Annotated in this window: 49 protein-coding genes and 1 pseudogene (2 of these 50 cut by a window edge); 30 read left to right on the forward strand and 20 right to left on the reverse strand. The window is 69.7% G+C overall.

The window, feature by feature from the left end:
- Positions 1–634 carry the start of a sensor histidine kinase gene (locus NYO99_RS20160; protein WP_268169093.1) on the reverse strand. The gene continues 1,004 nt to the left of window position 1, outside the view, so 634 of the gene's 1,638 nt are visible here — the first part of the coding sequence; it begins with the start codon at positions 632–634; the stop codon falls past the left edge of the window.
- A gap of 186 nt (positions 635–820) precedes the next feature.
- Here NYO99_RS20160 and NYO99_RS20165 point away from each other — a divergent pair, with 186 nt between their 5' ends.
- The 7 genes from NYO99_RS20165 to NYO99_RS20195 all read left to right on the forward strand — a co-directional run bounded on the left by NYO99_RS20165 (position 821) and on the right by NYO99_RS20195 (position 8,348).
- Positions 821–1,933, forward strand: coding sequence for an ABC transporter substrate-binding protein (locus NYO99_RS20165; protein WP_268169094.1), 1,113 nt, complete (start codon positions 821–823; stop codon positions 1,931–1,933).
- An 88-nt stretch (positions 1,934–2,021) separates the two neighbouring features.
- Positions 2,022–2,810: an SDR family oxidoreductase gene (locus NYO99_RS20170; RefSeq protein WP_268169095.1), complete on the forward strand. Its 789-nt coding sequence runs from the start codon at positions 2,022–2,024 to the stop codon at positions 2,808–2,810.
- On the forward strand, positions 2,810–5,194 hold the full coding sequence (locus tag NYO99_RS20175; protein WP_268169096.1) for a penicillin acylase family protein: 2,385 nt from the start codon (positions 2,810–2,812) through the stop codon (positions 5,192–5,194). The genes NYO99_RS20170 and NYO99_RS20175 overlap by 1 nt, the downstream gene beginning before the upstream one ends.
- A gap of 90 nt (positions 5,195–5,284) precedes the next feature.
- Positions 5,285–6,604, forward strand: a complete 1,320-nt coding sequence (locus NYO99_RS20180; RefSeq protein WP_268169097.1) for a CsgG/HfaB family protein — start codon at positions 5,285–5,287, stop codon at positions 6,602–6,604.
- Positions 6,601–7,341 (forward strand): SDR family oxidoreductase, encoded by a 741-nt coding sequence (locus tag NYO99_RS20185; protein ID WP_268169098.1) that lies wholly within the window; start codon positions 6,601–6,603, stop codon positions 7,339–7,341. The genes NYO99_RS20180 and NYO99_RS20185 overlap by 4 nt, the downstream gene beginning before the upstream one ends.
- Positions 7,338–8,030 carry an alpha/beta fold hydrolase gene (locus tag NYO99_RS20190; RefSeq protein ID WP_268169099.1) on the forward strand — a complete coding sequence of 231 codons (693 nt, stop codon included), beginning with the start codon at positions 7,338–7,340 and terminating at the stop codon, positions 8,028–8,030. The genes NYO99_RS20185 and NYO99_RS20190 overlap by 4 nt, the downstream gene beginning before the upstream one ends.
- A 45-nt stretch (positions 8,031–8,075) precedes the next feature.
- Positions 8,076–8,348, forward strand: coding sequence for an MgtC/SapB family protein (locus NYO99_RS20195; RefSeq protein WP_268169100.1), 273 nt, complete (start codon positions 8,076–8,078; stop codon positions 8,346–8,348).
- Here NYO99_RS20195 and NYO99_RS20200 read toward each other — a convergent pair.
- From NYO99_RS20200 to NYO99_RS20215, 4 genes are read right to left on the reverse strand one after another with little or no spacing between them, the layout of a single operon-like run.
- Positions 8,305–9,039, reverse strand: a complete 735-nt coding sequence (locus NYO99_RS20200; protein WP_268169101.1) for a DUF3047 domain-containing protein — start codon at positions 9,037–9,039, stop codon at positions 8,305–8,307. The two genes, NYO99_RS20195 and NYO99_RS20200, sit on opposite strands and share 44 nt — an antisense overlap.
- Positions 9,036–9,980 carry a ribosome small subunit-dependent GTPase A gene (gene rsgA, locus NYO99_RS20205; protein WP_422395524.1) on the reverse strand — a complete coding sequence of 315 codons (945 nt, stop codon included), beginning with the start codon at positions 9,978–9,980 and terminating at the stop codon, positions 9,036–9,038. Before rsgA ends, NYO99_RS20200 begins: the two co-directional genes overlap by 4 nt.
- Complete coding sequence (locus NYO99_RS20210; RefSeq protein ID WP_268169103.1) at positions 9,935–10,270, reverse strand: 4a-hydroxytetrahydrobiopterin dehydratase; 336 nt, start codon at positions 10,268–10,270, stop codon at positions 9,935–9,937. The genes rsgA and NYO99_RS20210 overlap by 46 nt, the downstream gene beginning before the upstream one ends.
- Positions 10,267–11,538: a M48 family metallopeptidase gene (locus NYO99_RS20215; protein WP_268169104.1), complete on the reverse strand. Its 1,272-nt coding sequence runs from the start codon at positions 11,536–11,538 to the stop codon at positions 10,267–10,269. The genes NYO99_RS20210 and NYO99_RS20215 overlap by 4 nt, the downstream gene beginning before the upstream one ends.
- Positions 11,539–11,586: 48 nt before the next feature.
- On the opposite strand from NYO99_RS20215, the gene orn reads away from it, so the two are divergent.
- From orn to NYO99_RS20235, 4 genes are all read left to right on the forward strand, one after another.
- A complete protein-coding gene (orn, locus tag NYO99_RS20220) occupies positions 11,587–12,147 on the forward strand; it encodes an oligoribonuclease (protein ID WP_268169105.1) in 561 nt (186 codons plus the stop codon).
- 16 nt (positions 12,148–12,163) lie between these two features.
- Complete coding sequence (locus NYO99_RS20225; RefSeq protein ID WP_268169106.1) at positions 12,164–13,918, forward strand: bifunctional anthranilate synthase component I family protein/class IV aminotransferase; 1,755 nt, start codon at positions 12,164–12,166, stop codon at positions 13,916–13,918.
- 310 nt (positions 13,919–14,228) lie between these two features.
- Positions 14,229–15,938, forward strand: coding sequence for a DEAD/DEAH box helicase (locus NYO99_RS20230; RefSeq protein WP_268169107.1), 1,710 nt, complete (start codon positions 14,229–14,231; stop codon positions 15,936–15,938).
- A gap of 30 nt (positions 15,939–15,968) precedes the next feature.
- On the forward strand, positions 15,969–16,463 hold the full coding sequence (locus tag NYO99_RS20235) for a GNAT family N-acetyltransferase (RefSeq protein WP_268169108.1): 495 nt from the start codon (positions 15,969–15,971) through the stop codon (positions 16,461–16,463).
- On the opposite strand, the gene NYO99_RS20240 is transcribed toward NYO99_RS20235, so the two are convergent.
- Genes NYO99_RS20240 through NYO99_RS20250 form a run of 3 tightly spaced genes read right to left on the reverse strand, consistent with a single transcriptional unit; the run spans position 16,448 to position 20,819 of the window.
- Positions 16,448–17,449, reverse strand: a complete 1,002-nt coding sequence (locus NYO99_RS20240; protein ID WP_268169109.1) for a glycoside hydrolase family 5 protein — start codon at positions 17,447–17,449, stop codon at positions 16,448–16,450. The two genes, NYO99_RS20235 and NYO99_RS20240, sit on opposite strands and share 16 nt — an antisense overlap.
- Positions 17,446–18,666: an AGE family epimerase/isomerase gene (locus NYO99_RS20245; RefSeq protein ID WP_268169110.1), complete on the reverse strand. Its 1,221-nt coding sequence runs from the start codon at positions 18,664–18,666 to the stop codon at positions 17,446–17,448. Before NYO99_RS20245 ends, NYO99_RS20240 begins: the two co-directional genes overlap by 4 nt.
- Positions 18,663–20,819 (reverse strand): GDSL-type esterase/lipase family protein, encoded by a 2,157-nt coding sequence (locus NYO99_RS20250; RefSeq protein ID WP_268169111.1) that lies wholly within the window; start codon positions 20,817–20,819, stop codon positions 18,663–18,665. The genes NYO99_RS20245 and NYO99_RS20250 overlap by 4 nt, the downstream gene beginning before the upstream one ends.
- A 374-nt stretch (positions 20,820–21,193) precedes the next feature.
- Between NYO99_RS20250 and NYO99_RS20255 the strand changes: the two genes are divergently transcribed.
- The 4 genes from NYO99_RS20255 to NYO99_RS20270 all read left to right on the forward strand — a co-directional run bounded on the left by NYO99_RS20255 (position 21,194) and on the right by NYO99_RS20270 (position 30,207).
- Positions 21,194–23,692 carry a glycoside hydrolase family 2 protein gene (locus NYO99_RS20255; RefSeq protein WP_268169112.1) on the forward strand — a complete coding sequence of 833 codons (2,499 nt, stop codon included), beginning with the start codon at positions 21,194–21,196 and terminating at the stop codon, positions 23,690–23,692.
- 232 nt (positions 23,693–23,924) lie between these two features.
- Positions 23,925–27,008, forward strand: a complete 3,084-nt coding sequence (locus NYO99_RS20260; protein WP_268169113.1) for a TonB-dependent receptor — start codon at positions 23,925–23,927, stop codon at positions 27,006–27,008.
- A 98-nt stretch (positions 27,009–27,106) separates the two neighbouring features.
- Positions 27,107–28,663, forward strand: coding sequence for a tryptophan halogenase family protein (locus NYO99_RS20265; RefSeq protein ID WP_268169114.1), 1,557 nt, complete (start codon positions 27,107–27,109; stop codon positions 28,661–28,663).
- On the forward strand, positions 28,660–30,207 hold the full coding sequence (locus tag NYO99_RS20270; protein ID WP_268169115.1) for a tryptophan halogenase family protein: 1,548 nt from the start codon (positions 28,660–28,662) through the stop codon (positions 30,205–30,207). Before NYO99_RS20265 ends, NYO99_RS20270 begins: the two co-directional genes overlap by 4 nt.
- Before the next feature lie 189 nt (positions 30,208–30,396).
- On the opposite strand, the gene NYO99_RS20275 is transcribed toward NYO99_RS20270, so the two are convergent.
- The 4 genes from NYO99_RS20275 to NYO99_RS20290 form a co-directional block, all read right to left on the reverse strand.
- Complete coding sequence (locus NYO99_RS20275; protein ID WP_268169116.1) at positions 30,397–30,804, reverse strand: DUF6896 domain-containing protein; 408 nt, start codon at positions 30,802–30,804, stop codon at positions 30,397–30,399.
- Positions 30,805–30,947: 143 nt separating this feature from the next.
- Positions 30,948–31,478, reverse strand: coding sequence for a CbrC family protein (locus NYO99_RS20280; protein ID WP_268169117.1), 531 nt, complete (start codon positions 31,476–31,478; stop codon positions 30,948–30,950).
- A gap of 32 nt (positions 31,479–31,510) precedes the next feature.
- Positions 31,511–32,896, reverse strand: coding sequence for a GH1 family beta-glucosidase (locus tag NYO99_RS20285; protein WP_268169118.1), 1,386 nt, complete (start codon positions 32,894–32,896; stop codon positions 31,511–31,513).
- A 19-nt stretch (positions 32,897–32,915) separates the two neighbouring features.
- A complete protein-coding gene (locus tag NYO99_RS20290) occupies positions 32,916–33,878 on the reverse strand; it encodes a PfkB family carbohydrate kinase (protein ID WP_268169119.1) in 963 nt (320 codons plus the stop codon).
- Between the two features lie 196 nt (positions 33,879–34,074).
- On the opposite strand from NYO99_RS20290, the gene NYO99_RS20295 reads away from it, so the two are divergent.
- The 3 genes from NYO99_RS20295 (at position 34,075) to NYO99_RS20305 (ending at position 38,006) form a co-directional block, all read left to right on the forward strand.
- The gene (locus NYO99_RS20295) at positions 34,075–35,118 is read left to right on the forward strand and encodes a LacI family DNA-binding transcriptional regulator (protein WP_268169120.1); all 1,044 of its coding nucleotides are present in this window, start codon (positions 34,075–34,077) and stop codon (positions 35,116–35,118) included.
- A gap of 153 nt (positions 35,119–35,271) precedes the next feature.
- Positions 35,272–36,771, forward strand: coding sequence for an MFS transporter (locus NYO99_RS20300; protein ID WP_268169121.1), 1,500 nt, complete (start codon positions 35,272–35,274; stop codon positions 36,769–36,771).
- A 17-nt stretch (positions 36,772–36,788) separates the two neighbouring features.
- Positions 36,789–38,006: a glycoside hydrolase family 27 protein gene (locus tag NYO99_RS20305; RefSeq protein ID WP_268169122.1), complete on the forward strand. Its 1,218-nt coding sequence runs from the start codon at positions 36,789–36,791 to the stop codon at positions 38,004–38,006.
- 27 nt (positions 38,007–38,033) lie between these two features.
- Here NYO99_RS20305 and NYO99_RS20310 read toward each other — a convergent pair whose 3' ends face one another.
- Entirely contained in the window at positions 38,034–38,675 is a 642-nt protein-coding gene (locus tag NYO99_RS20310; RefSeq protein ID WP_268169123.1) for an NAD(P)-dependent oxidoreductase, read from the reverse strand.
- A 100-nt stretch (positions 38,676–38,775) separates the two neighbouring features.
- Between NYO99_RS20310 and NYO99_RS20315 the strand changes: the two genes are divergently transcribed.
- Together NYO99_RS20315 and NYO99_RS20320 are read left to right on the forward strand one after the other, a co-directional pair.
- Positions 38,776–39,651: a LysR family transcriptional regulator gene (locus NYO99_RS20315; protein WP_268169124.1), complete on the forward strand. Its 876-nt coding sequence runs from the start codon at positions 38,776–38,778 to the stop codon at positions 39,649–39,651.
- Positions 39,648–40,232 (forward strand): cold shock and DUF1294 domain-containing protein, encoded by a 585-nt coding sequence (locus NYO99_RS20320; RefSeq protein ID WP_268169125.1) that lies wholly within the window; start codon positions 39,648–39,650, stop codon positions 40,230–40,232. Before NYO99_RS20315 ends, NYO99_RS20320 begins: the two co-directional genes overlap by 4 nt.
- Here the strand turns inward: NYO99_RS20320 and NYO99_RS20325 are convergent.
- Positions 40,222–40,881 (reverse strand): 2-keto-4-pentenoate hydratase, encoded by a 660-nt coding sequence (locus NYO99_RS20325; RefSeq protein WP_268169126.1) that lies wholly within the window; start codon positions 40,879–40,881, stop codon positions 40,222–40,224. The two genes, NYO99_RS20320 and NYO99_RS20325, sit on opposite strands and share 11 nt — an antisense overlap.
- Positions 40,882–41,004: 123 nt before the next feature.
- Here NYO99_RS20325 and NYO99_RS20330 point away from each other — a divergent pair, with 123 nt between their 5' ends.
- Complete coding sequence (locus NYO99_RS20330) at positions 41,005–41,934, forward strand: Gfo/Idh/MocA family protein (RefSeq protein ID WP_268169127.1); 930 nt, start codon at positions 41,005–41,007, stop codon at positions 41,932–41,934.
- Here the strand turns inward: NYO99_RS20330 and NYO99_RS20335 are convergent.
- Positions 41,931–42,725, reverse strand: a complete 795-nt coding sequence (locus NYO99_RS20335) for a DODA-type extradiol aromatic ring-opening family dioxygenase (protein WP_268169128.1) — start codon at positions 42,723–42,725, stop codon at positions 41,931–41,933. The genes NYO99_RS20330 and NYO99_RS20335 overlap by 4 nt on opposite strands.
- A gap of 266 nt (positions 42,726–42,991) precedes the next feature.
- Here NYO99_RS20335 and NYO99_RS20340 point away from each other — a divergent pair, with 266 nt between their 5' ends.
- From NYO99_RS20340 to NYO99_RS20360, 5 genes are all read left to right on the forward strand, one after another.
- On the forward strand, positions 42,992–43,609 hold the full coding sequence (locus tag NYO99_RS20340) for a PEP-CTERM sorting domain-containing protein (protein WP_268169129.1): 618 nt from the start codon (positions 42,992–42,994) through the stop codon (positions 43,607–43,609).
- A 144-nt stretch (positions 43,610–43,753) separates the two neighbouring features.
- Positions 43,754–45,067 (forward strand): hypothetical protein, encoded by a 1,314-nt coding sequence (locus tag NYO99_RS20345; RefSeq protein ID WP_268169130.1) that lies wholly within the window; start codon positions 43,754–43,756, stop codon positions 45,065–45,067.
- Positions 45,064–45,747: a hypothetical protein gene (locus NYO99_RS20350; protein WP_268169131.1), complete on the forward strand. Its 684-nt coding sequence runs from the start codon at positions 45,064–45,066 to the stop codon at positions 45,745–45,747. The genes NYO99_RS20345 and NYO99_RS20350 overlap by 4 nt, the downstream gene beginning before the upstream one ends.
- Positions 45,747–48,563, forward strand: coding sequence for an ATP-binding protein (locus tag NYO99_RS20355; protein ID WP_268169132.1), 2,817 nt, complete (start codon positions 45,747–45,749; stop codon positions 48,561–48,563). The genes NYO99_RS20350 and NYO99_RS20355 overlap by 1 nt, the downstream gene beginning before the upstream one ends.
- Positions 48,556–49,008: an acyl-CoA thioesterase gene (locus NYO99_RS20360; protein ID WP_268169133.1), complete on the forward strand. Its 453-nt coding sequence runs from the start codon at positions 48,556–48,558 to the stop codon at positions 49,006–49,008. The genes NYO99_RS20355 and NYO99_RS20360 overlap by 8 nt, the downstream gene beginning before the upstream one ends.
- Here the strand turns inward: NYO99_RS20360 and NYO99_RS20365 are convergent.
- Positions 48,983–49,897 carry a LysR family transcriptional regulator gene (locus NYO99_RS20365; protein ID WP_268169134.1) on the reverse strand — a complete coding sequence of 305 codons (915 nt, stop codon included), beginning with the start codon at positions 49,895–49,897 and terminating at the stop codon, positions 48,983–48,985. The genes NYO99_RS20360 and NYO99_RS20365 overlap by 26 nt on opposite strands.
- Before the next feature lie 91 nt (positions 49,898–49,988).
- Here NYO99_RS20365 and NYO99_RS20370 point away from each other — a divergent pair, with 91 nt between their 5' ends.
- The 3 genes from NYO99_RS20370 to map are packed head-to-tail and all read left to right on the forward strand — an operon-like array spanning position 49,989 to position 52,168.
- Complete coding sequence (locus tag NYO99_RS20370) at positions 49,989–51,068, forward strand: tartrate dehydrogenase (protein WP_268169135.1); 1,080 nt, start codon at positions 49,989–49,991, stop codon at positions 51,066–51,068.
- 51 nt (positions 51,069–51,119) lie between these two features.
- Positions 51,120–51,380 carry a ParD-like family protein gene (locus NYO99_RS20375; protein WP_268169136.1) on the forward strand — a complete coding sequence of 87 codons (261 nt, stop codon included), beginning with the start codon at positions 51,120–51,122 and terminating at the stop codon, positions 51,378–51,380.
- On the forward strand, positions 51,377–52,168 hold the full coding sequence (gene map / locus NYO99_RS20380) for a type I methionyl aminopeptidase (protein WP_268169137.1): 792 nt from the start codon (positions 51,377–51,379) through the stop codon (positions 52,166–52,168). Before NYO99_RS20375 ends, map begins: the two co-directional genes overlap by 4 nt.
- Before the next feature lie 39 nt (positions 52,169–52,207).
- On the opposite strand, the gene NYO99_RS20385 is transcribed toward map, so the two are convergent.
- The 3 genes and pseudogenes from NYO99_RS20385 to NYO99_RS20395 form a co-directional block, all read right to left on the reverse strand.
- Positions 52,208–52,624, reverse strand: a complete 417-nt coding sequence (locus NYO99_RS20385) for a PilZ domain-containing protein (protein ID WP_268169138.1) — start codon at positions 52,622–52,624, stop codon at positions 52,208–52,210.
- Positions 52,625–52,715: 91 nt separating this feature from the next.
- Positions 52,716–53,069, reverse strand: a complete 354-nt coding sequence (locus NYO99_RS20390) for an FKBP-type peptidyl-prolyl cis-trans isomerase (protein WP_268169217.1) — start codon at positions 53,067–53,069, stop codon at positions 52,716–52,718.
- Positions 53,070–53,093: 24 nt separating this feature from the next.
- A pseudogene (locus NYO99_RS20395) lies at positions 53,094–53,438 on the reverse strand (FKBP-type peptidyl-prolyl cis-trans isomerase); the annotation flags it as partial.
- A gap of 718 nt (positions 53,439–54,156) precedes the next feature.
- Here NYO99_RS20395 and NYO99_RS20400 point away from each other — a divergent pair.
- A complete protein-coding gene (locus tag NYO99_RS20400; RefSeq protein WP_268169139.1) occupies positions 54,157–54,648 on the forward strand; it encodes a hypothetical protein in 492 nt (163 codons plus the stop codon).
- A gap of 500 nt (positions 54,649–55,148) precedes the next feature.
- Here the strand turns inward: NYO99_RS20400 and NYO99_RS20405 are convergent, their stop codons facing one another.
- On the reverse strand, positions 55,149–55,659 hold the 3' portion of the coding sequence (locus tag NYO99_RS20405) for an IS110 family RNA-guided transposase (protein ID WP_268169140.1). The gene runs 506 nt beyond the window's last position; only the last 511 of its 1,017 coding nucleotides appear in the window; the start codon falls outside the window, past its right edge; the stop codon is at positions 55,149–55,151.

Consider the following 55,659-nt stretch of genomic DNA (forward strand, 5'->3'; position numbering starts at 1 on the left):
GCTCCAACCGCCCGGCGGCCAGCGCCTCGGCGCCGCTGGTCAGCGCCGTCATCGGCCGCAGCACGAAGCGCTGCAGCACCCACAGCATCAGCACCAGCGACAAGGTCAGCGTCAGCCCGCTGCGCCACACCGTGCGCCACACATCGGCCCGCTTGGCCTGCAGCAGCGGCGCGGCCGTCATCGTGACGGTGAGCTGGGCGATCTCGCGATCCTCGCGGTAGATGGTGCGCGTCTGACTCAGCATCAGCGAGGCGTCGTCGCCGTCGTGCTGGCGGCTGAAGGCCAGGAAGGGCGTGGGCGAGGTGGGCTCCACCACCTTGACGGCCACGAAGCGCGGATCGTCCACCTGCGCCTTGATCATGGGCTCGGCCAGGTCCGGCGAGACCTGCCACACCGGCTCGGCCAGCGACAGCGCCATGATCTGGCTGGTGCGGCCGAGGTCGCGCCCCAGGTCTTCCATGGCCGTCTTGCGGGTGGACTGCACGTCGTACAGCAACACCACCGTGGTGGGCAGCAGCAGGCCCAGCAGCAGCGCCATCACGACAGCCAGCGTCAGCGAACTGCGCTGCCAGCCGAGCGCGCGTGCGGCGGGCTGAGGTTGGGCGAGGGTGGTCGTGGCAGGGTGGTCCGACATGGCGTGGCACACGCGCGAGGGCGCGCCGGGCGCCCGAGTGTAGGCCGGCAAAAACCGGTGCAAATGGGCAGTTCGCGTCCGTCGGCCTCGGGTTTTTCCTGGGGAGGCGGGCGCGCGGCGCGGGTGGGATGCGGCCTCAAAATCCGCCGCCAGCGCGCCAGGGCGGTGTCGCTGTGGAGAACAACAATGAAGCGTTGGGTTGGCGTGATGGTCGCTGTGGCCGTCAGCATGGTGGCGGGTGTCGCTTTCGCGCAGGGAGCCTTGCGCATCGGCATGGTGGCCGGCTTCAGCGGGCCGGTGGCGGGGCTGGTGCAGGAAAGCGCCGACGGAGCGCGTCTGTACTTTGACGCGGTCAATGCGCAGGGCGGCATCAAGGGCCAGAACATCGAGCTTGTCACGCAGGACGACAAGTACGACCCGGCCACGGCGGCCGCGCAGGCCAAGGCGCTGGCCAGCCAGGGCGTCGTCGCGCTGATGCTCAGCCGCGGCACCGGGCCTACCGAGGCCATGCTGCCCGTGCTCAAGGAGAACCGGCTGGCGCTGGTCGCGCCGGCCACCGGCGCCAGCAGCCTGCATGAGCCGGTGCAGCCCTATGTGTTTCACCTGCGCGCGAGCTACCAGCGCGAGGCCGAGCGCGCCGTCAAGCACCTGGCCGGCATCGGCGTGAAGCGCTTCACCATCGTGCAGGTCAACGACGCCTTCGGCACCGACGCCGGCAAGGGCGCGATCAAGGGGCTGGACGACGTCAAGCTGCGCGCGCTCTCGCACCTGCGCTTTGACCGCAACAAGCCCAACCTCACGCCCGTCATGCAGGGCATTGCGCGCGCGGGCATCGAGGCGGTCGTGCTGATCGGCCCGAGCTATGCGGTGGTGGAGGGCGTCAACGCACTGCGCGCCGCCGGCTCCACGGCGCATGTGGCCACCTTGTCCAACAATGCGTCCAGCGAGTTCGTGAAGAGCCTCGGCGAGAACGCGCGCGGCGTTGTCGTCACGCAGTTGTTCCCCTACGAGCGCTCGACCGCCAGCCCGCTGGTGCGCGAGGCGCTGGGCCTGGCCAAGGCGGCCGGCCGCAGCGAGCTGACGCCGGCCCAGCTGGAGGGCTTTGCGGCGGCCAAGCTCGTCGTGGAAGGCCTCAAGCGCGCCGGCAAGGACGTCGGCCGCGACAGCTTTCTGCGTGCGCTGGACGGCGCCCGCATCGACCTCGGCGGCCTGCAGGTCAGCTACACCGACAAGGACCGCAGCGGTCTGGAGTTCGCCGACGTCTCCATCGTCGGGCCCGACGGCAAGTTCTGGCGCTGACCGCCCGACGGGCGCGGCGTGCGGGCCGCCGCAGCCGCGCGATGATGCGGCGTGCTGCGCATGGCCGCAGTCTGCTGGAGGAGTCGCTATGGATTTGGGTTTGAAAGGCCGCTGGGCGCTGGTGTGCGCCGCGAGCAAGGGGTTGGGGCGCGGCTGTGCCGAGGCGCTGGTGGGTGAGGGCGCGAACGTCGTCATCACAGCACGCGGCGAGGCCGATCTGCTGGCAACGGCCGCCGCGCTGCGGGCGTTGAACCCGGCCGTCGAGGTGCGCACCGTGGTGGGCGACATCGCCACCGCTGCCGGCCGTGAGGCCGCACTGGCGGCCTGCCCGCAGGTCGACATCCTCATCAACAACGCCGGCGGCCCGCCGCCCGGGGACTTCCGCGACTGGGGCCGCGAGCAGTGGCTGGCCGCGCTGGAGGCCAACATGCTCACGCCCATCGAGCTGATCAAGGCCACGGTGGACGGCATGGCGGCGCGCGGCTTCGGGCGCATCGTCAACATCACCTCGGGCGCAGTGAAGGCACCCATCGACGTGCTGGGCCTGTCCAACGGCGCACGCTCGGGGCTGACCGGATTTGTCGCCGGTGTGGCCCGCCAGCCGCGGCTGGCCGGCGCCAATGTCACGCTGAACAACCTGCTGCCCGGTGCCTTCGACACCGACCGGCTGCAGAAGACCCTGGCCGCCGGCGCAGCCAAGGCCGGCATGGCGGTGGACGATGTCGCCGCCAAGCGCCGCGCGGCGATTCCGGCGCAGCGCTTCGGCACGGCCGCCGAGTTCGGCGCCATCTGCGCCATGCTGTGCAGTGTTCATGCCGGCTACCTGACAGGCCAGAACATCCTGCTGGACGGCGGCAGCTACCCCGGGACCTTCTGATGCGCTGGCTGTGGCGTGGCCTGCTGGGCCTGGGTGTGCTGGCGGGGCTGCTGGCGTTGGGCCTGTGGCTCGCGTTGCGGGCCAGCCTCGCGCAGCTCGATGGGGAGCAGCGCATGGGCGCGCTGCAGGCGCCAGCCGAGTTGCAGCGCGACGCGCGGGGCTACGTCACGCTGACCGCCGAGAGCCGGCCCGATGTGGCGCGCGCGCTGGGCTTCGTGCATGCGCAGGAGCGCTTCTTCCAGATGGACCTGATGCGCCGCAATGCGGCTGGCGAGCTGGCCGCGCTGGTGGGCGCCAAGGCCGTGCCGCTGGACAAGGAGCGCCGCGTGCACCGCTTCCGCGCCCGTGCCGAGGTGGCGCTGGCCGCGCTGCCGCTGGCCGAGCAACAGCTGCTGGAGGCCTACGCGGCGGGCGTCAACGCCGGCCTGGCAGCGCTGGGCGCGCGGCCGCCGGAATACCTGCTGCTGCGCCAGCCGCCTCAGCCCTGGTTGCCGGCGGACAGCCTGCTGGTGGCCTACGGCATGTACCTGGACCTGCAGTCCGCCCAGGGCCGCGACGACCTCGCGATGGGCGTGCTGAACGCCAGCGTGCCGGCCGACTGGTATGCCTTCCTGACCCAGCACAGTGCCGACTGGCAGGCCGCGCTGGACGACTCCCGCGTCAGCGCTGTGCCACTGCCGGCCGGCCCGCTGCCCGACGCGCTGCGCGTCGTGACCACCGCCTGCCGCGACTGCGGCCTGCAGGACTCGCGCGACATCGGCAGCAACAACTTCGCCGTCGATGCGGCACGTGGCCGTGATGGGCGCGCGCTGCTGGCCGACGACATGCACCTCGGCCTGCGCTCGCCCGGCACCTGGTTCAAGGCCCGCATGCGCTGGAAGACCGGCGCGCAGTCGCACGACGTGGCCGGCGCGACGCTGCCGGGCACGCCGCTGCTCATCGTCGGCAGCAATGGCCGCATCGCCTGGGGCTTCACCAACACCACGTCCGACTGGGCCGACGTCGTCACGCTGCGGCTCAACGCGGCCGGTACGCACTACCTCAGCGGCGGCGTCGAGAAGCCGCTGCGCCGCGTCGCCGAGCGCATCGACGTGGCCGGCGCGGACGCCGTCAGCCATGAGGTGCTGGAAAGCGAATGGGGCCCGCTGATCGCCGGTGCCCGCCCGGCCGACGGCGGCCCGGTGGCGCCGGCCGGCGTGGCCTACGCGCTGCGCTGGGTCGCCCACGACCCGCAGGGCATGAACCTGCGCCTGCTGGGCCTGGAGACGGCCGCGGGCGTGGACGACGCGCTGCAACTTGCGGCCGGTGTCGGCGTGCCACACCAGAACCTGCTGGTGGCCGATGCCAGCGGTCGCATCGCCTGGACGGTCATCGGCGCCATCCCGCGCCGCACCGGCGGCGAGGACATGGACCGTCCGCAGGACTGGAGCGACGGCCGGCCGCGCTGGCAGGGCTATCTGGATGCCGCCCGCCAGCCCCGGCTGGCCGATCCCGCCGACGGCCGGCTGTGGACGGCCAACTCGCGCATGATCGGTGGCGATGCGCTGAAGCTGCTGGGCAACGGCGGCTACGACCTGGGCGCCCGCGGCCAGCAGATCCGCGACCGCCTGCGGGCGCAGGCCCAGTTCGACGAGGCCGGCCTGCACGACATCCAGCTCGATCACCGCGCGCTGTTCCTGCAGCGCTGGCGCGAGCTGCTGCTGGCGCGCGTGCTGACGCCCGAGTTCGTCGCCGCGCACGGGCTGGCCGACTACCGCGCCGAGGTCGAGCGCAGCGCCGACGCCGCGCGGCCCGACGCGGTGGGCTACCTGCTGGTGCGCGCCTTCCGCGAGCAGGCGCTGCAGCAGGTGTTCGCGCCGCTGGCCGCTCGGCTGGAAGCCCAGGGCCTGAAGCTGCGTGACCTCAAGCTCGCGCCCGAGACACCCGGCTGGGCACTGATCCAGGCCGCCCGGCCCGACACCGTGCCTGGCGCCTTCAAGGGCTGGCCCGAGCTGCTGCAGCAGGCCGTGCTCACCAGCCACGCTGCGCTGCTGAAGCAGCACGGCAGCCTGGCCGCCGCGACCTGGGGGGCCGACAACCCCACCAACGCCCGCCACCCGCTGAGCCAGGCCGTGCCGGCGCTGTCGCGCTGGCTGGATCAGGCGAGCCAAGGCATGGCCGGCGACGCCCACATGCCCCGCGTGCAGCGCCGCGGGCACGGCCAGAGCGAGCGCATGGTGGTGTCGCCCGGCCACGAGGAGCAGGGCCTGCTGGTCATCCCCGGCGGCCAGAGCGGCCACCCGCTGTCGCCCTTCTACCGCAGCGACCACACCACCTGGCTGGCCGGCGAGGCGCTGCCCTTCCTGCCCGGCGAGGCGGCGCACCGGCTGGTGTTGCGCCCCTGATCCAGGCGACGCGGCGGCAGGGTCAGCCCAGTGGCGCTGGGCAGCTTGCTCGGCACAATCGGGGCCGTCCAAGATTCTCAGGGAATGTCGATGAACAAGACCGTGTTTGCATTGCTGCTGGCCAGCCTGGCGGCCACCGGCCAGGCCCAGGAAACGGGCTCCAACGTCGAGAAGTGCAGCAAGAAGCTGGGCGTGCTCGCCATCGCCGAGCCGCAGCAGGGCTGGCATCACATCTCCCGTTACGGTCTCGGCTCGCCGGCCTCGCTGTTGCGCATGATGGCGCAGCAGTCCGGCTGCTTCGACGTTGTCGAGCGCGGCCAGGGCATGCAGAGCATCCAGCAGGAGCGCGCGCTGGCCGCCGGCGGCGAACTGCGGGCGGACTCCAACATCGGCCAGGGCCAGATGCAGGCGGCCGATTTCGTCATGACGCCGTCCATCCAGATCGGCGCCTCCGACACCGGCGGCATCGGCGGCTTCCTGGGCGGGCGCCTGGGCCTGCTGGGCGCCATTGCGGGCGGCCTGAAGTTCAAGGAAGCCTCCACCAGCATCCTGATCTCCGACGTGCGCTCCAGCATCCAGGTCGCGGCCGCCGAGGGCAAGGCCAGCAAGACCGACTTCTCCATTGGCGGCTGGGGCTATGGCGGCGGCGTCGTCGGCGGCCTGGGCGGCTACACGAGCACGCCCGAGGGCAAGGTGGTGGCGGCCAGCTTCCTGGACAACTACAACAAGATCGTCCAGACCATCCGCGACCAGCCCACCCTGGTGCGCACCAGCAGCGCGGCCGGCGAGGCCAATGCCGCCGCGTCCACCCGGGCCGAGGCGCCGCAGCAGGCCGGCCAGATGCTGGCCGCCAAGATTTCCAACGTGAAGGCCTATGCCGAGCCCAGCCGCGACAGCGCGGTGGTGGCCACGCTGAACCGCAGCGACGAACTGGTTGCAACCGGTGAGGTCAAGAACGGCTTCGTCAAGGTCGACGCGGCCAACTTCAGCGGCTGGGTGCAGCGCACGTTGGTGGGCCCGGTCGTCGGCGGCGGTGTGGCCCAGCCGGCCCCGGCGCAGGTCATGGCGCCGGCGCCGATGGTTGTGCCCAGTGGCGGGCGCTGGGGCCAGTACCGGCTGAACTTCACGGGCAGCGAGCAGGGCGAGTTCTACGTCAACGTGTCCGACCGTGGTGTCGTCACCGGCCAGGGCCACAGCGCGACCCTCGGCAGCTTCACCGTGCGCGGCCAGGTGGACGACAGCGGCGCCATCAACCTGGGTGCCATTGCATCCCGTGGCATGGCCATGTTCGTGGGTCAGCTCGACCCGCGCACCGGCACCATGAGCGGCAACTGGACCGTGGGCGACCCGCGTACCGGAGCGCCCAGCGCCAGCGCCGGCAGCGGCAGCTTCACCGGCCGCCGCCAATGAGCGCGCCGGCCCCGCGCGTCGCGCTGGTCACCGGCGCCGGCTCCGGCATCGGCCGCGCCGTGGCGCGTGCGCTGGCCGCCGAGGGTTGGACGCTGGCGCTGCTGGGCCGCCGTGAGGCGCCGCTGCGCGAGACCTTGCCCGACGCGCTGCACCTGCCGGCCGATGTCGCCGACGAGGCGCAGGTGGACGCCGCCTTCGCCACGCTGCAGCAGCGCCTGGGGCGGCTGGATCTGCTGTTCAACAACGCTGGCATCAGCGCCATCGGCGTGCCCATCGACGAACTTCCGGTGGCGCAATGGCGGGCGGTGGTGGACGTCAACCTCACCGGGAGCTTTCTCTGCGCCCGCGCGGCCTTCCGGCTGATGAAGGCCCAGAGCCCGCGTGGCGGCCGCATCATCAACAACGGCTCCATCTCGGCGCATGCCCCTCGGCCCAATTCGGCGCCGTACACCGCCACCAAGCACGCGATCTCGGGCCTCACCCGGTCGCTGAGCCTGGACGGCCGGGCCTTCGACATCGCCTGCGGTCAGATCGACATCGGCAACGCCGCCACCGAGATGACCGAGAAGATGGCCAAGGGCATGCCGCAGGCCAACGGCCAGATCGCGGTCGAGCCCCGCATGGACGTCGAGGACGTCGCCCGTGCGGTGGTCTACATGGCCGGCCTGCCGCTGTCCGCCAATGTGCAGACCATGACCGTGATGGCCACGCAGATGCCGTTTGTCGGCAGGGGATGACGACGCTGGTGCTGTTGCCTGGGCTGGACGGCACGGGCACGCTGTTCCAGCCCTTCTTGCGTGAACTGCCTGCCGGGTGGCGCGCCGTGGTGGTGTCCTACCCGATGGATGCCAACGCGGGCTATGACGCGCTGACGCTGCATGCGGCGCTGGCGCTCCCTGACGGCGAGCCACTGGTCTTGTTGGGTGAGTCCTTCTCGGGGCCTATCGCCGTGCGCTTGGCAACCATGCTGGGGGCGCGCGTGCAGGCCCTGGTGTTGTGCTGCACCTTTGTGCGCAACCCTCGCCCGCGAGCGGCATGGTTGCGCGGCCTGGTTCGATGGTTGCCTGGGCCAGCCGTCCTGCCCTCAGCGCTCAGCGGCCGCGTCTTGCTCGGCCCTCGTGCGGCAGCGCAGGCGCATCGCCTCTTGTCCGTCGCACTGAAGCGCCTGCCCAAAGCGTTGCTGCATGCGCGTTTGCGCATGGTCATGTCCGTGGATGTGTCTGCAGACCTGGCGACGCTGACTGTGCCAGTGCTCTACCTGCAGGCAGCGCAAGATTGGGTGGTTCCTGCCTCCGCTGTGGAGCATGTGCGCTCGTCCTGCACCCAGGTGATGGTCGTCCGGCTGGCGGGGCCACACGGGCTGTTGCAGGCTGAACCCAAGGCGGCCGCCGCCGCCATGACCTCTTTCCTGGCCCGCCTGGCTTGAGCATGCTGGCGGCGGGGGCTTGACCCCTGCCGTCACAATTGCGCCATGTCCCTCGTCCGTCTGATCTTCCGCTGGGCCGTCCTGCTGGTCGGTGCCGTCATCGGCCTCGGCCTGTTCCTGTTCGCGGTCGCGGCCTTCGTGGTCATCCTGCTGCTGAGCCTGCTGACGGGCCGCAAGCCCAACCTGCAGTTCCGCATGAACAAGAACCCCTGGGCACCGCGCCGCCCGGCGCCGCAGGCCGCGGGCGATGTCGTCGACATCGAGGCCCGCGAGGTCAGGGAGCCGGCGCCCTTGCCCTTGCAGCCTCCCCGCCACTGATCGTCGGCGCGGCCAATTCCACCGCGCCGTACCAGGTGCGGGCCGACGCGCGGTTGTTGTCGCTGTCGGTCATGACGGCCATGCTGGTCAGCGGGCCGGGCTCTTCGCCAAAGGCCAGTCGGAAGTCGGCCGCCAGGTCGCGCCGGTGTTCACGCCAGCGGCGCAGCTGGGCCGGCCCGGAGTCCACGACGATCTTGCGGATGCGGTCGCTGCGCGGGTTCACCACGACGGTGCCCACCGGCAGCTTGCTGTCCCACACATACATCAGCGTCGCGTAGGGCGGGGCTTCGCCGGTCAGTGCCTGGGCGAGCTCGAATTTCATGCGCGTGCGCAGCGGCAGCTTGTCGACGTCGCCGGCAAAGCCAAAGATGACGCGGGCCACGGCGTCCTCGCGGTCCACGTCGGCCACGCTGGCGTCGGTGATCAGGCCTTGTGCCCACCATGAGAAGCGGACCTCGCCGACGCGTTCCTGCGCCGGCTCCAGCCGCTTGCGCCAGATGCTCGCCGAGCGCTCGGACGAAGCCTCCAGCGCCGGGCGGCCGTCCTTCTCGGTCCAGCTGTAGCGGGTGGCGGCCTTGCCGGGCAGGTGCAGCGGCTGCCAGCCTTCGGCGGCGGGCGGCGGCGCGGTGGTCGTGGCCGCGCAGCCGGCCAGCAGGGCGGCAGCGAGCAGGGGCAGGAGAGCGGGCTTCACCAGGCTTTGCGTTGGAGTTCTTCGAGGATCTCGCCGTAAATACGGTAGCGGCTGGCGCTGATCAAGCCCTGATCGACCGCCGTGCGCACGCCGCAGCCGGGTTCGTGAATATGTGTGCAGTTGGCGAAGCGGCAGTCGGCGTGCTCGCGCAGGTCGGGCATGTAGCGCCACAGGTCAGCCGCCGGGATCTGGCGCAGGCCGAACTCCTGGAAGCCGGGCGAGTCGATGAGCGCCGTCTGGCGCGTGTCGTCGGTCCAGTACCACTGTGTCGTGGTGGTGGTGTGGCGGCCGGAGTTCAGGGCCTGCGAGATCTCGCCGACCTGGGCCTGGGCGTCCTGCACGATGAGGTTGATCAGCGTGCTCTTGCCCGTGCCGCTGGGGCCGAGGACGAAGCTGCGCTGCGCGGCCAGCCAGGGCGCCAGCGTGGCGCGTGAGCCTTCCGGGTCGGCCTTGAGCGCGACCTCGAACACCGTCAGGCCCATCGCGCGGTAGGGCGCCAGGCGCTCGCGGGCGGCCTCGGTGCCGGGCAGGTCGGTCTTGTTCAGTGCGATGGCCATGCGGATGCCGGCCGACTCGGCGGCGATCAGCGAGCGCGTGAGTTGCGATTCGCTGAACACCGGCTCGACGGCGACCAGCACCAGCAGCTGGTCCAGGTTGGCGGCAAAGCTCTTGGTCTTCCACTCGTCCTGGCGGAACAGCAGGTTGCGCCGCGGCTCGACGGCCTCGATGACGCCTTCGTCGCCCGACTCGGCAAAGCGCACCTGGTCGCCGACGACGGCGTCGCTCTTCTTGCCGCGCGGGTGGCAGACGAGGCGCTGGCCGTCGCTGCCCTCGACGATGTAGTGGCGGCCGTGGCCGCGCACCACCAGACCCAGGTCCAGCGCCTGGAACTTGCTCATGAGCCCGACGCTTCGGGCAGCGCGCTCACCTGCGCCGCACAGATGGCGTCGTTCAGCGTCAGGCCACCGCGCGAGTGCGTGGTGTAGCTGACGGTGCAGGCGTTGTAGCCCACCAGCATCTCGGGGTGGTGATCCTGCGCATGGGCGATCTCGGCGACGGCGTCGACGAAGGCCATCACCTGGTAGAAGTTGTCGAAGCCGAAGCGCCGGCCGATGAGCTTGTTCTCCGCATCCGGCAGCCAGCCGGGCAGGGCGGCCAGCACGCGGGTGCGCGTGTCGGCGTCCAGCAGCGGGGCCTTGGGGTCACATTGGGCAAGCAGCAAATCGTTCATGAGGCGAGGGCTGCGAGACGTTCTGCAGCGGGGGGGTGCGAGTAGTAGAAGCGGGCGTAGACGGGGTCCGGCGTCAGCGTGCCGGCGTTGTCCTCGTGCAGTTTCAGCAGCGCGGAGGACAGGTCGGCCCCGCTGGCCTGGGCACGGGCGTAAGCATCGGCCTGGAATTCGTCGCGACGCGAGAAGTGGCTGGCCAGCGGCGTCACGAAGAAGCCGAACACCGGCCCGGCCAGCATGAACAGCAGCAGTGCCAGCGCGTCGTTCGGTGCGCTCAAGCTGGGCTGCACGCCCAGGCCCAGGTAGAAGGCCGGTTGTTGCGCCAGCCAGCCCAGCAGCGCAAAGCCGGCCAGGCTCATCGCGAAGGCCAGCGCGATGCGCTTGGTGATGTGCTTGTGCTTGAAGTGGCCCAGCTCGTGCGCCAGCACGGCCTCCACCTCGCCGCCGTTGAGCTTGGCCAGCAGCGTGTCGAAGAACACCACGCGCTTGGCCGGGCCGAAGCCGCTGAAGTAGGCATTGCCATGCGCCGAGCGCCTGCTGCCGTCCATGACGAACAGGCCCTTGGCCGCGAAACCGCAGCGGGCCATCAGGTGCTCCACGCGCGCCTTCAGCGCCGGGTCGGCCAGCGGCTCGAATTTGTTGAACAGCGGCGCGATGAGGGTGGGGTAGAGCACCATCACGAGCAGCTGAAAGCCCATCCACAGCCCTGCCGCCCAGAGCCACCAGCGCGGACCCGCCGCGTCCATCAGCCACAGGATGATGGCCAGGATGGGCAGCCCCAGCAGCAGGCCCACGACCAGGCCCTTGGCCATGTCGGCGGCGTACAGCCGCAGCGTCATGCGGTTGAAGCCGAAGGCCTGCTCGATGCGGAAGGTGGACCACAGCTCCCACGGCAGATCCAGCAGCCCGCCGATCAGCAGGAAGGCGGCCACCAGGCCCAGCTGGTAGCCCATGGCCTGCCAGTCGGCGGGCAGCGCCTGGCTGGCATCTAGCACCCAGCCGTTGAGTGCGTGCAGCCCGCCCAGCAGCGTCCAGCCGAGCAGCAGTGCCGCATTGAAGGCCAACGACAGCAGGCCGAAACGGGCGCGGGCGATGGTGTAGTCGGCAGCCTTCTGGTGCGCCGACAGCGTGACGCTGCCGGCAAACGCCGCCGGCACCTGGCCTCGGTGCGCTGCCACATGGCGGATCTGACGCGACGACAGCCAGAGCTTGACGAGCGTGGAGGCTGCGAGCGCGAGCGCGAACGCGACGGACAACATCAGGGGAGACATGGGCAAATTTTAGGCTGCGAGAATTCCGCGACTTTTGAAAGCCCCACCATGTCCGACACCCTGACCCCCAGCGACAACAACCTGATCTGGATCGACCTCGAGATGACCGGCCTGTACCCGGACACGGACCGCATCATCGAGATCGCCGTCGTCGTCACCGATGCCAACCTCGACAAGCGCGTGGAAGGCCCCGTCTTCGCCGTGCACCAGAGCGATGAGACGCTGGACAAGATGGACGCCTGGAACAAGGGCACGCACGGCAAGAGCGGTCTCATCGACCGGGTGAAAGCCTCCACCGTCACCGAGGCTGAAGCCGCGGCGCAGACCATCGCCTTCCTGAAGCAGTACGTCGGCAAGGGCAAGAGCCCGATGTGCGGCAACAGCATCTGCCAGGACCGCCGCTTCCTGGCCAACTACATGCCGGAGCTGGAGAGCTTCTTCCACTACCGCAACCTGGACGTGTCCACGCTGAAGGAGCTGGCCAAGCGCTGGAAGCCGTCGGCGCTGGAGGGTTTCAAGAAGGCGCAGGCGCACACGGCGCTGGCGGACATCCACGAGTCCATCGACGAGCTCGCGCACTACCGCACGACCTTCCTGAACCTGGCCTGATCGGCCTGTTTGACGCTTGCTCCACGCCGCCTTCGACTTCCCCCGCCACCCACTGTCCCGCGAGGATGGCGAGCGGCTGCGTGGCTGCTGGCTGGCGCCGCCCGCGCGCTGGCTGAGGGCGCTGCGCCGGGAGGATGTGCGCACCGTCATCGCCGAGGCCGAGGCCGCGGCGCGGGCCGGCGCCTGGGTGCTGGGCGGCCTGCGCTACGAGGCGGCCGCGGCCTTCGACACCAAGCTGACCGCGCATGCGGCCGCTGCGCCGCTGGCCGAGTTCGCCGTCTACGACACCGCGCCCGAGCCCTGGCCTGAAAGCAACGGCGCCTGGAGCGGCCTGCTGGGCTGGGCCGACAACGAGCCCGACGCGACGGCCGCCATTGAGCGCATCCGCGACTACATCCGTGCCGGCGACTGCTACCAGGTCAACCTGACGACGCGGCTGCGCGCGTCGCGTGGCGAGCTCGACCCCGAGCAGCTCTTCCTCGCGTTGCACGCAAGCCAGCCCGGCGGCTTCAGCCTGTTCCTGCGCGAGGCCGGCGCGGCCAGCGTGTCGCCCGAGCTGTTCTTCGACTGGCGCCCCGTGCCGGGCGCCAAGGCCAGTTGGCTGCTGGCGGCCCAGCCGATGAAGGGCACGGCGCCGCGCGGTCGCGACCGCGTCGACGACGAGGCCGCTCAGGCGCACCTGCGCACCAGCGAGAAGGAACGGGCCGAGAACCTGATGATCGTGGACCTGCTGCGCAACGACTTGAGCCGCGTCGCGCAACTCGGCACCGTGCGTGTGCCGCGGCTGTTCGAGTTGCATGCGCTGCCCACGGTGTGGCAGATGACGTCCACGGTGACGGCCGTCAGCCGTGCCGGGCTGACGCTGGCGGACGCGTTCGCGGCACTCTTCCCTTGCGGCTCGGTGACCGGCGCGCCCAAGTTGCGGGCGATGCAGGTCATCCGCGAGCTGGAGCCCACCGCGCGCGGCTGGTATTGCGGCGCGCTGGGGCTGATCCAGCCCGGTGGCGTGGCGACCTTCAACGTGCCCATCCGCACCGTCGAATTCCACGGCGATGCGCTGACCTGCGGCCTGGGCAGCGCCATCACGCTGGACAGCGAGCCGGCCGCCGAGATCGCCGAGTGGCGCGCCAAGTCGCGCTTTCTGGCCCGGGCCGAGGCGCCGGTGGAGGCGCTGGAAACACTGCGGCTGGAGAACGGTGTGGCGTTGCGCGGCGACGCCCACCTGGCCCGCATGCAACGCACGGCGCGGCACTTCGGCCTGCGCTTCTCGCTGGCCGAGGCGCGCGCCTACCTGAAGGCGGTGGCCGACGCGCAGCCCGAAGGCAGCTGGCGGCTGCGGCTGACCTGCGGCGCCGACGGCCGCCTGCAGCACACCCTGTTTGCCTTCACGCCGACGCCCGTGCCGGTGCGCCTGGCGCTGGCCGACCGGCCCATGCCCACGCGGGGGCCACGCGCCGAATACCTGGCCCACAAGACGACGCGCCGCGAGCTGTACGCGCTGGACAAGCCCGCCGACGCCTTCGACCTCATTCTGTGGAACGAGGCCGGCGAGCTGACCGAGTGCAGCTTCGGCAACTTCGCCCTGCAGCTCGGCGGCCAGTGGCTGACGCCGCCGTTGGTCGCAGGCCTGCTGCCCGGCGTGCTGCGTGCCGAGCTGCTGGCGCAGGGCCGCATCCGGGAGGCGCGCCTGACGCGCGACGACCTCGCGCGCGCCACGGACCTGGCCTTTTTCAACAGCCTGCGCGGCTGGTTGCCGGCGCGGCTTGCGTGAAAACCCTAGTCGCGGCTAGAATCGCGGCTTCGCCTGGGGTCACCCCAGGTGTTCCACGTCTCCTCTGACCTCGTTCGATCAAACGCATTCACGCGGGCATCGGACTCCGAACACGGATCGGTCGGCGGCGATGAAGCCGTCGCTTTGACTGACTGTTCCCCTGCGCCGCACCCGGGCTGAAGTAGTTGCCCGAGCCGCACGACGCGAGCTATCTGATCTCCCAGCGACTTTTGTGATTCCGAAGGGCTTGTCGATGCCCCTCGGCGCTGCGCGTTTGCCTGCGCGGCGAGATTTGATTGAAAGAACGAAGATGAGTTTCGAGACCCTGGGCCTGAGCCCCGCCGTGCTGCAAGCCGTCAAGGATTCCGGCTACGAGAACGCCACCGACGTGCAGGCGCAAGCCATTCCCGCCGCCATCGCGAACAAGGACCTGATGGTCTCGTCGCGCACCGGCTCGGGCAAGACCGCCGCCTTCATCCTGCCGGCGCTGGAAAAGATCCTGGCCGCCCGTGGCGACAACACCAAGCGCCGTGAGAAGGGCGTGATCTACGGCCCGCGCGTGCTGGTGCTGGCCCCCACGCGTGAACTGGCCATGCAGGTGGCCAAGGCCGCCCAAACCTACGGCCGCCACATCCCGGGCCTGAAGGTCGCGACCGTGCTGGGCGGCATGCCGTATCCGCTGCAGATCCGCCAGCTCACCGGCCCGCTGGACATCCTGATCGCCACCCCTGGCCGTCTGCTGGACCACCTGGCCAGCGGCAAGTGCGTGCTGAGCAATGTCGAGATGCTGGTGCTGGACGAAGCCGACCGCATGCTGGACATGGGCTTCATCGACGACATCAATGTCGTGACCAGCCACACGCCGGACACCAGGCAGACGGTGATGTTCAGCGCCACCTTTGCCGGCCACGTCGGCCGCCTGGCGCAGCAGCTGCTGAAGGAGCCGCAGCGCATCGAGGTGGCGTCGCACACCGAGACGCACGAGAACATCGAGCAGCGCCTGCACTGGGCCGACAACCCGCACCACAAGGACCAACTGCTGGAGTCCATCCTGGCCGCGCCTGAGCTGGACCAGGCCGTCGTCTTCACCAGCACGCAGCGCGATGCCGACTGGCTGGCCGAGCGCCTGGCGGAGATCGGCCACGCCGTGGCCCCGCTGCACGGCGCCATGCCCCAGGGCAAGCGCAACCGCGTGCTGATGGGCCTGCGCCGCGGTGACCTGAAGGTGCTGGTGGCCACCGACGTCGCTGCCCGCGGCATCGACGTGCCGACGATCAGTCACGTCATCAACTACGGCCTGCCGATGAAGGCCGAGGACTACGTGCACCGCATCGGCCGCACGGGCCGCGCCGGCCGTTCGGGCCTGGCGATCACGCTGGGCCTGCGCGAGGACGTGTCCATGATCCGCCGCATCCAGCAGTTCACGACCCAGTCCATCCCGGTCTCGCAGATCGCGGGCCTGGAGCCCAAGTCGCAAGAGCCGCGCATCTTCCCGCCGCGCCCGGCGGGCCAGGGCTTCGACCGCGGCGGCGATCGCTTCGGCGGCCGCCCGGGTTTCGGCAACAAGAGCTTCCGCCGCGATGACGGTGGCTACGGTGGTGGCCGCCCGCACCATGGCGGCGGCAAGCCCTTCGGTCACGGTGGCGATCGCGGCTTCGCACCGCGCGGCGATGACCGTGGTGGTTTCCATGGCCGTGACGAGCGGGGCTTCCAGCCGCGCGAGGACCGTGGTTTCACCCCGCGCGGTGAAGGCCAGGGCTTCCAGCCGCGTGGCGACAACCGTGGCTTCCAGCCGCGTGAAGACCGGGGCTTCCAGAACCGTGACGGCTTTCAACCGCGTGGCGAGTTCCAGCCCCGTGACGATCGTGGCTTCCAGCCGCGTGGTGATCGCCCGTTCAACGCCGGTGGCAAGCCCGCGTTCGGCGGCAAGCCCAGCTTCGGCGGCGGTGGTGATCGTCCGTCCTTCGGCGGCGAGCGCCGCGGCCCGGGCGGCCCGCGCAAGGGTGGCTTCGGCCGCTAAGCCCTGATGAGTCGCGTGCAGTTGCGCGCGATGACTCCCGTCGATCTCGACGCCGTACTGGCGCTGCAACAGCGCTGCTACGGCGTCGACTTTTTGGAGCATCGCGATGCTTTCGCCGCCAAGCTGGCGGTGACCGAAGGGCTGGACTGCTGCTGGCTGGCCCGTCGTGAGGACGGCGAGCTGCTGGCCTATGCGGTCAGTTTGCCGGTCTGCGAGGCCACGCTGCCGGCGCTGGACGCGCCGCGCTGCGAGCGGCCGGCGCAACCGACGCTGCTGTACCTGCATGACATGGCCGTGGCACCTGAGGCGCGCTCGCTGGGGCTGGCCTCAGGCCTGCTGGCGCAGTTGAAGGAGCGGGCGCTCGCGCTGCACCTGCCGCAGATGGGCCTGGTGGCCGTGCAGGGCTCGGTGCCGTACTGGCAGCGCCAGGGTTTTGCCGAGCCGGCCGCGCTGGCGCCGGCGCTGCGGGCCAAGCTCGCCAGCTTCGGCGCCGACGCGCGCTTTCTGCTTCAGTCCTTCAGGTAGGGCTTGAGCCAGCGCATCTGCGGCTTGTCCTTGCCGCCTTCGGGCTCCAGCGACAGGAAGTAGTCGCCCCAGGTCGGGCCGCCGGCCCACCACAGCCAGCCGGTCCAGACGTCCGCGTTGGCTTGCAGATGCTTCAGCGCACCGGCCACCGCCTGCTCGCAGACGGCGTTGGCGCCACCGCCCAGTTCGCCCAGCAGCGCGCGGCGCTTGTTGGCCTTGAGCCATTGCGTGAAGCGCTGCAGCCGCTCGACGCCGATGGTGGGGCTGACGCATTCGGTGTGGGTGCCCGAGCCGTCCTTGTCGAGGTATTGATGCACCTCGAACACCATGTGGTCGAGTGGATCCTTCACGCGGCCCATGACATCGGCGTTGGGCGTGCCGTACCAGGTGCTTTCAAACCAGCTCCAGGCGCCCGTGTAGCCGTTGCCCGGCAGTGTGATGAGGTTCTTCGCGCCGGTTTGGCGGATGGCGTCGACGGCGGCCTGCGCGGCGTCGGCCCAGGTTTCGGTCGGCATGTTGCGCGGCTCGTTGACGAGGCCGAACTGCACGCGGGCGTTGTCCTTGAACTGCAGCGCCAGCCGGCGCCAGAAGTCGGCGAAGGCCGCGTGCGGCACCTCGGGGCGGCCGATGTGGACGTCCTTGTAGGCGGCGTAGTTGTGCGGGTCCAGCAGCACATGCAGGCCGCGTGCGGTCGTGCCGTCCACAAAGGCACGCAGCCGGGCCAGCTCGGTCGCGTCCAGCTCGCCCATCAGCACGGGCTGCAGCCGCTCCCAGCGGAACGCGATGCGCATGAGGTTCATGCCCTGGGCCTGGTAGTAGGCCGTGCTGGCAACGCTGGGGTAGACGTAGTCCTTGCCGTAGACGCCAGGGAAGGGCAGCTTCTCCCCCCATTCGGCGCTGGACAGGCTGATGCCGCGCCATTCCAGCGGTGCGGCGTGGGCAGCGGCCGCGGCGGCGAGCAGTGTGGAGGCGAGCAGGCGTTTCATGCGGCGGCTTTCGCGGGTGGTTGGATGCCGAGGGCGGCCAGCACGTCCTGGCAGGCACCCATCGTGTGGTAGTCGGTCTTGCCGGCGGGGCTCTTCTCGTCGGTGAGCTTGGCGTTGTCGGGGCCGAGGATGCGGTACCAGGCGCCGTGCTCGTGGTCGACGAAGTGCTGCCAGGCGTAGGCCCAGAGGCGGTCGTACCACTGCCAGTAGCCGGCGTCGCCGGTGCGCACGGCCAGCCAGGCGGCGGCGGCCAGGCTCTCGGCCTGCACCCAGAAATACTTGTCGCCGTCGCAGACGTCGCCATCGGGTGCGAAGCCGTAGACGAGGCCGCCGTGCACGGCGTCCCAGCCGCGCAGCATGGCGGTGTCGAAGAAGTGGCGGGCCGTGTGCACCAGCCAGCCGGGCGCGGCGCCGCCCAGGCGGCGGTCCAGCATCAGCAAGAGCTTGGCCCACTCGGTGAGGTGACCGGTCTGGAAGCCCCAGGGACGGAAGATGTTGGTCTTGTCGTCGCGGTTGTAGTCCCAGTCGGGCGTCCAGTCGGTGCGGTAGTGCTCCCAGACCAGCCCGCCGGCGAGCGACGCCTGGCGCTGCGTGATGGAGGTTGCCAGCGTCAGCGCACGATCCAGGTAGCGCGCCTCGCCGGTGGCGGCATGCGCGGCCAGCATGGCTTCGCAGGCGTGCATGTTGGCGTTCTGGCCGCGGTAGGGGCCGACCTGCCAATCGGGTGTGGCCTCGTCGGCGTAGAGGCCGTGGGCGGGCTCCCAGAAGCGGCGCTCCATCAGCTCGAAGGTCGCGGCGATGCCTTCGCGCGCGCCAGGCACGCCGGCCTCGGCCGCATGGGCGTTGGCCAGCAGCACGAAGGCCAGGCCGTAGCAGTGGTTGGTGCCGTCGGCGATGGTGGCGCGGCCGTCGTGCCAGTCCAGCACCCACGCGTAGCCGCCTTGAGGTTGCGCGTGCGCCGCGTTGACGAAGGCCAGCGCATGCGCCACGTCGCTCGTGGGGCCGCCGAACCAGCGCCAGGCCAGCGCATGGTTGAAGACGAAGCGCGTGCTGCTGACGAGGTGGCGGGTGCGGCGGTCATACACCGTGCCGTCGTCCTTGAAGAACTGGAAGCAGCCGCCGCTCGGGTCCATCACGCGCGGCGCGTAGAAGGCCAGCGTGTGGCGCATGTGGGCCCACAGCGCGTCGGGGCGGCGCAGGTCGGGAACAGCCGTCATTTCAATACCTCGGTCTGCAGGAAGCGGGTCAGCTCATCGGCCATCTGCGTGTGGACGTCGATGCGGGGGTGGGCGTAGGCGAAGGCCTGGAAGGTGTAGGTCCAGACGCGGGCATCGCCCTCGCCGCGCAGCGTCGCCACCGCCTGGCTCAGTGCGCGGGGGATGGCGGGTTCGTCCTTCCAGGCCGTCATGCCGCCGGCCAGCAGCACCAGGCGGGCGTGCGGATAGCGTGCACGCAGGCTGCGCACGAAGGCCAGGTAGCGCGGCGCGAAGTCGGGGGCGATGCGCTGCCCCTTGGTGCCGGGGAAGCCATGGTCGTTCTGGCCGAGGTTGACGAACACGACATCGGGCGCACGCGGGTCGGGCGGGGCGACGGGCGCGTCCAGCCGCGGCGCGTAGCGGTCCCACACCTGGGGCATCAGCAGCTCGTTGAAGGTGGCCGTGATGCCGATGCCGCTGACGGCAATGCCGACGTAGTCGGCCCCCAGCCGCGCGGCGGTCAGCGCGCCGTAGGCCCGCGTGCCGTCGTGGGGGTAGAGGTCGTCGTACTGGTCGTCGCCCACATCGCCGTTGCAGGCGCCGGCGGTGATGGAGTCGCCGTAAAACTCGAACTTCAACGGCCGTGCCGGCGGCGGGGCCAGCAGCGTGCCGCCGGGCGCCAAGTGCAGGCCGTGGAAGACGAGCTCGGACATCGGTGCCTCGGTGCGCTTGACGATGCGCAGCGTGTGTTCGCCGTCGCCGAGCGGCTCGCGCAGCCGCCAGGTCGTGCGGGCGTTGCCCGGCACGGCCAGCGGCAGCGTGCGGCCGTCGATCTCGACGGCGAGATGCGTCGTGCCCCAGTGCGTGGATGAAAACGCCAAGCTCAGCTCGCGGCCGGTGAAGCGCGCGCGCAGCTCGCTGCCGCTCCAGACCAGCAGCTTGGCATCCGGCGTGGCCGCCGGGGCGATGCGGCCGGCCCAGCGCAGCCGCGCGTCGCTGGCCGGGATGAGGCCGGGCCAGCCGGTGGGCGTGGTTTGCTCGAAGGCGCTGGCGCGCAGCGCGGGCGGCAGCAGGCCGGCGGTCATGACGGCCGCCATGCTCGCCGGGCGGCCGCTGCCAGCCCAGGTGTCGCGCTTCACGCGCACATGCAGCAGGTGGGCCGTGGGTTCCAGTCCTTGCCCGACGACGCGGTAATGCCAGCCCAGGTAGCCCCGGCGTTCAGGCACATGACCTTGCAGCGTGACCCAGGGGCCGTCGTCCACACGGGCTTCCAGGTTGCGATGGTGCTCGCTCTCGGCGTGGAAGACGGCGACCTCGCTGCCCCAGACGAGAAAGCGGGCCTCGGCGTCGTCCTGCGTCGTGACCCAGCCGGGCTGCTGGCCGGGCCACTCGGGATGCACCGCGCCGCCGCGCATGAAGCCGTGGCTTTGGTATGGGTTGAGCGTGTCGCCCATGTGCAGGCGCGTGAACTCGTGGGCGCGGCCGCGCAGCGCAGCCGGCAGCGGCCGGGTGGCGTCGGCGGCGGGGCGGCGCAGCGTCTCGGCCAGGGCCTGGGCGATGCGCTGGTGGCCGGTGGCGTTGGGGTGCACGGGCTCGTCGTACAGCGCGGCCCAGCGGTCGGTGCCGGCGTCGACGCGGGCCTGCATCCAGCGGCCGAAGTCCAGCGCCGGCAGGCCGTAATGGGCGGCGAGCTGCAACTGCAGGTCGGTGGCGTCGCGCGGCTGGTTGCCTTGTTGCGTGAGGCCCAGCACGACGACGGCGGGGGCGCGCTTCGCGGTCAGCAGCCGGCGCAGCAGGGCCTCGTAGCTGCTGCCGCGCACGGCCGGGTCCAGCCACTGGTCATTGACGCCGAACTCGACGATGACGAGGTCGGGTTGCGCGTCCAGCAACTGCGCCTGCAGCCGGTGCGCAGCGGCGGCCGAGTCGGTGCCGCTGACGCCGGCATTCACCAGCCGCACCCGCGGCCCCAGCGAGCGCGCCAGCAGCGCCGCCCAGCCGTTCTCACGCGGCGGCTGGGCCGCGTAGCCGGTGGTGATGGACCCGCCGATGACGGCCAGCGTGACGGGCTCGCCCGCGTCCACGCGCTTCATGACGGCCTGCAGCGCCGTGTTCGCCGCGGCCACGGCCGGCAGCATCAGTGACAAGGCCAACCCCCATCCTTTCAACCAGTTCATCTCATTCACCCTCGTTGGCGCTGGCCTGCAGCCGATCGTGTGGCGGGCCGCACCCGAGGCGGCCCGTGCGTCAGCGCGTGCGGCGCAGCGGCGATGCGGGAGCTGCATGGCGGCAGCAGGCCGGCGGATGGCGCTCCCGTTCTTCAGATGTTTACTAAACGAATTTCATTATGAACTCAGGCTGTGCGCTGTCGCACCGTCTGTTGCTTGCAAAACATCGGTGGTATCCCCGAGTGTGGTCGGAAATTTAGAGAAACAGAATGCGCAACAAAACAATGTTTAGCTTTGCCTTTGGGTGGGGCAGGAGACGAGTCGCAGCCCTTGCGGTGCGGGCCTCCTGTCGCGTGCCTGATGCCCTGACGACGACCCCTGACGTGATCTCTCAACGACTGATCGACCTGCATGACGGCTGGCTGTTGGCCGAGGCGCCCGCTGGCGTGGACGGCGCGGCGCTCGCTGCGCTGCCCGCCGATGCTTGGCTGCCTGCGGCGGTGCCCGGCACGGCGCACGGCGCGCTGCTGGCCGCCGGCCGCATTCCCGATCCTTTCTACGGCCGCAACGAGCTGGAGGTGCGCTGGGTGGCCGAGCGCCGCTGGGTGTGGAAGCTGGCCTTCGACGCTGGCGAGCTGGCGGCGCGCGAAGAGCTGGTGTTCGAGGGCCTGGACACCTACTGCAGCGTCTGGCTGAACGGCGAGCGGCTGCTGCAGACCGACAACATGTTCGTGCCGCAGCGTGTGGACGTGCGCGAGCGCCTGCGGCCCGGGCGCAACGAGTTGCTGCTGTGCTTTGAGCCGGCGCTGGCGGAAGCGCGCAAGGTGGAGGCGGTGCATGGCAAGCGCGCGCTGTGGAACGGCGACAGCGCACGGCTGCATGCGCGCAAGGCGCAGTACCACTTCGGCTGGGACTGGGGCCCCGAGCTTGTCACCTGCGGCCCGTGGCGCGCGGTGCGGCGCGACAGCGCTTGCGGCCGAATTGCCGAGCTGCTGTGCCGCGCCGATGTGGCGGTGGCGCAGCGGGCGGCGACGCTGAGTGTCAGTGCGGTGCTGGTGGGTGCCGGCACGCGCTGCGTGTTCGAGCTGCTGGACCCCGAGGGCCGCCGCGTGGCGCTGTGCCCGGTGCCGGCGGCCGGCCCTGTGCAGGCCGTGCTGGCGGTGCCCGACGCGCAGCTGTGGTGGCCGCACGGCCTGGGCGGCCAGCCGCTGTACACGCTGCTGGCAACGCTGCAGGACGACGATGGCCAGGTGCTGGCGCAGGAGCGCCGCCGCATCGGGCTGCGTCGCCTGCGCCTGGTGCAGGACGAGGTGGCTGGCGAGGCGGGCCGCAGCTTCCACTTCGAGGTCAACGGCCGGGACTTCTTTGCCGGCGGCGCGAACTGGATTCCCGACGACAGCCTGCTGGAGCGCATCACGCCGGCCCGCTATCGCGAGCGCGTGGCGCAGGCCGCCGCCGCAAACATGACCATGCTGCGCATCTGGGGCGGCGGCATCTACGAGCACGAGGCCTTCTACGACGCCTGCGACGAGCTCGGCATCCTGGTGTGGCAGGACTTCATGTTCGCCTGCGGGCTGTATCCGGCCAACGAGGCCTTCCAGGCCAGCGTGCGTGCGGAGGCCCAAGCGCAGGTGAAGCGGCTGCGCCACCATGCCTGCCTGGCGCTCTGGTGCGGCAACAACGAGGACTACATGCTGGCCGAGTCCCAAGGGCTGGCCGGCCCAGGCGTTCCGGCCGAGCGTTTCGAGGCGCGGGCGATCTACGAGCGGCTGCTGCCCGAGGTTTGCGCCGCGCTCGACCCGGACCGCCCTTACTGGCCCGGCAGCCCGTTCACGCCGGGCGACGGCGCCTCGTCCTCAGACGCGACCGTGGGCGACCGCCACAGCTGGGAGGTCTGGCACCAGCAGATGCTGCCCTACCAGCGCTACGGCGATGTGCAGGCGCGCTTTGTCAGCGAGTTCGGCATGCAGTCGATGCCGTCGCTGGCGCTGTTCGAGTCTGTGCTGCCCGAGGGGGAGCGCTTCCCCGAGAGCCGCACCGTGCAATGGCACAACAAGGCCGGGTCGCCCGCGGGGCCGGACGGACATCGCCGCCTGGCGGTCTACCAGGCCGACAACCTGCGCGTGGGCCCCACGCTGGCTGAGCATGTGTACGCGACGCAGTTCGTGCAGGCCGAGGCCATGCGCGTGGCCTACCAGGACTTCCGCCGCCGCTGGCAGCGCCCGGGCGCGCGTGCCGTGGGCGGGGCGCTGGTGTGGCAGCTCAACGACTGCTGGCCGGTCACGAGCTGGGCACTGATCGACGCGGCCGGCATGCCCAAGCCGGCCTGGCATGTTGTGCGCCGGGCGTTGGCGCCGCTGGCTGTTGCCGTGCGGCTGGAGGCCGGCCAAGTGCGCCTGGCGGTCATGAATGGCGGCGTGGATGACATCGCGCTGACGCTGCGCCTGCGCGTGTACTCGCTGGCGGGGCAGCCATTGGCGGATGCCGACTTGCCGCACCTGGCGGCTGCGGGCTGCTGCGCGGAACTGGTGCAGGCCGTGGCGGCGGCCGCGGGCGATGGGCCCGTGGTGGCCGAGCTCTGCGCGCTGGACGGCGACGGTGCGGAGCTGGCGCGCGACTGCGCGTGGACCGAGCCCTTCAAGTTCTACAGCTTGGCTGGTGCGCGCGTGCAGATCGGCGTTGAGGACGGGCGGCTGCGGCTGCAGGCCGATCGGCCGGTCAAGGGGCTGTGGTTGCAGGCCCGCGGCGTGTCGTTCGCCGACAACTTCATCGACCTGATGCCCAGAGAACCCCGCTGGCTGGATCAAAAGATAGCGTTACCATTTGTCATGGAGGCGGTTGCGTTGGACCACGCAATGCAACGTTTTGTGCTGCAGCCATAGGAGAGGTGCATCGCCCACGGAATGGGTGGAACCCCTGTAATTGATTGTCCCGATGTGGTCGGGCGCGCATATTGTTACCGTTATCAAAACGGGTTGAGGCCATGAGCCGCCAACCGCGGCATCGCGCCCGCCAGGGCCGGTGCTTCCCACCAAAGAGGAGACAACCAGGATGAGACATTTCAGACAGACAACCTTGTCATTGGCGGCAGCCCAGGCCTTGATGGTCTTGGCCATGCCGGCCATGGCTCAGCAGGCGCCTGCCGCCGCGGCGTCGGCGCCGGGCAAGTCGCAGCAACTGGAGACCGTCGTCGTCTCTGGCCAGCGTGCAGCGCTGCAGTCGGCGCAGAAGCTCAAGCAGGAGTCCGACGAGATCGTCGACTCCATCGTGGCTGACGACATCGGCAAGCTGCCGGACCGTTCGGTCTCCGAGGTGTTGCAGCGCATCGTCGGCGTGACGATGGACCGCGTGCTGTCGCGTGGCGACCCGATGCGGGTGTCCGTGGAGGGCTCGGGCGTCATCATCCGTGGCCTGACCTATGTGTCCTCGCAGCTCAACGGCCGCGAGAGCTTCTCTGCCAACGGGGGGCGCGGCCTGAGTTTCGAGGACGTGCCGCCCGAGCTGATGGCGGGCGTGGACGTCTACAAGAACCCGTCCGCCGAACAGATCGAAGGGGCCATCGGTGGCCTGGTGAACCTGCGCACGGCGCTGCCCTTTGACTACAACGGCTTCAAGGCCAGCCTGAGCGGCTCGCTGACGAAGAACGTGCTGCGTGGCAACCAGAAGCCGACCGTCTCCGGCCTGCTGGCCAACACGTGGAACACGGACCTGGGCAAGATCGGCCTGCTCGTGCATGCCGCGCACTCCGAGAGCTCGACGCGCACGGACGGCATGGTGGTGGACCCGTACTTCCGCGAGGTGGTGCGCTGGAATCGCCCCGAGGACACGAACAACGCCTACTACCGCCCGACTGCCGAGAACCACTGGTTCCCCAAGGCCGTGGGCTGGCAATCGCTCGCGTTCGACCGCACGCGCAAGGGCACCTACGCCGCCGCGCAATGGAAGAAGGACACGCTGCAGGCCGCGGCGACCTTCTTCCGTTCCAAGTACGACTTCTACTGGGATGAAAGCTCCATCGCCAGCCAGGCAGATCCGTACTCGTCGCTGGTGTCGAACGCCAAGTGGGGCAGCAACGGCGCGCTGCTGACGGGCACGCTCACCGACCCGCAGAAGGGCGGCATCCCCTTCAATGCGAACACGCGCTTCTCCACGAGCGGTTCGGACACGAAGGAGTCGACCTTCAACGTGATCTGGACGCCGACGGCGCAGTGGCGCATCGTCAATGACTTCCAGTTCATCGAGTCCGAGACGGGCACGTTCGACTCGACGGTGGCGACCGGCATCAACATGCCCAAGGAAACCCTGGACCTCAGCGGCGACATGCCGCGCCTGGTGCTGGACGCGGCGGACCGGGCCTACCTGGCCGATCCGTCCAAGTACTACTGGGGCTTCACGATGGAGCGCCTGTCGGAGAGCAAGGCCAAGCAGAAGGCGTGGAAGGGCGACGTCAAGTACACCTTTGACCACCCGGTGCTCTATGACGTGCGCTTCGGCCTGCGCCTCACCGACCGCGACGTGACCAACAAGGTGCCGCGTTGGTACAACTGGCAGGCCGTGTCGCAGACGTGGCAATCCGCCGAGTTCGATCAGGGCGCCATCGGCCAGAGCTGGGACTGGCACCCGATCAAGAGCCTGGCGTACCTGAACCGCTTCGGCGGCGAGACGCAGGTCAAGTCGTTCAACAACTTCATGAACGGCAAGAACAACGTCGCGTCGCTGGTGCTGCCGAAGATGGCGGTGGCGGCGAACTACCCCGACTCCTACGCGCTGCTGCACAGCTACTACACCACGCTGTGCGAGGAGTACAAGGCCGAGAAGATCTCCAAGGGCGGCTCGCCTGGCAACAGCTGTGCCCCGGCGTTCACGCCGCCTGTGGCCGGCACGATTTCGCCGCGCGACAACACGCAGCAGGAGACCACCAAGGCGGCCTATGCGCAGCTGCGGTTCGGGTTTGACGAGTGGGGCGTGCCGGTCGACGGCAATGCGGGTCTCCGCGTCGTCAACACCAACTACAAGTCGGCGGGCTACCAGTCGCTGAACTACCAGGCGACCGCCGCCGTGACCGGCACCCTCACGGGCGGCCCGATCCCGGTCTTCACGTCCTACCGCCGGCCGATCGAGGTGGACAACAGCTACACCGATGTGCTGCCCAGCCTCAACCTGCGTTGGAAGTTCAACGACAAGATGCAGCTGCGGTTCGCGTTCGCGAAGGCGCTCGCGCGTCCTGACCTGAGCGCGCTGCAGCCCAACCTGATCCTGGATGCCGGCAGCGCCACCATCCGGACGACGGTGGACGAGACGGTGACGCCGGCTGTGCGTGAGAACGTGGTGACCGACCTCCGCAACCGCGGCCAGGCTTTGGGCAACCCGACCTTGAAGCCGGTCAAGTCCGACCAGTTCGACCTGTCGGCCGAGTGGTACATCGACAAGGCCAGTTCGGTCACGATGGCGGCCTTCAACAAGCAGCTGAAGGACGTGATCGTCAACCAGGTGGGCATCCTCACGGCGGCAGACACCACCGGCAAGGTACACGAGTTCGCCTACTCGACGCAGGTCAACGGTGCCAAGGGTTGGGCGCGTGGCGTGGAGCTGTCAGCGCAGCACTACTTCAACGGCCTGCCGGGCTTGCTGGCCGGTTTGGGTGTGCAGGCCAATGTGACCTACGTGGACAGCAAGCAAAAGCGCTACAACGCCGTCGGCAACGAGTGGTGCAGCAGCGCCAGCGATGGCCGCAACCTGAACCTGTTCGTCAACGGTTGCGACACCAACGGCCAGTCCTACGGTGACCATCCGCTGCCCAACCTGTCGCGCAAGGCGTTCAACGTGGCGGTGCTGTACGACCACGGCCCGATCTCGGCGCGTGTGGCTTACGCCTGGCGTGGCAAGTACATGAACGGCGTGGCCTTCCCGGACAACACCGGCCCGAACCAGACCAACGGCCTGGATGGCAATCCGAACAGCAAGCAGTACGGCCGCAACAACATGCCGCTGGGTTTGCCGATCTGGACGGATGCCTTTGGCCAGCTGGACCTGGGCGTGCAGTACCGGCTCAGCGACAACGTGACGCTGGCGTTCGAGGGCCAGAACCTGACGGATGCGGTCTACAAGCAGTTGATGCAACAGCACATCGGCTTCACGGGTCGTTCCTGGTTCGCCTCCGGCCCGCGTTACACCGTGTCGGCACGCGTCAACTTCTGACCGACGCCGGGTTTGTCCCGGCTCTCGGAGAGCCCGGCACGGCGGTGCCGGGCCTTTTTTTTGGGGTACTGTTTCAGCGACAACAAGAGGGTGCGCCCATGGAGAAACAACGCATGCCTGAGGCCGGCCCGCTGCGCCGCGTCGTCATCGTCGGGGGGGGCACGGCGGGCTGGATGACGGCCGCGCCGCTGGCCCAGTTGCTTGGCGGCCGTGACCACGCGGCCTGCTGCGAGATCGTGCTCGTCGAGTCGCCGGAGATCGGCACCGTCGGCGTGGGCGAGGCCACGCTGCCCACCATCCGCTACTACAACAACTCGCTGCAACTCGACCACGCGGAGTTCATCCGCGAAACCCAGGCCAGCTTCAAGCTGGGCATCGAGTTCAAGGACTGGGGCCACCTCGGCAACCGCTTCTTTCACGGCTTTGGCGAGTTCGGCCCGGCCATCCAGAACCGCTCATCCATCATGCACTGGCTGCGCCTGCATGGCCTGGGCGGCATGGCCAGCCACGAGCAGTGGTCCACCGCCACCGTCATGGCCATGCGCAACCGCTTCGTGCCGCCGGAGGGTGGCGAGGTGGCCTCCGCGGCCAATGCCTATGCCTATGCCTTCCACTTCGACGCCGGCCTGTACGCCGCCTACCTGCGCAACTACGCAGTCGCCCGGGGCGTGCAGCGCGAGGAGGGCACCATCGTCGACGTGTCCGTGCGCCCCGGCGACGGCTTCGTCACCGCCGTCACGCTGGCCGACGGCCGGCGCATCGAAGGCGACCTGTTCATCGACTGCTCAGGCTTCCGCGGCCTGCTGATCGAGGGCGTGTGCCAGGCCGGTTACCACGACTGGACGCACTGGCTGCCCTGCGACAGCGCCCAGGCCGTGCCCTGCGCCCGCGTCGAGCCGCTCACGCCCTACACCACGTCGACCGCGCGCAGCGCCGGCTGGCAATGGCGCATCCCGCTGCAGCACCGCACGGGCAACGGCCATGTCTACTGCAGCGGATACATCAGCGACGACCAGGCCGGCCGCGTGCTGATGCACAGCCTCGACGGCGCGCCGCAGGGCGAGCCGCGCCAGTTGCGCTTCAAGACCGGCATGCGCAAGAAGATCTGGGACCGCAACGTCGTTGCCATCGGCCTGGCCTCGGGCTTCCTGGAGCCGCTGGAGTCCACCAGCATCCAGCTCATCATGGACGGCGTGGGCCGCCTCATCGAGCTGTGGCCCGACCGCCGCTGCGACACGCACCTCGCCGACGAATACAACCGCCGCATGGCGCAGCAGTACGCGTCCATCCGCGACTTCATCGTGCTGCACTACAAGCTCACGCGCCGCGACGACAGCGAGTTCTGGCGCTATTGCCGTGACATGCCCATCCCTGACACGCTGGCTCACCAGATCGAGCTGTTTCGCCGCAGCGGCCGCGTCGCCATCCTTGACCCCGACAGCTTCGCCGAGCCGTCGTGGATGTCGCTGTTCCTGGGCCTGGGCCTGTGGCCCGAGCGGCTGGACCCGCTGCTCGCGCAGATCGACGAACAGGCGCTGCGCCAGCACTTTGAACGGCTGCGCCAAGCCATCTCCCAGACCGTGGACGCCATGCCGGACCACGGCGCCTTCATCCACCACCACGTGCGGGCCCAGCCCGTGAAGGCGGCCGCATGACGCCCGAACTGCAGGATCAGCGCATCCGCCGCATCGTCATCGTCGGCGGCGGCTCCGCCGGCTGGATGTGCGCCGCGCCGCTCGCCCAAGTGTTCGGCTCGCCGCCCGGCGGCCCTGCCAACCCGGTGGGCTGCGAGATCGTGCTGGTCGAGTCTGCCGACATCGGCACAGTCGGCGTCGGCGAGGCCACGCTGCCCAGCATCCGCGCCTACAACGACGCGCTGGGCCTGGACAACGCCGACTTCATGCGCAAGACGCAGGCCAGCTTCAAGCTCGGCATTGAGTTCAAGGACTGGGGCCACATCGGCAACCGCTTCTTCCACGGCTTCGGCGGCTTCGGCCCGGCCATCGTCAACCGCTCGTCGGTGGCGCACTGGCTGCGGCTGGCGCGCGAGGGCGGCATGGCCAGCCACGAGGAATGGTCCGTCGCCACCGCCATGGCGCGGCGTAATCGCTTCGCGCTGCCGGAGGCCGGCCCGCCGTCCGCCGCCAACGCGTACTCCTACGCCTTCCACTTCGACGCCGGCTTGTACGCCGCCTATCTGCGCGACTACGCGGTGGCGCGCGGCGTGCAGCGCGAGGAGGGCACCATCGTCGACGTGTCCGTGCGCCCTGGCGACGGCTTCGTCACCGCCGTCACGCTGGCCGACGGCCGCCGCATCGCGGGCGACCTGTTCATCGACTGCTCGGGTTTCCGCGGCCTGCTCATCGAAGGCGTGTGCCGCGCTGGCTATCACGACTGGACCCACTGGCTGCCCTGCGACAGCGCGCAGGCAGTACCTCGTGACAAGGTTCAGCCGCTCACGCCCTACACCACGTCCACCGCCCACTCAGCCGGCTGGCAGTGGCGCATCCCGCTGCAGCACCGCACCGGCAACGGCCATGTCTACAGCAGCGCCCACATCAGCGACGAGGACGCGAGCCGCGTGCTGATGAGCCACCTGGACGGCGCGCCCCAGGGCGAGCCGCGCCAGCTGCGCTTCAAGACCGGCCTGCGCCGCAAGGTCTGGGACCGCAATGTCGTCGCCGTGGGCCTGTCGTCGGGCTTCCTGGAGCCGCTGGAGTCCACCAGCCTGTCGCTGGTCATCCACGGCATCAGTGCGCTGGTGGAGCTGTTCCCCGACCGCCATTGCGAGCGCCACCTGGTGGACGAGTACAACCGCCGCATGACGCGGCAGTACGAGTCCATCCGCGACTTCATCATCCTGCACTACAAGCTCACCACCCGGGACGACAGCGCGTTCTGGCGCTACTGCCGCGGCATGCCCATCCCGGACACGCTGGCCCACCAGATCGACAGCTTCCGCCGCAACGGCCGCGTCGTCATCCTCGACCGCGACAGCTTCGGCGAGGACTCCTGGTACTCGCTTTACCTTGGCCTCGGCGTGCGGCCTGAGGGGTTGGACCCGCTGCTGCAGCAGGTGGACGCGGTGCCACTGCGGGAGCATTTCCAGCGGCTGCATGCAGCCATCGCGCGGACGGTGGAGGGCATGCCGGACCATGCGACGTACCTTGAGCGCTTGATGGCGACTCGGGGCGTTTGAAGATCGGTTCGTCGCTGCGAGGCCTACCGGCTGATGTTGGCCTTACAGCGTGGATTCTTTTCGTGACGGTGGCTGTCGACCCATAGCGGCATTTGGCTGCGGCTGTGTCGAAGCCCCGAAGCGGCCGTTCAACGTTTGACATGAGGCGCAGCCGCCGGTTTGCCGGTGGCTGTCGCCTCGGTGGAAGGGTTAGGCGCTATCTCCGCAGAGGTAGTGAAGGATGTACCCGGAGTAGACCAGCGCACCAGCCACGACTTCAGCTTTGAAGCAGGCTTCAAGCTCTTTCTCGGACTGGAACCCGTACTGGCCAAGTTTCCCTTCGGCAAAGCCGGAAAGACGCCAGACATCGAACCCGTCGATCTGACCGTTTTCTCCGAAGTCGAAGTCCACCGTACCGCTCTTGAGATGGACCGCGCAACCATAGCCATGCTTGAAGTACTTCACTCCGCCGGGCAACACGCCAGTCTGAGGTATTCCGTTGCACGCCCATTCCGTGTTGCTATTGGGCCGACCAATGCCGCCCTGCTCCAGAAGCCCCACAGCGAAGGACACCGAAGCGGTGTAGTCGTCAATGAGGATGGCGAGCCGCTTGTCCATGGAGCGTAACGTGTCGTATGCGGATCGTTAGGGATTTCTGCCCATCATTTGAGCATGTGACCTGAGCCGTCCGTCGGCAGTCTTCACTCCGCGAAAGCCGTCGCTGGCCAGTACCTGTTCCTGGCCGACAACAACCACCCGGCTCACGCGCAATCCCACCCCAGCCTCACCACCCCGCAGTGCCGGCACACGAACTTGTAGAACGCGTTGTCGCCGGCCGGCTCGTAGTCGCGCGTGGCGGCGGCCCATTGCTTGGCGGTCTTGCCGTAGCGCTGCATCCAGTCGGCCTTCACGGCGTCGCTGGCGTCCTCCACATCGTCTTCCGACGCATCGCCGTGGAACTCGCAGGCGTCGTTGCAGTGCGCCAGCCACTCCTCCTGCTGCCAGCAGGAGTAGCCCGGCGTGCGCAGGCTCACCTCGTCGATGACGTCGGCCGCCACGCCGGCCTGTTGCAGCGGCGCGGGGTCGGAGAAGCTGGCGCCCAGCTTCGCGGCGGCCGAGCCGTCGGCGATGCACCAGGGGCACAGCTTCTCGTCCAGTTCGGTCGTCGCGTACACGGGCTGCACGTAGACGAAGCCGCGCGGCTCGCCGCAGCAGGCGCAGGTGATGGGGCGGGGCTCGATGGCGCCGGTGGCCAGCGGGTCGGGGTGGTAGCGGAAGGTGGGCAGGTCCATGCCGTCACGCTACCAGAGCCCGGCGGCGGCGCTCAGCGCCCGGCGCGCTCCCGCAGGAAATCGGCATACGCCAGTGCGCTGCGCTTGAGCGTGCGCTGCTGGGTTTCGAAATCCACATGCACAAGGCCGAAGCGGCGTTCGTAGCCGAAGGCCCATTCGAAGTTGTCCATTAGCGACCAGATGAAGTAGCCGCGCACGTCCACACCGTTGGCCATCGCCCGCGAGCAGGCCGCGAAGTGGCGCTTGATGTAGGACTGGCGTTGCAGGTCGTCCACCTCACCGCGGGCGTTCACCTCGTCGTGGCTGGACATGCCGTTCTCGGTCACGTACAGCGGTGGCAGGTTGGGGTAGTCGCGCTTGAAGGCCTCGAACAGGTCCTGCATGCCTTGCGGGTAGACCTCCCAGTCCATCGTCGTGCGCTCGACGCCGTCGTGCCGCACCCAGTCAATCGTGTCCGCGCCCTTGGAGCGCAGCACGGCGCGGCTGTAGAAGTTGATACCGAGGTAGTCGATGGGGCGGCGGATGATGTCCATGTCGCCGTCCAGCACCAGCGGCTCGCAGCCTTTCCACAGCCGCCACAGGTCGGCGGGGTACTCGCCCTTGAGCAGCGGGTCCAGCACCCAGCGGTTCTGGAAGGTCTCGAACAGCGAGGCGGCGTCGCGGTCCTCGGCGGTGTCGCTGTCGGCATAGCCCGGCGCGCAGTTGGCGACGATGCCGTGCAGCGCCTGCGGCGCGTTGGCGCGCAGGATGGGCAGCGCCAGGCCGTGGCCCAGCAGCAGGTGGTGCATGGCCTGCGCGGCCCAGCGGTGGCTCTTCAGGCCCGGCGCATGGTGGCCGTCGCCGTAGCCCAGGTAGGCCGAGCACCAGGGCTCGTTGTGCGTGGTCCACGCGGCCACGTCGCCATGGCCGGCGAGCTCGCGGCTCATCAGGTCGGCGTAGTCGGCGAAGCGGTAGGCGGTCTCGCGGTTCAGCCAGCCACCCTTGTCTTCGAGGTGCTGCGGCAGGTCCCAGTGGTACAGCGTGACGAAGGCGCGGATGCCGCGCTCGCCCAGGCCGTCCAGCAGGCGCTTGTAGAAATCGATGCCGCGTGCATTGGGCCGGCCGGCTTCGTCCATCACGCGCGGCCAGGCGATGGAGAAGCGGTAGGCGTCCACGCCCAGGCGCTGCAGGATGTCCAGGTCTTCGCCGAGGCGGTGGTAGTGGTCGCAGGCGATGTCGCCGTTCTCGCCGCGCAGCACCTTGCCGGGCGTCGCGCAGAAGCGGTCCCAGATGGACTCGAGCCGGCCGTCCGCGTGGGCGGCGCCTTCGATCTGGTACGAGGAGGTGCCGCAGCCGAACACGAAGTCGCGGCGGCGCATGGGCGAGTCGGCCGGCGGGGCGATGAGGTCGGCGAGCGAGGCGGGAGGGGTCTGGGCCATGTCGAAGCGGTGGGCAGGGTCAAGGGAAGGGCGGCAGCGCCAGCAGGGCGTCACGCCATGGGGACAGGGCTTGCGGGTGGGCCGGCAGAGGCCCTCGCACGCCACAGATGAAGGCCGCATAGCGGTTGGCCAGCGACAGCGTCGCGGCCAGGTCGCGACGCAGCGCCAGGCCGGCCAGCAGCAGGGCCGTGAAGGCATCGCCCGCGCCGACGGTGTCCACCAGCGCCGGCTGGGGTTCACCCGGGCCGTGCGCCAGCACCGTGCCGCCCGGGCCGTAGAAGCGCCAGCCGTCGGCGCCCAGCGTCAGCACCACGCGCTGCAGCGCGAAGCGGTCCATCAGCGCCGCCACCTGGCGGGCTTCCTGGCCTGCGGTCGGGGTCGCGGTCGCGCTTGCGGTCGGGGTGTTCGGCAGGTCGAACCATGCAGCCAGCCGGGCGAGTTCGTCGTCGTTGACCTTGAGCCAGTCGGCCAGCATCAGCGACTCGGCGGCGAGCAGCGCATCGTCGGTGCCGGGGCGCAGGTTGAGGTCCAGCAGGCGCAGGCCGGTGAAGGGCTTGACCAGCGCGCGCAGCGCGGCGCGCGAGGCCGGGTGGCGCTGCGCGAGGCTGCCGAAGTACAGCAGGTCAGCCGGTGTGCCAGCCAGCGCAGCGCGGGCGGCGGGCAGATCCAAGTGGTCCCAGGCGGCGTCGGCGTGGATCTCGAAGCGGTGGCCGCCGCCGGGGTGTTCGTGCACGCTGACGCGGCCGGTGGCGTGCGCGGCATCGCGCTGCAGGCCGGCGAGGCTCAGGCCGTAGCGCGTGGCGTTGTCCTGCACCTGCCGGCCGTTGTCATCGGCGGCGCCGATGCGGCTGATGAACAGCACGTCGGCGCCCAGCGCCGCCAGCGAGCGCGCCACGTTGAAGGGCGCGCCGCCGGCCACCGGGCCGTCATGGAATTCGTCCACCAGGGCTTCGCCCAGGACGGCAAGGGAGCGGGAAGGCATGCGCAAAAGGTGCGGAAATGAAATTTCTGCCGCAACAATAAATGTTTAGTGAACAATCGGCAACGGGGTGATCCCGTGCGGCCGTGGTGCCAGGCCGCGTCAGCGAGGAACACCCGGGTTACAGGCGGCTCTGCGGAGGCGCGGTGCCACAATCGCGACGGGTTCAAGGCACTAAACAACAGCGGGAGTTCGCGGCATGGCCGACAAACGAGGGGTGACGATTCGCGAGCTTGCGCAGGCCGCCGGGGTGTCCATCGGCACCGTGTCGCGCGCGCTCAAGGGTCAGCCGGGCCTGTCGGAGCAGACGCGTTCCCAGGTGCTGGAGGTGGCCGGGCAACTGGGCTACGACACCGCCAAGCTGCGCACCGGCAAGCCGCGGCGCATGCTGTTCCTGTACAGCCGCAGCATCGGCTCGTTGGCCACCAACCCTTTCTATTCCTACGTGCTGCATGGCGCCGAGACGGCGTGCCGCGAGGCCGGCGTGCCGCTGAGCATCATGTCGGTGCTGGCCGGCGAGGACATCGCCGGCCTGGTGCGTCGGCACGAGGCGGACGCGCTGCTCGTGGCTGGCTACATCGAGTCGGAGGCGATGGAGGCGGTGCGGCGCTGCGAGTTGCCGCTGGTGCTGGTGGACCACTTCTACCCCGGCGTGCGCTGCGTCAACGACGACAACCTGCGCGGCGGCTGGCTGGCCACGCAGCACCTGCTGGACGGGCAGGCTCAGCGCATCGCGGCCATCTTCGGCCCCATGGTGCATTACTCGGTGTCGCTGCGGGCCAAGGGCTTCCGGCGTGCGCTGTTCGAGGCCGGGCGCCTGTTCGACCCCGACTACGAGGTGGTGCTGGACCCGTCGCTGGAGTACCGCGACGCCGGCCGCGACGCGATGCGCCGCCTGCTGGAGTTGCCCAACCCGCCGGACGCGGTGTTTGCCTACAACGACTCCACGGCCATGACGGCCATCGAGTACTGCCGGGAGCGCGGCCTGCGCGTGCCTGAGGACATCCGCTTCGTCGGCTATGACGACATCGAGGCCGCCGCCCACTGCAAGCCGCCGCTGACCACGGTCAAGATGGATAAGGAAGCGCTGGGCCATGTGGCCGCGCGCGCGCTGATCGAGGGCGACGTGGCGCCCAACGAGGCCTCGCTGCCGGTGGAGCTGGTGGTGCGCGACAGCTCGGTGCCTGCCACGCCCGCCGTGGCGCGCAAGCCCCGGCGCCAGGCAGCCGCAGCGACGTCCTGAGCGCCGGCCCCGGCCAGCGCCCAGGCCGCCGCGGGCTGCGTGGCCTCAGGTCTTTCCCGCGTTCTATTGGTTTGGTGATCTAACGAAAATCTCCTTGTTTACTAAAACGCGCTGTCCAGGTGCCATGACGCCGACGGCCAAGGAGACTTCGACATGCTTGCCAACAGCGACGGCGCCACGGCGCCCCTGATGCCGCAACGCCCGGGCGCTGCTCGAACGGCTGTGGCGTCGCCCTCGCCAGCCCCGGCCGATGCCGCCGACGACCGCGTGCCGATGGCGCAGAAGGTCGGTTTCGGGCTGGGCTCCTTCCACGACATGTGGGGCCACTGGCTCTACCAGTCGCTGGTGTTCCATGTGTTCAACATCGGCCTGGGCGTGGCGCCGCAGCTGATTTCGATGGCCATGGGCATCAAGATCTTTGCGGACGCGGTGTCGGACGCGCTGTTCGGCTGGATCTCCGACAACACCCGCAGCCGCTGGGGGCGGCGGCGCCCCTTCATCCTCGTCGGCGGCATCCTGACGGGCATCGGCCTGCCGCTGCTGTTCGCGGTCGGGCGGGGCTGGAGCGACACCGAGTACTTCATCTTCCTGCTCGTCTCGACCTGCCTGTACGCGCCGGTGATGAGCTGCTTCGCGATGCCCTGGAACAGCCTGGGCGCCGAACTGACGCCGGGCTACCACGAGCGCACGCGCGTGATGTCCATCAAGAACGCGATCCAGAAGATTCCCGAGCTGGGCATGTTCGTCGCCGCGCAGTTCACAACGCTCTGGTTCTTCCACGATGCGTCCGGCAAGCCCGACATCCTGCTGGGGGCCCAGGTCTACACCAGCATCCTGGGCGGCATCCTGGTGGTGCTGGCCATCGCCATCTTTTCGCTGACGCGCGAGCGCTACTACGAGAGCTTCGTCGCGCAGAGCCGCCAGCGCGTGCCCTTCAAGGACACGCTCTACCGCACGCTGAAGAACAAGCCCTTCCGCCTGATGCTGGGCACCATGCTGACCTACAACATGGCCACGGCCATGGTGGGCCTGCTCGGCTACTACGCGACCGTCTACTACGTCTGCGGCGGCAATGTCGTGGAGGCCACCAAGTGGAACTCGCTGATGGGCGTGGCCGGCCTCGTCAGCGGCCTGGCCGGCATCGCCTTCGCGGGCTGGGTGGCCAGGCGCTGGGGTAAGCGCAATGCGCTGATGACCGTGCTGTGGCTGGGCATCGCCGCGTTCATTGGCGACTGGTTCTTCTACAACCCGCAGCTGCCGTGGCTGCAGCTGTTTGCCAGCGGCGGCGTGGCCTTCATCGGCGCGGGCTTCTGGACCATCTACGGCTCGGCCATGGCCGACGTCATCGACCACGACGAGCTCGCCACCGGCCAGCGCCGCGAGGGCTCGTTCGCGGCCTGTGGTTCGTGGATCAGCAAATGCGGCCTGGCCCTGGGCAACAGCGCCTCGGGCTGGGTGCTGGCCTTCACCGGCTTCGACGCCAAGCTGCCCGTCCAGGGCGAGGAGGCCATCTTCCTGATCCGCGTCTGCCTGTCCGGCATTCCCATCGTGGGTTTGCTGATCGCGCTGGTCGTCGTGTCGCGCTACTTCCTGACCGAGCAGCGCATGCACGACATCCGCGCCGCGCTGGAAGCCCGCCGCGGCACCGTCTAACCCGAAAGGAGTTCTCCGTGATCTTTTCCTGGCTGCGCCCAACGTTGCTGGCCCTGCTGACCTGTACTGCCGCCTCGGCCGCGCAGGCGCAGATCGGCCACGAAACCCTCAAGCTCGACGCCCCCAAGCCCATGCTCGCACCCACGCCGCCCATGGGCTGGAATTCGTGGAACAAGTTCAAGTGCGACGTCAGCGAGAAGCTGATCCGCGAACAGGCCGACGCCATGGTGGCCTCCGGCATGAAGGCCGCCGGCTACCAGTACATCGTCATCGACGACTGCTGGCAGAAGAGCCGCGACGCCGACGGCAACATCCAGCCCGACCCCGAGCGCTTCCCCAGCGGCATGAAGGCGCTGGCCGACTACGTGCACAGCAAGGGCCTGAAGTTCGGCCTCTACTCCGATGCCGGCGCGCTGACCTGCGGCGGCCGCCCGGGCAGCGCCGGCCATGAGTTCCAGGACGCACGCCAGTACGCCAAGTGGGGGGTGGACTACCTCAAGTACGACTGGTGCTACACCGGCCCGCGCAACCCTGAAGCGGCCTACACCATCATGGCCAAGGCGCTGCGCGAGTCTGGCCGCGACATCGTGCTGTCCATCTGCGAGTGGGGCAACAGCCGCCCCGGCCGCTGGGCCGCGCCGGTGGGCCACCTGTGGCGCACCACGGGCGACATCTGGGATGCCTGGAAGGGCAAGAAGGAGTGGTCGCACGGCATGCTGGACATCCTCGACATGAACGCCGACCTGTGGAGCGAGGCCGGCCCCAACGGCTGGAACGACCCCGACATGCTGGAGGTCGGCAACGGTGGCATGACGCACACCGAGTACGTCAGCCACTTCTCGCTGTGGGCCATGCTGGCCGCGCCGCTGATCGCGGGCAACGACCTGTCGAAGATGGACGAGCCCACGCGCCGCATCCTGACCAACGCCGAGGTCATCCGTGTCGACCAGGACCCGCTGGGCCGCCAGGGCCGGCGCATCTGGCGCCAGGGCGACCTGGAGATCTGGGTGCGCCCGCTGGCCGGCGGCGACCGTGCCGCTGTGCTGTTCAACCGCGGCGACAAGCCGGCCGACATGGCCGTGACCTGGGATCAGCTCGACCTGCCGGCGCGGCTCAAGGCCGACGTGCTGGATCTGTGGTCGGGCAAGAAGACCCCGGCCGTCGCCGGGCGCCATGGCGGCACGGTGGCGCCGCATGGCGTGCTGATGTTCCGCATCTCGCCCGTGACCCACTGACGCCCTCGGGCCGAGCGCCGGGCCTGTTCAATAGCCCAAGGTGAAGCGCTCGCGGCGGTGCTGCGGCGCTTCCAGCTCGTTGACGATGGCCACGGCCAGGTCGGCCACGCTGATGCGGTTCACGCCCTGGCCGTCGAACACCGGCGCTTCAGTGCCCAGGCGGAACTGGCCCGTGCGCGCGCCCGGCTGCAGTTCGATGGCGGGGGACACGAAGCTCCAATCCAGCGTGCTGGTGTCGGCGCGCAGGCGGGTCAGGGCTTCGCGTGCGGCCAGCGCGCCGGCCTTCCACTCGGCCGGGAAGTCGGGCGAATCCACCAGTTGCTGGCCCGGCGCGATGTAGAGGCTGCCAGCGCCGCCGACCACGATCAGGCGCACGCCGGCCGTGCGGGCCGCCGCCGCGATCGCATCGCTGCCGCGCAGGAAGTCGTCATGCAGCTGCGGGTTGGCCCAGCCGGCGTTGAAGGCGCTCACCACTGCGTCCACGCCGGCCAGCTCGGCCGCCAGGTCGCCGCCGGCCAGCACGTCCACCGAGCGCACGGTGAGCGCCGGGCGCGTCGCCAGCTTGGCCGCGTCGCGCTGCAGCGCGCGCACGGCGTGGCCGCGGCTCAGCAGTTCTTCCAGCACGGCCTGGCCGACAAAGCCGGTGGCGCCGATCAGGGCGATGTTCATGGGGTTCTCCAGTCGAGGGGTTGCGATGGCGATCATTGTTTCGGCTTCACAATGCGTCGATAAGCCGGCCTCGAATGCCTGCACTGTTTAGAAGAACTTCATGCTCGACCAGCTCAAGCGCATGGCGGTGTTCGCCAGCGTCATCCGCCACGGCAGCTTCGCCGCAGCCGCGCGCCAGTTGCGCACCAGCACCTCGGCCGTCAGCCAGCAGGTGCGGGCGCTGGAGTCCGACATGGGTGTCACGCTGCTGCACCGCTCCACCCGCAAGCTCAGCCTCACGCCGGCCGGCGCGCGCTTCCACACCGGCTGCGCGGCCATGGTGGCAGCGGCCGAGGCCGCCCAGGCCCAGTTGCAGCAGCTGCGCGACGCGCCCGAGGGCGAGCTGCGCATCGCCATGACCGTGGGCTACGCCCGCCGGCTGGGCCCGGCGCTGGCGCCGCTGCTGGCCGCCCACCCCGGGCTGACGCTGCACCTGCAGGTGGAGGACGGCTTCACCGACCTCGTGGCCCATCGCATCGATCTGGCCATCCGCTTCGGCCGCCTGCCCGACAGCGCCTGGGTGGCGCAGCGCGTGGGCACGGTGCACACCGCGCTCTATGCGGCGCCGGCCTACCTGGCCCGGCATGGTGTGCCGACCACGGCAGAGGCGCTGCGCCAGGCCCAGTGGCTGATGCTGGGCGACAGCCCCGATGCCGAACGCCCCCTGCTGGGCAGCGATCTGCGCGTGGCGCCGCGCTGCACCAGCAACAACCAGCTCACGCTGCAGCAGCTGTGCGAGGCCGGCCTGGGCCTGGCGCCGCTGGGCGACGAGGACGTCGCCGAGGCCGTGGCCGCCGGCCGCCTGCTGCGGCTGGACACCACGCTGGCGCTGCCCGAGCTGCCGGTCTGGGCGCTGACCCCGCAACGGGACGCCCAGCCGGCCAAGGTGCGCCACGCCATCGCGGCCCTCAAGGCCCACCTGGAGTCGCTGCGATGAAGGGCACGCTGACGCAGTGGGACGACGCCAAGGGCTACGGCTTCATCACGCCGGACGGTGGCGGGCCCCGCTGCTTCGTCCACGCCAAGGCCTTCGGGCTGCGGCCGCACCGGCCCTTCGTCGGCGAGCGGCTGCGCTACACCGAAGGGCAGGACGCCCAGGGCAAGCGGCGCGCGGTCGACGTGCAAGGCCTGGCCCCGCGCAGCGCGCCCGCCGCGCCGCGCCCGCGCGACGGCGGCCACGTTCTGCTGCTCATCCCGGCCTTCGCCGCCGCCGTGCTGGCCGTGCGCCTGGTGTGGGGCGTGCCCAACTGGCTGTGGGGCTTCTACTCGGCCATGAGCATGGCCACCTTCATCACCTACTGGCTGGACAAGCGCGCCGCCCAGCGCGGCGACTGGCGTGTGCCCGAGAACACACTGCATGCACTGGCCCTGGCCTGTGGCTGGCCCGGCGCCTTGCTGGCGCAGCGGCTGCTGCGGCACAAGAGCGCCAAGCGGCCGTTCCTGCGTGTGTACTGGGCGATGGTGGTGCTCAACATCGCCGCGTTCGCGGCGCTGTTCACGCCGCTGTTCAAAAGTTGAGTTCGCCCAAGCCTTCGATCACCAGCGTGCCGCGCGCCTCGGTGGCCGCGTGCAGGCCGCCCCAGGCGCCGGTGGTCACGACCGTGCCCGGTGCGATGTCGCCGTGGCGGCTGGCGTGGCGGTGCCAGGCGGGCAGCACGCCGGCCGGGTTGGCCAGCGAATGCCCGCCCCGGCGCACGATCTCCGGCTGGCCGGGCAGGCACAGGCGCCAGCTGAGCGCGGCCCAGTCCAGCGCCCGGTAGGGCTGCCAGTCGCCCAGCAGCAGGCCGGCATTGCTCTGGAAGTCGGCCATGCGCAGCAGCGCCGGGGCGTCCATGCCCTCGGCCCAGCGCGAGGCCACCAGCTCCACGGCGATGCACATGGCCTCGGGCTGGCCGTCGGCGCCGAGGCGCAGCGCCACCTCGGCCTCCACGCCCAGCAAAGCGCGGCTGTCGACCTGCGGGTTGACCGGCGAGTGGCTGAACGGCCCCTGCGGCCCGGCGCCGCCGGACTTCCAGCGCGTGGCCGGCCAGCCCAGCGCACGGGCCACGCCGTCCTGCACGGCGTAGGCATCGGCCTCGTCGCGTACGGCGCCCACCCAGTCGGCGGCGTGCAGGTGGCTGCCGTCGCGGTGGCAGCGGGCGAGGGCCTGGGTCAGTGCTTCAATCATGTGGGTGAGTGTTTGGCGCGTGTCCGGATTGGCCCCGCGCCTGAGGTGAAATTCGGGCCGGGCCAAGGGCCCGCATATCAGGGCCTCGCAGCAGGCGAGGCCGAGCTATTTTCCGGGGAATGCATGTCTTTGAAGTTGGGTTTGGTGGGCATCGGCAAGATCGCCCGTGATCAACACATTCCGGCCATCGCGGCCGATCCGCGTTTCGAGCTGGTCGCCACGGCCAGCCGCAACGCCAGCGTGGATGGCGTGGCCGCCTTCACCAGCGTGGAGGCCATGCTGGCCGCCGTGCCCGAGCTGGACGCCATCTCCATCTGCACGCCGCCGCAGGCCCACTTCACGGCCGCGCTGGCCGCGCTGCGCGCCGGCAAGCATGTGATGCTGGAGAAGCCGCCTGCGGCCACCACGCGCGAGATCACGCTGTTGCAGGCCGAGGCCGCGCGCCACGGGCGCACGCTGTTCCAGACCTGGCACTCGCGCTTTGCCGCCGGCGTGGACGCCGCGCGCGACTGGGTCAAGGGCCGCACGCTGACCGGCGGGCGCATCATCTGGAAGGAAGACGTGCACCACTGGCACCCGGGTCAGCAGTGGATCTTCGACGCGGGCGGCCTGGGCGTGTTCGACCCGGGCATCAACGCACTGTCAGTGCTGACCGAGGTGTTGGCTGAAGAGGTGGTGGTGAACAAGGCGGTGCTGGAGTTCCCGTCCAACCAGCAGGCGCCCATCGCGGCGCAGCTGGACCTGCGCACCGAGTCCGGCGTGGCCATCGACACCGTGTTCGACTTCCGCCAGAAGGGCGAGCAGACCTGGGACATCGAGCTGCACTCGGCGACCGGCCAGCTGCGCCTGTCGCACGGCGGCGGCATGCTGGCCATCGACGGCCAGCCGGTGGCCGCCGACGCGGCCCTGGCCGGCGAGTACCCGCGCCTGTACGCACGCTTTGCCGACATGGTGGCGGCCGGCCGCTCGGAGGTGGACTGGCGGCCCTTCCAACTGGTGGCCGATGCCTTCCTGATCGGCGAGCGCCGCACGGTGGCGGCGCATCAGGTCTAGCCGAAACGGAAGCTCGACGCCGTGATGCCGCCGAGGTAGTTGGCCTCGTGATAGCTGCAGCTCGCGGCGTCGCCCTCGGCCGCGCCAGCGGCCACCATCAGCGGCAGCAGGTGTTCCTCACGGGCGTGGGCCTGCCGCGCGGCAGGCGCCTGCGCCCAGGCTGACAGCCGCTCTGCCCGGCCTTCGGGCGCGGGCAGGGCGCCTTGCAGCCACGCGTCGAACGCGACCGACGGCGCCTGCCCGCGGCCGTTGAACATCAGGCCCAGGTTGTGGAAGCTGAAGCCGCTGCCGAGGATGAGCACGCCCTCGTCGCGCAGTGGCGCCAACGCCCGGCCCAGGGCCAGGTGCTCGGCCGGGTCCAGCCCCTGGCGCAGCGACAGCTGCACGACGGGGATGTTGGCGTCCGGATACATGGGCACCAGCGTGCAGAACGCGCCGTGGTCGAAGCCGCGCTGGCTGTCGCGGGCGGCCGGCAGGCCGGCGGCCTCGATCAGCGCCACCACGCGCTCGGCCAGCGCCGGGTCGCCCGGGGCGGGGTAGACCACCTCGTAGGTGTGCGGCGGAAAGCCGCCGTAGTCGTACAGCATGCCCGGGCGCGGCGACGTCTGCACCGTGAAGGCCGGAGCCTCCCAGTGCGCCGAGATCATCAGGATGGCCCGGGGCGCCTCGGGCAGCGACGCCGGCACGGCCTGCAGCGAGGCTTCCAGCCGGGCATGGGCCTGGCGGAAGTCGCCGTCCATCCAGGGCCAGGGGCCGCCGCCGTGGGAGAGGAAGAATGTCGGTTGCTTCATGCCGGCGAGGCTAACGCCACGGCGCCGCGCCTCGGTTCGAAACCGTCGATGGCAGGGCTCAAAGCCGTTGAAGTGTCACCGCGCGTACCTTGGCTGAGTGGCCTCAAGTCGGGGTGTTGGAACCCGCACAGACCGTCGACTTCCTTTACAGGTGCCGGGTGCGCAGGCGGAGGTGTCGTTGCAAGTGGTTGATCTTGAATGATTGGAATCGTTGGCATTGAGTTTGCTATAGACGGATATTCATTTCCGAACGCTGAGGTCTTCCCGTGTCAGTTCAATCTCGGATTCCGTCCTTCCTGCGCAAGACGCTGGCCGCCGTGGCGCTGGCGGGTGTGGCACAGGCGCCTGCCCACGCGGGCCTGGTGCTGACGGTCAAGAGCCTGACCACGGATGAACTCTGGCTGCAGATCAGCGGTACCTTTGACGCCGACACCATCGGAGAGAGCAAGGGCTACCTTGCCGTGAAGAACAAGTGGTCCAGCAACGTCGGCGTGCACACGGAGATGTTCGCCTTCGCTCCGGCGGTCACGCTGAACACCATCACGATCGGCGGCTCCGCCGTCACGACCGCTGTTCAAGACGCCCTGGCGACCTGGACGGACAACATCTTCTTCATCAACCCTCAAGGCAGTGAACGCTCGATCCTGGCTGGCACGGCCGTCGGTGGCGAAATTCGCTTGTCTGGCGCGGGTGCCTTCAACCCGGCCAACCTGAGCCTCGAGCTGGTTTCGGGCTTGAATCGCCCCATCGGCCGAGACGACTGGGCCCGCCTGGAAGCCGTGGCTGAGGCGAGTTCCGGCCAGTTGCCCGAACCCGGCGCTCTGGCCCTGGTGTCCATGGCATTGCTGAGCGGTTTTGTGTCGGCGCGACGCCGCCAGCGCTGAACCGCAGCGCGTCCGCGCGCTCGTGTTGCAACGCCGCCTGCGGGCTTGCCGCGGCGGCGTTCTCATTTGTGGCGCATGCCTTGTCGTGCGGCTTGCTGGCAGCTTCGGGTGGGGCCTGCGGGCCCCGCCGATAATCCGCGCCCCATGTCCCATCCGCCTCCACTACCCGATTCCGACGACGCCCAGCGCCCCGACCGCGTGGAAGACTACTTCCGCGACGGCGCGGCGCCGAACGAAGCGCTGCTGTGGTGGCAGCTCGAACGCCAGGACGCCCTACAGGCCGCGTTGCGCGCGCTCTTCCAGGGCCCGGCGGGCCTGACGCGCCTGCGGCTGTGGGTGTTCCTGGAGCTGATGGCGCTGCGCGAATCGCGCCTGACGCGTGAGGCGCTGAACCAGGCCTTCCACGTGCTGCGCGACGAGGTGCTGGACAGCGTGCTCAAGCGCCTGCGCGAGGCTGAGCTGCTGGCCTGGGACGCGACCGCGCAGACCTATGCCGTCACGCCGCTGGCCCAGCAGGTGGTGGGCCTGTTGCAGCCGCTGACGCAGGAGCAGTCGCCCGACGGCGACCTGGCTTCGCTGCTGGCCGGTGTGGCCGGCGCGCACCAGCTGGGCACGCTGCAACCCGCACAGCTGCAGCACCTGCTGGCGCAGCTTTCGCGTCTCTACGACGAATTTGCCGACGCGATCGCCAGCGGCAGCGAGTTCGCACTGCGCCGTGCGCGCACCCGCTTCGAGAAGGCGCTGACGCTGGTGGATCGTGCCGGTGAGGCGCTGGGCGCCATCATTGCGCAGGCCGAATCGGCCGGCGAGGCGCGGCTGGAACGCCTGGCCCGCGAGCTGGGCCTGGCGCAGGCGCGGCTCTTGGCGATGGCCAGCCAGTTCAACCGGGCGCTGCAGCAGGCCGACCGCCAGCGGGTGACGCTGGGCTCTACCGGCATCACCACCACCGACGTGCGCCGCTGGCTGCAGAGCCAGGGCGACCTGGCCGCGCTGCTGAACGGCGCGTGGGAGCGGCCCGTGCACCCAGTGCTGGTGGCGCAGCGCGACCTTGTGGACACGGCCGAGGCCGAGTTCGAGCGCGACCGGCCCAAGCCGGCGGATGCTGCGGTGCTGCCCCAGGGCCAGACCGCGCCGCCGGGCGAGCTGGCCGTGCTGCAGCTGCCGCCTGAGATGGGCCAGATGCAGGCGCTGCTGAACGCCTGGACGGCGGCCGGCACCACCGAGCCGCAAGACCTGGCACCGGCCGTGCTGGGCGGCAGCTACGCCCGCGCTGCCTACCGCGCCCAGTTGCTGCCGCTGCTGGGCGATGCGCAGGCCCGCCACCTGAAGGGCGCCACCGGCGACATGGCGCGCCAGCCGTGGAGCGTGCGCTGGTCGGCCGAGCAAGGCGAAGTCGACGATGAATTCGTCAAATGGATGAGCCGCGGCGTCCTGAACCCCGAACCCAATTCCCCATGAGCCCACTCGACGACTCCCAGCAACTCGCCGCGCAACTGCTGGCCCGCCGCTGGCTGCCGCGCAGCCATCCGCTCGTGAAGCGCGCGCTGATCGACACCGAGCTGTGGAACCAGCTGGGCGCGCGCCTGGCCGGCGTGGGCCTGCAGTTGGTGGACAACGTACACGCCGACCACATTGCGGTCGCGCTGATGCGCCCGGCAGAGAGCGCGGTGTTCGGCGAATCGGGCCTGGCCGCCAACAACAACCTCGACATCCCGCGCGACGGCGTGGCGTTGCTGGTGATCCTGTGGAGCCTGATCGTGCTGCCCAAGCGCCAGCGCCAAGTGGCGCGCAGCGACGCCATCCACGCCGGCCAGGGCGAGATGTTCGCCACCGACAAGCCCATGCCGCAGGCCGCCAGCGTGGCGCCGCTGATCAGCTACCGCAGCCTGCTGGCTGACTTCGGCGATCAGCTCGGCAAGAAGCTGCGCATGGACACCAACCTGAAGCTGCTGGAGCGCCACGGCTTCATCACGCGCCGCGGCGAGGACATTGCCGAAGGCCCGCTGCTGGACCTGCTGATCGACTACGACCTGCTGGCGCCGCGCATCCTCGACGGCGCCCTGGGCGACGTGCTGGCCCGCGCCGGCCATCCCGTGTCGCGCCCCGACGAAGCCGAACAACAAGACATTGACGACTGATGTTCCACCTGCAATCGCTTGAACTGCTGCACTGGGACTACTGCCAGCGCGTCACGCTGCCGCTGGACGGCGCCATCATCACCATCGCCGGCCCCAACGGCTCGGGCAAGACCACGCTGCTGGACGCGATGCGCACGCTGCTCGGCCTGGAGTGCTCGGGCGGCCGCACCTACAAGACCTACGCCCGCCACGCCAACGCCGAGACGGCCTGGCTGCGCGCGCTGGTGGACAACCGCCCGCGCACCCGCCAGAACAGCAGCCGGCCGTTCGCGTCGTCGCTGCTGTACGCCGACCAGGTGACGCTGGCCTGCCGCATCGAGCGTCACGGCGGCGACTGGGTGCGCCGCTACGTCATCCTCGATGGCGTGCACGAGATCGAGCAGCTGGCCGAGAAGGGCGACCGCGACTGGCTGGGTATCGAGGCCTGGAAGAAGCGGCTGGAGGCCGCCGGCCTGACGCGCGCCATCGGCCGCGTGCTGGCGCTGGAGCAGGGCCAGACCGACCGGCTGTGCGAGCTGAGCCCGAAGGAGTTGCTGCGCCTGGTGTTCGAGGTGTTCGGCGACCAGGAGGTGCTGGACCGCTACGAGCAGGCCCGCAGCCACCAGCAGCACCTGGGCAAAGAGGTGGAGCAGGCCGCCGCCGAGCTGGCGCACACGCAAGCGCAGCTGTCCGACCTGGCCAACCGCGTGAACAGCCACCGCCAGTACCAGCTAAAGATCGCCGAGCGCGAGCGCCTGGCCACCGAGGTGCTGCCGGTGCTGCGCTGGAGCGAGGCCCGCGAGCGCATCGCGCGGGATGCGCGCGAGCTGCACCGCCAGCGCCTGTTCGCGTCGGGCGACATCAAGGCGCTCAGCGAGAAGCGCGCGGCGCTGCACAGCCTGTTCACCGCGCAGGAGGCGGCCAAGGCCCGGCTGAAGGCGCTGGACGGCGAACGCCGCGAGGCCCGTGCCGCGTTCGATGCCGCCCGCGAGGCCGAGCGGCCTGCTGAGGCGCTGGTCAAGCGCGAAGACGAGCTGAAGGCGCTGGCCGACGTGGAGGCCGACGCCGCCGCGCTGACCGTCAAGCTGCAGGAGCTGGCCACCGAGCGCGACCGCCTGCGCGCCGACTACACCCGCGCCAGCGACAAGGCCGCCAAGGCGCAGGCCGCGCTGGGCGAGCTCAGCGGCAAGCGCCTGCCGCCGCCGCCGCCCGAGGTCGCGCCGATGAAGCGCGCGCTGGACGACGCCGGCATCGCGCACTACCTCGTCGCCGACAGCATCGACATTGCCGACGAGACCTGGCGCGCCGCCGCCGAAGGCCTGCTGCGGCCGTCGCGCTGGGTGGTGGTGCTGAAGCACCGCAGCGACGAGGGCCGCGCCTTCGACATCGCGGCCAAGCAGCGCTACCGCCACTACGTCGTGTCCGACACCGCGCCCGTCACGCAGGCACCGGCCGGCACGCTGCTGGCGGCGCTGAACGTCAGCGCGCCGCTGCCGGCATGGCTGGCGCGGCAGCTGGGCGGCATCCGCTGCGTCACGTCCACGGAGGAGGGCGCCAAGGTCGGCGGCGAATGGATCACCACCGACGCCTACTACCGCGATGGCCGCGGCGGCCGCAGCGTGTTCGTCGAGCCGCGCGACCACCAGTTCGGCGCGTCGGCGGTCGACTCGCGCCGCGGCGCGCTGGAGGCTGAACTGGCCCGCTGGGACGGCGAGCTGAGCCGCATCGCCAAGGCCCAGGCCGAGGTGGAGCGCCAGTTCAAGGACGTGCAGCGCGCCGCCGTGGGCCACAAGGCCGCGCAGGAGCTCTCCGAGCGGGCCGATGAGTTCGCCGAAGCGCGCACGCGCCTGCCGGTGCTGCGCCAGGCCCGCGCCGAGGCCTCCACCCGCATGAGCGCGCTGGACAGCGAGCACGAACGCGTGGTGCGCGAGTCCACCCGCAGCGAACAGGCTTATGAGGGCGCGCAGATCGCGCTGAAGGACGGCGAGGGCTCTGCCGCCGGCCGGCTGCGCGAGCATGAGGCGCGTCGCGAGGCGCTGCGCAAGGCCTCGCAGGAGTCGCGCAAGCAGAAGGCCCAGTTCCCGCCCGCGTGGGTCACGCCCGCGGCGCTGGCCGCCGTGCGCGACGAGTTCGAGAACGCCCGCCAGGCCGAGATCCGCGCCCACCATGTGGACCAGGAGCTGCAGACCGGCCATTGGGAGGTGGATGCCAGCGTCGTCGAGCGCCACGCCCGCATGGCCGCGCAGGTGCACGAGCAGGACACCCAGCTCAGCGACCGCCGCGCCAGCAACGAGCTGGCCCGCATCGCCGCCTTCAACGCCCGCGAGCGCTACATCGACGTGATGCGCGCCACCATCCGCCGCTACAAGAAGAACGTCGCCGAACTGGGCGAGCTGGCCGGCGTGACCGCCGAGGCCGTGCCGCCGCACCTGGACAATGACGACACCGTGCTGGCCCAGGCCGGCCTGCACGTGAAGTTCAACTTCGACGGCAAGGGCGAGGTGGGCCTGAACGACGGCGAGGCCTCGGGCGGCCAGCAGGTGCTGAAGAGCCTGATCCTGCTGGTCGGCCTGATGAAGGACGACGAGACGCCCGGCGGCTTCGTGTTCATCGACGAGCCCTTCGCCCACCTGGACGTGCGCAACATCCAGCTGGTCGGCCACTTCCTGCGCAGCACGCGTGCGCAGTACCTGCTGACCACGCCGATCACGCACAACGTCGAGGTGTTCGAGCCCAGCGAGATCACGCTGGTGACCAGCAAGAAGCCGCGCGGCGAGCGCTGGGCGCCGCCGATTGCCGTGCTGGCGCGCCGGCCCGAAGTCTCGGTCTATGACTGAGTGGGACTGGCCCGCGCCGTTCACGCTGGCGCTGTCGCCCGCCGCCGAACACATCGACGGCCTGGGCCACACCAACAACGCCGTCTACGTGCAGTGGTGCGAGCAGGCGGGCTGGGCGCACTCCGAGGCGCTGGGCCTCACGCTGGACGACTACCGGCGCCTGGACCGCGCGATGGCCATCCGCGAGGGGCATTACGACTACCTGCTGCCCTCGTTCGAAGGCGAAGCGTTGGTGCTCGGCACCTGGCTGACCGCCAGCGACGGCCGCCTGACGATGGAGCGGCGCTTCCAGCTGCGGCGCGCGAGCGATGGCGCGACGCTGGTGCGCGGGCGCTGGCAGCTGGTGTGCATCGCGATCAGCAGCGGCCAGCCGAAGCGCATGCCGGCGGAGTTCCTGCAGATCTACGACGCGGCCGTCGTCAGTCGCCCAGGCCTGCCCGGCTGAACCAGTCGGCCAGGAACTCCACGCAGACGCGCACCCGCGCCGACGCCGACAGCCGCGACGGGCACACGGCCCACACGTCGGCGGGCTGGTGGTAGGCCGGCAGCACGGGCAGCAACCGACCGGCGGCCAGGTCGTCCTGCACGTCCCAGGTGGAGCGCAGGATGATGCCGTGGCCGTCCAGCGCCCATTGCCGCACGACGCCGCCCTGGTTGGCCGACAGCGGGCCGGACACGCGCACCGACGCCGCGCCGTCGGGGCCGACGAGGTCCCAGCGGGCGAAGTCCTGGTCGCGCTCGCGGATGGGGATGCAGCGGTGCGTGGCCAGCTCGGCCAGCGTCTGCGGGTGGCCGTGGCGCGCCAGGTAGGCCGGCGAGGCGCACAGCACGCGGCGGTTGCGGGCCACGCGCCGCGCGGTGACATGGCCCTCGTGCACCTGGCCCAGGCGCAGGTCGAGCTGGAAGCCTTCCTCGATCAGGTCCACCGGCCGGTCCAGCAGCGCCAGCTCGATCTGCAGCTGCGGGTGCTGCGTGGCCAGCGCCGACAGCGCCGGGGCCAGGTGGCGGCTGCCAAAGCCCGTGCTGCTGCACAGCCGCAGCAGGCCGGCCGGCGCCGCGCGCTCCTGCGACAGCGCCTCGCCCAGCAGGTCCACGTCCTCGCTGATGCGGCGCGCCCAGGGCAGCACCAGCTCGCCCTGCGGCGTCAGCGTGATGCTGCGCGTCGTGCGGTGGAACAGCCGCACCTGCAGCGCCGCCTCCAGCAGCGCGATGCGCTTGCTGACCAGCGCCTTGGACACGCCCAGCGTGCGCGCCGCCGTCGCAAAGCTGCCATGCCGCGCCACGCCGCAAAACAGGCGCAGGTCGTCGAGCTGGGGGAGGGCTTGGGTGTTCACGCTTCGTGGTCGCTGAATCAACGGAGCCGGTGATTGTGGCTGTGCGCGTTGTCGATAAGCTGGCGGCCATCTTCAACGCCGGAGGCACTCCATGACCCATCGCATCGCCGTCATCGCCGGAGACGGCATCGGCCAGGAAGTGATGCCCGAAGGCCTGCGCGTGCTGGACGCCGCCGCGCGCCGCTTCGGGCTGGACCTGCAGTTCACGCATTTCGACTGGGCCCACTGCGACTACTACCTGCAGCATGGCCAGATGATGCCGGCCGACTGGTTCGAGCAGCTGTGCGGCTTCGACGCCATCTACTTCGGCGCCGTGGGCTGGCCCGACAAGGTGCCCGACCACATCTCGCTGTGGGGCTCGCTGCTGCAGTTCCGCCGCCGCTTCGACCAGTACGCCAACGTGCGCCCCGTGCGTTTGATGCCCGGCGTGCCGTGCCCGCTGGCCGGCAAGCAGGTCGGCGACATCGACTTCCTCGTCATCCGCGAGAACACCGAGGGCGAGTACTCGTCGGTGGGCGGCCGCATGTTCGAGGGCACCGAGCGCGAGACTGTGCTGCAGGAGGCCGTGTTCACGCGCCACGGCACCGACCGCATCCTGAAGTACGCGTTCGAGCTGGCGCAGTCACGGCCCAAGAAGCACCTGACCTCGGCCACCAAGTCCAACGGCATCGCGATCTCAATGCCCTACTGGGACGAGCGCGTCGAGGCCATGGCCAAGGACTACCCGGCCGTGCGCTGGGACAAGTCCCACATCGACATCCTGACCGCCCGCTTCGTGCTGACGCCCGAGCGCTTCGACGTGGTGGTGGCGTCCAACCTGTTCGGCGACATCCTGTCCGACCTGGGCCCGGCCTGCACCGGCACCATCGGCATCGCGCCGTCGGCCAACCTGAACCCGGAGCGGCGTTTCCCGTCGCTGTTCGAGCCGGTGCACGGCTCGGCGCCGGACATCGCCGGCCGCGGCATTGCCAACCCGGTGGCGATGATCTGGTCCGGCGCGCTGATGCTGGACTTCCTGGGGCAGGGCGACGCCCGCTTCGAGGCCGCCCGCGCCGCCGTCATGGCCGCCATCGAGGCCGTGCTGCAGCACGGCCCGCGCACGCCCGACATGGGTGGCAGCGCCAGCACCCGCGCGCTGGGCGAGGCCGTGGCGGCACACATCGCTGGCTGAGCTTGCGGCTGCTGATATACGGTTTGTATACGAATCGTATATAGTGCCGGCATGGGAATCGTCAAAATCTCCGATCCGTTGCACGAGAGCCTGCGCGTGGCCAGCCAGGCCCTGTCGCGCTCCATCAATGCCCAGGCCGAGCACTGGATGCGCATCGGCCTGCTGGCCGAACTGCACCCGCAGCTCAACCACAGCGAGCTGTGCCAGCTGCTGATTCGCGCCGAGCAGGAAGGCGGGCTGGATCTGGCCCGCGTCGCCGGCTGGATGCAGCCCGCTGCCGCCAAAGCCCAGGCCAAGGGAGCGCGCGCATGAAGAGCCTCAAGCTGCGCACGCCCGAGGAAATCGCCAAGGCCCGCGCGGCCGGTCACCTCATCGCCGAGGTGCTGGCCATGCTCAAGCCCCATGTGGTGCCCGGCGTCACGACCGAGGAGCTGGACGCGATCTGCCACGACTACATCGTGAACACGCTCAAGTGCATCCCGTCCAACGTGGGCTACCACGGCTTCCCCAAGACGGCCTGCATCTCGCCCAACCACGTGGTCTGCCACGGCATCCCGAGCAAGGACAAGACGCTCAAGAAGGGCGACATCGTCAACGTCGACGTCACGCTGACCAAGGACGGCTGGTTCGGCGACAGCAGCCGCATGTTCATCGTCGGCGAGGCCAGCGTGCTGGCGCGCCGGCTGGTGATGACCACCTACGAGGCGCTGCGCGCCGGCATCCGCCAGGTGCGCCCCGGCGCCACGCTGGGCGATGTGGGCCATGCCATCCAGAAGGTGGCCCATTCGGCCGGCTTCAGCGTCGTGCGCGAGTACGGCGGCCACGGCATTGGCGACGTCTATCACGACGAGCCGCACGTCAACCACTTCGGCCGCCCGGGCGAAGGCCTGAAGCTGCAGGAGGGCATGATCTTCACGATCGAGCCCATGATCAACGCGGGCGGCGCCGCCATCCGCGAGCTCAATGACGGCTGGACCGTGGTGACGCGCGACAAGTCGCTGTCGGCGCAGTGGGAGCACATGGTGGCCGTCACCAAGGACGGCTTCGAGATCCTCACGCCATGGCCGGACGGCCTGGGCGACTACCCGGCGATCGACTGATCGCCGCGGCGCCTGGAGGGGGGCGGCCCGGGCCCGGGGTCAGGCCAGGGCCGTCATGCGCTCCACGAGCACGCAGCGCACCCACTTGCGCGCGGTGATCTGCGCCGTTTGCGTGCGCAGGAACTCCTCGGCCTGCGAGTGCGCCGTCTCGAACTCGAAACCGCACAGCTGCACGATCTTGCTGAGCTGCCGCGTCCAGACGCGGCGCACCGAGGCGCTGAACAGCGGCACGCCCTCGTCCTCACCCAGCAGCAGGCGCAGCTCGTAATGCTGCGCGTCCAGCGCGGGCTCGGCGGCGGTCAGGATCTGCAGGCCGTCCTCGCTGAGGTTGACGACCACGCCGCCGCGGGCATCGGCCAGGCTTTGCGGCTTGATCACCCAGACGGGCAATTGCTCGTGCGCCTCGGGCACGAGGAAGAACTCGACACGGGGAGAGCGGCGTTGGTCAATCGACATGGTGTGATCCGGTAGTTCCATCGGGCCGGATCACAGCATTGCCGAATGACAAGGACTTGTCAGCCCCTTTCGTCGCTGAATCCAGCGACGGTCAAACCGCCAGCAGGTCCACTTCGAACAGCAGCGTCGCGTTCGGCGGGATCACGCCGCCGGCACCGTAGGCGCCATAGCCCAGCTCGGGCGGCAGCACCAGCATGCGCGTGCCGCCCACCTTCATGCCCTGCACGCCCTCGTCCCAGCCGGCGATGACCTCGCCGCCACCCAGGCGGAACTTGAAGGCCTGGCCGCGGTCCTTGCTGGAGTCGAACTTCTTGCCGCGCAGGCCGTCCTTGTAGAGCCAGCCGGTGTAGTGAACCGACACGCGCTGGCCCTTGGCCGCCACGGCGCCTTCGCCAACGACGCGGTCCTCAAACTGCAGGCCGCTGGCGGTGGTCTGCAGCGTCAGCTCGATGGCCTCGGGGCCGCCGGCCACGCCCAGCAGCTCCACGTCGAAGCACAGCGTCGCGTTCGGCGGGATCACGCCGCCCGCGCCGCGCGCGCCATAGCCCAGTTCGGCCGGGATGATGAGCGTGCGCTTGCCGCCGATCTTCATGCCCTGCACGCCTTCGTCCCAGCCGCGAATGACCATGCCGGCGCCCAGCTCGAACTCGAAGGGGTCGTTGCGGTCCTTGCTGGAGTCGAACTTGGTGGTCTTGGCGCCGTTCACCCACAGCCAGCCGGTGTAGTGCACGGTGACGTCCTGGCCGGCCGCCGCCGTCTTGCCGTCACCCACGACGGTGTCTTCGAACTGCAGGCCGCTGGGGGTGGTGTTCATGGGGGAATCCTTGCAATGGAAATGGGGAGGGCGGATTGTCGCTGGGTGGCGCGGTCGCGGAGGGGCGTTGGTCGGCGGGGGGGGGCCCCTTGCGGTCGCCCGGCATCGCGTACCCAACGACAGCCGTGGCGTAGCCACCCGCGATGGCGCCAGATGCCTGGGCAGGCGCACGGCAGTTTTCACCGAGTGCGTGCGAACGGGGGGCTGGCATCATTTGCGCACGACTGACGCCGTTCTTCGGGCGAAGAGAACTTGTTACAACGCGCCGCTTTTGTCGGAAATTTAATGACCGTTTCGCCCGTCAATATTTTTGGAAACTGCTGATGAATCAAGTGCTTGCAGCATTCAACCAGGGGTGTGTTGTGGCGCACCGTTCCGGCTTAAGTAGCAGTGGCTGTCTCCCGAAAACACGTTCCCTTGATCATCTGCTGCAGCCAACCTAACAGGATAATCGAAAGACTGTATGTTTATACAGAATCGAATAACTGCTAACTTGCGCTGCGTAGCAGGCGCGCACGCCCAAGCGAGCTTGGTGCGGACGAGCCAGCAACGCAGCGTGAACGTATCAGCCTTGCGTAGGCTGTTTTGTGCACAGAGCGGTGCGCAAAACCCCGTTCGAGCGTGCCCCGCAGAAGCTCCAGAGAACCTGTCGCTAGAACGGACGCCACTGCGTGGCGCCGCTCACCTTTCACGTTAGGCCTCGCAACCAACCCTCTTCATGCTCCGCCGCCTTTGTGTCGCACTGGCCGTGGCCGCCCTCACTGTCACTGCGGCCGCCGAACCAGTCTCGGTCAACCTTCCCGGCTTTCACTGCACGGGGATGAAGGAGAGCGTACGTCTTCCCGGCAAGCTCTCTCAGCTACGCAAGCTCGGAAAGCTGAGCGATGAGCAGACCATCCACGTCGAGGAATGGGACGGATACAAGGCCATTGAAAAGTTGCTCCGGTTCAACGGCCTGCACGTTCAAGTCATCACATTCACCAACGACTCAGAACGCTACAACCTCGCCGCCGTCTACATCGAATCGCCGGGTTGGTCGGTAAGCCCTGTGCGCGTTGGCGCTCAAGCGAATGAACTTCTGTCCCGGCTTGGTGCAGTCAAGCCAGAGCCAAATGGCACGTGGCGCTTTGCCGGCGAATCGGACTCCCTGTATGTCGAAGCTCGCAATGGCAGAGTCTTCCGCGTAGTCTATGAGTGCTACACGGGGTAGCAGGCGAGCGCGAGCGAGGCCTAACCCCTCGCTCGAGGGGACCGCCACCGGCAAGGCGCTTGGCCCGCGAGCCGGTGTAGTTCATCATCCGCCTCGCGGGCCAAGCGCCTTGCCGGCGTCGGCCCCTCAGCTCAAACTACAAGGGCTTCCCCGTCCGTCAAGCCAAACGAATCCCTGATGGCCCGTTTTGCGGGCCATTTCTTCATCTGCATTCCCTTCTAGACCTGCCACCGTGGCGTCAGCGTGCGCTGGCGAGAAGAACAACAAGGTGCGGACTGGCCAAACTACAAACGGTCATCGATGTGGCGTTCGATGCCACGGACCCTGATGAAGGACGCACGCGGGGGACCCATTCGTTAGCCGGCAAGCTTGCGCCGCCCTTGAATTCATCGGTCACGCCCCGCGCAGGTCCAAACCTGTTGTCATCAACGCTTGCCGTCACACGGCGGTGGTTCTGTGTTTCTCTGGCTTCGGTGTGTGGTGAGTCGGGTCGGATTGGGTCAAGCAGGCAGCACGAACTCATCGCCGCGCCGCAGGACCGCCCAGGCCATGCGTGCGTTCTTGGCTGCGATGGCCACCACGGCCCGCCAGTAGCCGCGCCGCTCAGCCAAGGCGAGGGCCCAGCGGCTGACGGGGTCGGCCTTGTTCTTGGCGGCGGCCAGCAGCGCCTTGGCGCCCAGTACAAGCAGGCTGCGCAGGTAGGCGTCGCCGGCCTTGGTGATGCGCCCGAGCCGGGTTTTGCCACCCGAGCTGTACTGGCCCGGCGTCAGGCCCAGCCAGGCGGCGAACTGGCGGCCGCAATCGAAGTCGTGCCCGTTGCCGATCATGGCCAGCAGGCAGGTGGCCGTGGTGGGCCCCACGCCGCCGAGCTGCATCAGCTGCTTGGCCCGCTCGTCGTCCTTGGCCATGGCCTGGATGTGGGTGTCGTACTGCGCAATGCGCTCGTCCAGGTGGGTGACTTCGCTGAGCAGGTCGCCGATGACGGTGTTGGCGTGGCCCGGCAGGTCTTCC

It is taken from the genome of Roseateles hydrophilus, assembly GCF_026712245.1.
GTDB classification, from domain to species: Bacteria; Pseudomonadota; Gammaproteobacteria; order Burkholderiales; family Burkholderiaceae_C; genus Pelomonas; species Pelomonas hydrophilus.

Excerpts from the sequence above, each read along its gene's own strand:
- NYO99_RS20285 (WP_268169118.1), bottom strand. The coding sequence starts at position 32,896 with ATGGCCCAGACCCCTCCCGCCTCGCTCGCCGACCTCATCGCCCCGCCG.
- NYO99_RS20290 (WP_268169119.1), bottom strand. The coding sequence starts at position 33,878 with ATGCCTTCCCGCTCCCTTGCCGTCCTGGGCGAAGCCCTGGTGGACGAA.
- NYO99_RS20400 (WP_268169139.1), top strand. The coding sequence starts at position 54,157 with ATGCTCCGCCGCCTTTGTGTCGCACTGGCCGTGGCCGCCCTCACTGTC.
- map (WP_268169137.1), top strand. The coding sequence starts at position 51,377 with ATGAAGAGCCTCAAGCTGCGCACGCCCGAGGAAATCGCCAAGGCCCGC.
- NYO99_RS20330 (WP_268169127.1), top strand. The coding sequence starts at position 41,005 with ATGTCTTTGAAGTTGGGTTTGGTGGGCATCGGCAAGATCGCCCGTGAT.
- NYO99_RS20180 (WP_268169097.1), top strand. The coding sequence starts at position 5,285 with ATGAACAAGACCGTGTTTGCATTGCTGCTGGCCAGCCTGGCGGCCACC.
- NYO99_RS20325 (WP_268169126.1), bottom strand. The coding sequence starts at position 40,881 with ATGATTGAAGCACTGACCCAGGCCCTCGCCCGCTGCCACCGCGACGGC.
- NYO99_RS20310 (WP_268169123.1), bottom strand. The coding sequence starts at position 38,675 with ATGAACATCGCCCTGATCGGCGCCACCGGCTTTGTCGGCCAGGCCGTG.
- NYO99_RS20295 (WP_268169120.1), top strand. The coding sequence starts at position 34,075 with ATGGCCGACAAACGAGGGGTGACGATTCGCGAGCTTGCGCAGGCCGCC.
- NYO99_RS20335 (WP_268169128.1), bottom strand. The coding sequence starts at position 42,725 with ATGAAGCAACCGACATTCTTCCTCTCCCACGGCGGCGGCCCCTGGCCC.
- NYO99_RS20235 (WP_268169108.1), top strand. The coding sequence starts at position 15,969 with ATGACTCCCGTCGATCTCGACGCCGTACTGGCGCTGCAACAGCGCTGC.
- NYO99_RS20270 (WP_268169115.1), top strand. The coding sequence starts at position 28,660 with ATGACGCCCGAACTGCAGGATCAGCGCATCCGCCGCATCGTCATCGTC.
- NYO99_RS20370 (WP_268169135.1), top strand. The coding sequence starts at position 49,989 with ATGACCCATCGCATCGCCGTCATCGCCGGAGACGGCATCGGCCAGGAA.
- NYO99_RS20260 (WP_268169113.1), top strand. The coding sequence starts at position 23,925 with ATGCCGGCCATGGCTCAGCAGGCGCCTGCCGCCGCGGCGTCGGCGCCG.
- NYO99_RS20265 (WP_268169114.1), top strand. The coding sequence starts at position 27,107 with ATGGAGAAACAACGCATGCCTGAGGCCGGCCCGCTGCGCCGCGTCGTC.
- NYO99_RS20245 (WP_268169110.1), bottom strand. The coding sequence starts at position 18,666 with ATGACGGCTGTTCCCGACCTGCGCCGCCCCGACGCGCTGTGGGCCCAC.
- NYO99_RS20240 (WP_268169109.1), bottom strand. The coding sequence starts at position 17,449 with ATGAAACGCCTGCTCGCCTCCACACTGCTCGCCGCCGCGGCCGCTGCC.
- NYO99_RS20345 (WP_268169130.1), top strand. The coding sequence starts at position 43,754 with ATGTCCCATCCGCCTCCACTACCCGATTCCGACGACGCCCAGCGCCCC.
- NYO99_RS20185 (WP_268169098.1), top strand. The coding sequence starts at position 6,601 with ATGAGCGCGCCGGCCCCGCGCGTCGCGCTGGTCACCGGCGCCGGCTCC.
- NYO99_RS20375 (WP_268169136.1), top strand. The coding sequence starts at position 51,120 with ATGGGAATCGTCAAAATCTCCGATCCGTTGCACGAGAGCCTGCGCGTG.
- NYO99_RS20350 (WP_268169131.1), top strand. The coding sequence starts at position 45,064 with ATGAGCCCACTCGACGACTCCCAGCAACTCGCCGCGCAACTGCTGGCC.
- NYO99_RS20250 (WP_268169111.1), bottom strand. The coding sequence starts at position 20,819 with ATGAACTGGTTGAAAGGATGGGGGTTGGCCTTGTCACTGATGCTGCCG.
- NYO99_RS20385 (WP_268169138.1), bottom strand. The coding sequence starts at position 52,624 with ATGTCGATTGACCAACGCCGCTCTCCCCGTGTCGAGTTCTTCCTCGTG.
- NYO99_RS20215 (WP_268169104.1), bottom strand. The coding sequence starts at position 11,538 with ATGTCTCCCCTGATGTTGTCCGTCGCGTTCGCGCTCGCGCTCGCAGCC.
- NYO99_RS20320 (WP_268169125.1), top strand. The coding sequence starts at position 39,648 with ATGAAGGGCACGCTGACGCAGTGGGACGACGCCAAGGGCTACGGCTTC.
- NYO99_RS20210 (WP_268169103.1), bottom strand. The coding sequence starts at position 10,270 with ATGAACGATTTGCTGCTTGCCCAATGTGACCCCAAGGCCCCGCTGCTG.
- NYO99_RS20355 (WP_268169132.1), top strand. The coding sequence starts at position 45,747 with ATGTTCCACCTGCAATCGCTTGAACTGCTGCACTGGGACTACTGCCAG.
- NYO99_RS20195 (WP_268169100.1), top strand. The coding sequence starts at position 8,076 with ATGTCCCTCGTCCGTCTGATCTTCCGCTGGGCCGTCCTGCTGGTCGGT.
- NYO99_RS20230 (WP_268169107.1), top strand. The coding sequence starts at position 14,229 with ATGAGTTTCGAGACCCTGGGCCTGAGCCCCGCCGTGCTGCAAGCCGTC.
- NYO99_RS20165 (WP_268169094.1), top strand. The coding sequence starts at position 821 with ATGAAGCGTTGGGTTGGCGTGATGGTCGCTGTGGCCGTCAGCATGGTG.
- NYO99_RS20175 (WP_268169096.1), top strand. The coding sequence starts at position 2,810 with ATGCGCTGGCTGTGGCGTGGCCTGCTGGGCCTGGGTGTGCTGGCGGGG.
- NYO99_RS20170 (WP_268169095.1), top strand. The coding sequence starts at position 2,022 with ATGGATTTGGGTTTGAAAGGCCGCTGGGCGCTGGTGTGCGCCGCGAGC.
- NYO99_RS20315 (WP_268169124.1), top strand. The coding sequence starts at position 38,776 with ATGCTCGACCAGCTCAAGCGCATGGCGGTGTTCGCCAGCGTCATCCGC.
- NYO99_RS20300 (WP_268169121.1), top strand. The coding sequence starts at position 35,272 with ATGCTTGCCAACAGCGACGGCGCCACGGCGCCCCTGATGCCGCAACGC.
- NYO99_RS20280 (WP_268169117.1), bottom strand. The coding sequence starts at position 31,478 with ATGGACCTGCCCACCTTCCGCTACCACCCCGACCCGCTGGCCACCGGC.
- NYO99_RS20190 (WP_268169099.1), top strand. The coding sequence starts at position 7,338 with ATGACGACGCTGGTGCTGTTGCCTGGGCTGGACGGCACGGGCACGCTG.
- NYO99_RS20360 (WP_268169133.1), top strand. The coding sequence starts at position 48,556 with ATGACTGAGTGGGACTGGCCCGCGCCGTTCACGCTGGCGCTGTCGCCC.
- NYO99_RS20275 (WP_268169116.1), bottom strand. The coding sequence starts at position 30,804 with ATGGACAAGCGGCTCGCCATCCTCATTGACGACTACACCGCTTCGGTG.
- orn (WP_268169105.1), top strand. The coding sequence starts at position 11,587 with ATGTCCGACACCCTGACCCCCAGCGACAACAACCTGATCTGGATCGAC.